The 57,671-nt window shown below is 64.3% G+C and carries 50 protein-coding genes, 1 tRNA gene and 2 riboswitches (2 of these 53 only partly in view); of the genes, 19 read left to right on the top strand and 32 right to left on the bottom strand.

Annotated elements, in window-relative coordinates:
- Window positions 1-2,426, top strand: partial view of a chitobiase/beta-hexosaminidase C-terminal domain-containing protein gene (locus QN084_RS16860; protein ID WP_264450058.1) — the 3' portion only. The gene continues 409 nt to the left of window position 1, outside the view; 2,426 of the gene's 2,835 nt are visible here — the last part of the coding sequence; the start codon falls outside the window, past its left edge; the stop codon is at window positions 2,424-2,426.
- Between the two features lie 949 nt (window positions 2,427-3,375).
- Window positions 3,376-4,571, top strand: a protein-coding gene (locus QN084_RS16855; RefSeq protein ID WP_259362871.1) for an IS3 family transposase whose coding sequence is annotated in 2 segments (ribosomal slippage) — window positions 3,376-3,643 and window positions 3,643-4,571 — 1,197 coding nt in all. Because the reading frame shifts where the segments join, the coding sequence is not laid out codon by codon here.
- A gap of 225 nt (window positions 4,572-4,796) precedes the next feature.
- Here the strand turns inward: QN084_RS16855 and QN084_RS16850 are convergent.
- From QN084_RS16850 to QN084_RS16835, 4 genes are all read right to left on the bottom strand, one after another.
- Window positions 4,797-5,819: a Gfo/Idh/MocA family oxidoreductase gene (locus tag QN084_RS16850; RefSeq protein ID WP_069696151.1), complete on the bottom strand. Its 1,023-nt coding sequence runs from the start codon at window positions 5,817-5,819 to the stop codon at window positions 4,797-4,799.
- Window positions 5,816-6,730: an ATP-binding cassette domain-containing protein gene (locus QN084_RS16845; protein ID WP_069696152.1), complete on the bottom strand. Its 915-nt coding sequence runs from the start codon at window positions 6,728-6,730 to the stop codon at window positions 5,816-5,818. The genes QN084_RS16850 and QN084_RS16845 overlap by 4 nt, the downstream gene beginning before the upstream one ends.
- A 12-nt stretch (window positions 6,731-6,742) precedes the next feature.
- Window positions 6,743-7,801, bottom strand: coding sequence for an ABC transporter permease (locus tag QN084_RS16840; RefSeq protein WP_021473618.1), 1,059 nt, complete (start codon window positions 7,799-7,801; stop codon window positions 6,743-6,745).
- A 94-nt stretch (window positions 7,802-7,895) separates the two neighbouring features.
- Window positions 7,896-8,891 (bottom strand): substrate-binding domain-containing protein, encoded by a 996-nt coding sequence (locus QN084_RS16835; RefSeq protein WP_021473619.1) that lies wholly within the window; start codon window positions 8,889-8,891, stop codon window positions 7,896-7,898.
- Between the two features lie 318 nt (window positions 8,892-9,209).
- Here QN084_RS16835 and QN084_RS16830 point away from each other — a divergent pair, with 318 nt between their 5' ends.
- Both QN084_RS16830 and iolB read left to right on the top strand, forming a co-directional pair.
- Window positions 9,210-9,950, top strand: coding sequence for a GntR family transcriptional regulator (locus QN084_RS16830; protein ID WP_069696153.1), 741 nt, complete (start codon window positions 9,210-9,212; stop codon window positions 9,948-9,950).
- 16 nt (window positions 9,951-9,966) lie between these two features.
- Entirely contained in the window at window positions 9,967-10,860 is an 894-nt protein-coding gene (gene iolB / locus QN084_RS16825; protein ID WP_069696154.1) for a 5-deoxy-glucuronate isomerase, read from the top strand.
- A gap of 77 nt (window positions 10,861-10,937) precedes the next feature.
- Here the strand turns inward: iolB and QN084_RS16820 are convergent, their stop codons facing one another.
- The 13 genes from QN084_RS16820 to QN084_RS16760 form a co-directional block, all read right to left on the bottom strand.
- Window positions 10,938-11,807, bottom strand: a complete 870-nt coding sequence (locus QN084_RS16820) for a sugar phosphate isomerase/epimerase family protein (protein ID WP_021473622.1) — start codon at window positions 11,805-11,807, stop codon at window positions 10,938-10,940.
- A gap of 10 nt (window positions 11,808-11,817) precedes the next feature.
- Window positions 11,818-12,831 (bottom strand): Gfo/Idh/MocA family protein, encoded by a 1,014-nt coding sequence (locus QN084_RS16815; RefSeq protein WP_021473623.1) that lies wholly within the window; start codon window positions 12,829-12,831, stop codon window positions 11,818-11,820.
- Window positions 12,832-12,877: 46 nt separating this feature from the next.
- Window positions 12,878-13,795, bottom strand: coding sequence for a sugar phosphate isomerase/epimerase family protein (locus tag QN084_RS16810; protein ID WP_021473624.1), 918 nt, complete (start codon window positions 13,793-13,795; stop codon window positions 12,878-12,880).
- Between the two features lie 67 nt (window positions 13,796-13,862).
- Window positions 13,863-15,377, bottom strand: a complete 1,515-nt coding sequence (locus QN084_RS16805) for a CoA-acylating methylmalonate-semialdehyde dehydrogenase (protein WP_069696155.1) — start codon at window positions 15,375-15,377, stop codon at window positions 13,863-13,865.
- Between the two features lie 44 nt (window positions 15,378-15,421).
- Window positions 15,422-17,350: a 3D-(3,5/4)-trihydroxycyclohexane-1,2-dione acylhydrolase (decyclizing) gene (gene iolD / locus QN084_RS16800; protein ID WP_069696156.1), complete on the bottom strand. Its 1,929-nt coding sequence runs from the start codon at window positions 17,348-17,350 to the stop codon at window positions 15,422-15,424.
- Window positions 17,351-17,389: 39 nt separating this feature from the next.
- Complete coding sequence (locus QN084_RS16795) at window positions 17,390-18,352, bottom strand: Cgl0159 family (beta/alpha)8-fold protein (RefSeq protein WP_069696157.1); 963 nt, start codon at window positions 18,350-18,352, stop codon at window positions 17,390-17,392.
- Window positions 18,349-19,356: a 5-dehydro-2-deoxygluconokinase gene (gene iolC / locus QN084_RS16790; RefSeq protein ID WP_069696158.1), complete on the bottom strand. Its 1,008-nt coding sequence runs from the start codon at window positions 19,354-19,356 to the stop codon at window positions 18,349-18,351. The genes QN084_RS16795 and iolC overlap by 4 nt, the downstream gene beginning before the upstream one ends.
- Window positions 19,357-19,517: 161 nt before the next feature.
- Window positions 19,518-19,922 (bottom strand): tautomerase family protein, encoded by a 405-nt coding sequence (locus QN084_RS16785; protein WP_021473629.1) that lies wholly within the window; start codon window positions 19,920-19,922, stop codon window positions 19,518-19,520.
- Window positions 19,923-20,085: 163 nt separating this feature from the next.
- Entirely contained in the window at window positions 20,086-20,988 is a 903-nt protein-coding gene (sucD, locus tag QN084_RS16780; protein ID WP_069696159.1) for a succinate--CoA ligase subunit alpha, read from the bottom strand.
- A gap of 12 nt (window positions 20,989-21,000) precedes the next feature.
- Window positions 21,001-22,170, bottom strand: coding sequence for an ADP-forming succinate--CoA ligase subunit beta (gene sucC, locus QN084_RS16775; protein ID WP_021473631.1), 1,170 nt, complete (start codon window positions 22,168-22,170; stop codon window positions 21,001-21,003).
- A 259-nt stretch (window positions 22,171-22,429) separates the two neighbouring features.
- Window positions 22,430-23,119 carry a hypothetical protein gene (locus QN084_RS16770; RefSeq protein ID WP_083261996.1) on the bottom strand — a complete coding sequence of 230 codons (690 nt, stop codon included), beginning with the start codon at window positions 23,117-23,119 and terminating at the stop codon, window positions 22,430-22,432.
- A 22-nt stretch (window positions 23,120-23,141) separates the two neighbouring features.
- A complete protein-coding gene (pcrA, locus tag QN084_RS16765; RefSeq protein WP_069696161.1) occupies window positions 23,142-25,673 on the bottom strand; it encodes a DNA helicase PcrA in 2,532 nt (843 codons plus the stop codon).
- 88 nt (window positions 25,674-25,761) lie between these two features.
- Window positions 25,762-26,607 (bottom strand): inositol monophosphatase family protein, encoded by an 846-nt coding sequence (locus QN084_RS16760; protein ID WP_069696162.1) that lies wholly within the window; start codon window positions 26,605-26,607, stop codon window positions 25,762-25,764.
- Between the two features lie 33 nt (window positions 26,608-26,640).
- On the opposite strand from QN084_RS16760, the gene QN084_RS16755 reads away from it, so the two are divergent.
- Window positions 26,641-27,348: a hypothetical protein gene (locus QN084_RS16755; RefSeq protein WP_021473635.1), complete on the top strand. Its 708-nt coding sequence runs from the start codon at window positions 26,641-26,643 to the stop codon at window positions 27,346-27,348.
- Here the strand turns inward: QN084_RS16755 and QN084_RS16750 are convergent.
- Together QN084_RS16750 and QN084_RS16745 are read right to left on the bottom strand one after the other, a co-directional pair.
- Window positions 27,317-28,105 (bottom strand): DUF998 domain-containing protein, encoded by a 789-nt coding sequence (locus QN084_RS16750; protein WP_069696163.1) that lies wholly within the window; start codon window positions 28,103-28,105, stop codon window positions 27,317-27,319. The genes QN084_RS16755 and QN084_RS16750 overlap by 32 nt on opposite strands.
- 257 nt (window positions 28,106-28,362) lie before the next feature.
- The gene (locus tag QN084_RS16745; RefSeq protein WP_069696164.1) at window positions 28,363-29,139 is read right to left on the bottom strand and encodes a DUF998 domain-containing protein; all 777 of its coding nucleotides are present in this window, start codon (window positions 29,137-29,139) and stop codon (window positions 28,363-28,365) included.
- A gap of 106 nt (window positions 29,140-29,245) precedes the next feature.
- Here QN084_RS16745 and QN084_RS16740 point away from each other — a divergent pair.
- The 3 genes from QN084_RS16740 to QN084_RS16730 all read left to right on the top strand — a co-directional run bounded on the left by QN084_RS16740 (window position 29,246) and on the right by QN084_RS16730 (window position 30,155).
- Window positions 29,246-29,318, top strand: a tRNA-Arg gene (locus QN084_RS16740).
- Window position 29,319: 1 nt separating this feature from the next.
- On the top strand, window positions 29,320-29,760 hold the full coding sequence (locus tag QN084_RS16735; RefSeq protein ID WP_021473638.1) for a DUF6314 family protein: 441 nt from the start codon (window positions 29,320-29,322) through the stop codon (window positions 29,758-29,760).
- Complete coding sequence (locus tag QN084_RS16730; RefSeq protein WP_021473639.1) at window positions 29,757-30,155, top strand: NUDIX hydrolase; 399 nt, start codon at window positions 29,757-29,759, stop codon at window positions 30,153-30,155. The genes QN084_RS16735 and QN084_RS16730 overlap by 4 nt, the downstream gene beginning before the upstream one ends.
- A 57-nt stretch (window positions 30,156-30,212) precedes the next feature.
- On the opposite strand, the gene QN084_RS16725 is transcribed toward QN084_RS16730, so the two are convergent.
- A complete protein-coding gene (locus tag QN084_RS16725) occupies window positions 30,213-32,114 on the bottom strand; it encodes an ABC transporter ATP-binding protein (RefSeq protein ID WP_069696165.1) in 1,902 nt (633 codons plus the stop codon).
- Between the two features lie 2 nt (window positions 32,115-32,116).
- A complete protein-coding gene (locus tag QN084_RS16720) occupies window positions 32,117-33,778 on the bottom strand; it encodes an ABC-F family ATP-binding cassette domain-containing protein (RefSeq protein ID WP_069696166.1) in 1,662 nt (553 codons plus the stop codon).
- 204 nt (window positions 33,779-33,982) lie between these two features.
- On the opposite strand from QN084_RS16720, the gene QN084_RS16715 reads away from it, so the two are divergent.
- From QN084_RS16715 to QN084_RS16685, 7 genes are all read left to right on the top strand, one after another.
- The gene (locus QN084_RS16715; protein ID WP_021473642.1) at window positions 33,983-34,705 is read left to right on the top strand and encodes a hypothetical protein; all 723 of its coding nucleotides are present in this window, start codon (window positions 33,983-33,985) and stop codon (window positions 34,703-34,705) included.
- Window positions 34,702-35,409 carry a hypothetical protein gene (locus QN084_RS16710; RefSeq protein WP_069696167.1) on the top strand — a complete coding sequence of 236 codons (708 nt, stop codon included), beginning with the start codon at window positions 34,702-34,704 and terminating at the stop codon, window positions 35,407-35,409. Before QN084_RS16715 ends, QN084_RS16710 begins: the two co-directional genes overlap by 4 nt.
- A gap of 220 nt (window positions 35,410-35,629) precedes the next feature.
- On the top strand, window positions 35,630-36,448 hold the full coding sequence (locus tag QN084_RS16705) for an amino acid ABC transporter substrate-binding protein (RefSeq protein ID WP_062095419.1): 819 nt from the start codon (window positions 35,630-35,632) through the stop codon (window positions 36,446-36,448).
- Complete coding sequence (locus QN084_RS16700; RefSeq protein ID WP_021473645.1) at window positions 36,449-37,108, top strand: amino acid ABC transporter permease; 660 nt, start codon at window positions 36,449-36,451, stop codon at window positions 37,106-37,108. It abuts the gene before it with no gap.
- Window positions 37,095-37,904 carry an amino acid ABC transporter ATP-binding protein gene (locus QN084_RS16695; protein WP_069696168.1) on the top strand — a complete coding sequence of 270 codons (810 nt, stop codon included), beginning with the start codon at window positions 37,095-37,097 and terminating at the stop codon, window positions 37,902-37,904. The genes QN084_RS16700 and QN084_RS16695 overlap by 14 nt, the downstream gene beginning before the upstream one ends.
- Window positions 37,905-37,959: 55 nt before the next feature.
- Entirely contained in the window at window positions 37,960-38,856 is an 897-nt protein-coding gene (locus QN084_RS16690; protein WP_170828582.1) for a hypothetical protein, read from the top strand.
- Complete coding sequence (locus QN084_RS16685; protein ID WP_069696170.1) at window positions 38,853-39,896, top strand: condensation domain-containing protein; 1,044 nt, start codon at window positions 38,853-38,855, stop codon at window positions 39,894-39,896. Before QN084_RS16690 ends, QN084_RS16685 begins: the two co-directional genes overlap by 4 nt.
- A 68-nt stretch (window positions 39,897-39,964) precedes the next feature.
- Here the strand turns inward: QN084_RS16685 and QN084_RS16680 are convergent, their stop codons facing one another.
- The 9 genes from QN084_RS16680 to QN084_RS16640 all read right to left on the bottom strand — a co-directional run bounded on the left by QN084_RS16680 (window position 39,965) and on the right by QN084_RS16640 (window position 51,183).
- Window positions 39,965-43,036: an alpha-mannosidase gene (locus tag QN084_RS16680; RefSeq protein WP_021473649.1), complete on the bottom strand. Its 3,072-nt coding sequence runs from the start codon at window positions 43,034-43,036 to the stop codon at window positions 39,965-39,967.
- A gap of 163 nt (window positions 43,037-43,199) precedes the next feature.
- Complete coding sequence (gene fdhD, locus QN084_RS16675; protein ID WP_021473650.1) at window positions 43,200-44,078, bottom strand: formate dehydrogenase accessory sulfurtransferase FdhD; 879 nt, start codon at window positions 44,076-44,078, stop codon at window positions 43,200-43,202.
- Window positions 44,079-44,159: 81 nt separating this feature from the next.
- Window positions 44,160-45,518, bottom strand: a complete 1,359-nt coding sequence (locus QN084_RS16670) for a molybdopterin molybdotransferase MoeA (protein WP_069696171.1) — start codon at window positions 45,516-45,518, stop codon at window positions 44,160-44,162.
- Window positions 45,515-46,402: an NTP transferase domain-containing protein gene (locus QN084_RS16665; RefSeq protein ID WP_021473652.1), complete on the bottom strand. Its 888-nt coding sequence runs from the start codon at window positions 46,400-46,402 to the stop codon at window positions 45,515-45,517. Before QN084_RS16665 ends, QN084_RS16670 begins: the two co-directional genes overlap by 4 nt.
- Before the next feature lie 118 nt (window positions 46,403-46,520).
- Entirely contained in the window at window positions 46,521-47,021 is a 501-nt protein-coding gene (locus QN084_RS16660; protein WP_021473653.1) for an HNH endonuclease, read from the bottom strand.
- Window positions 47,022-47,242: 221 nt separating this feature from the next.
- Window positions 47,243-48,031 carry an NlpC/P60 family protein gene (locus tag QN084_RS16655; protein ID WP_031216903.1) on the bottom strand — a complete coding sequence of 263 codons (789 nt, stop codon included), beginning with the start codon at window positions 48,029-48,031 and terminating at the stop codon, window positions 47,243-47,245.
- Between the two features lie 94 nt (window positions 48,032-48,125).
- Entirely contained in the window at window positions 48,126-48,869 is a 744-nt protein-coding gene (locus tag QN084_RS16650) for a C40 family peptidase (protein WP_069696182.1), read from the bottom strand.
- A gap of 4 nt (window positions 48,870-48,873) precedes the next feature.
- A riboswitch (cyclic di-AMP (ydaO/yuaA leader) is annotated at window positions 48,874-49,033 on the bottom strand.
- Between the two features lie 146 nt (window positions 49,034-49,179).
- Window positions 49,180-50,010: a M23 family metallopeptidase gene (locus QN084_RS16645; RefSeq protein WP_031216905.1), complete on the bottom strand. Its 831-nt coding sequence runs from the start codon at window positions 50,008-50,010 to the stop codon at window positions 49,180-49,182.
- 4 nt (window positions 50,011-50,014) lie between these two features.
- A riboswitch (cyclic di-AMP (ydaO/yuaA leader) is annotated at window positions 50,015-50,231 on the bottom strand.
- 256 nt (window positions 50,232-50,487) lie between these two features.
- Complete coding sequence (locus tag QN084_RS16640; RefSeq protein WP_021473657.1) at window positions 50,488-51,183, bottom strand: iron-dependent transcriptional repressor DtxR; 696 nt, start codon at window positions 51,181-51,183, stop codon at window positions 50,488-50,490.
- 337 nt (window positions 51,184-51,520) lie between these two features.
- Here QN084_RS16640 and serC point away from each other — a divergent pair, with 337 nt between their 5' ends.
- Window positions 51,521-52,651, top strand: coding sequence for a phosphoserine transaminase (serC, locus tag QN084_RS16635; protein WP_021473658.1), 1,131 nt, complete (start codon window positions 51,521-51,523; stop codon window positions 52,649-52,651).
- Window positions 52,652-52,723: 72 nt separating this feature from the next.
- Here serC and QN084_RS16630 read toward each other — a convergent pair whose 3' ends face one another.
- Window positions 52,724-53,374, bottom strand: a complete 651-nt coding sequence (locus QN084_RS16630) for a DUF3027 domain-containing protein (RefSeq protein ID WP_021473659.1) — start codon at window positions 53,372-53,374, stop codon at window positions 52,724-52,726.
- 9 nt (window positions 53,375-53,383) lie between these two features.
- Window positions 53,384-53,767 (bottom strand): cold-shock protein, encoded by a 384-nt coding sequence (locus tag QN084_RS16625; RefSeq protein ID WP_021473660.1) that lies wholly within the window; start codon window positions 53,765-53,767, stop codon window positions 53,384-53,386.
- Between the two features lie 193 nt (window positions 53,768-53,960).
- Here QN084_RS16625 and QN084_RS16620 point away from each other — a divergent pair, with 193 nt between their 5' ends.
- The 3 genes in view from QN084_RS16620 to QN084_RS16610 are tightly spaced (at most 51 nt apart) and all read left to right on the top strand, a layout consistent with a single transcriptional unit that may run on beyond the window.
- Window positions 53,961-54,176: a hypothetical protein gene (locus tag QN084_RS16620; RefSeq protein WP_021473661.1), complete on the top strand. Its 216-nt coding sequence runs from the start codon at window positions 53,961-53,963 to the stop codon at window positions 54,174-54,176.
- Between the two features lie 51 nt (window positions 54,177-54,227).
- Window positions 54,228-56,693, top strand: coding sequence for a helicase-associated domain-containing protein (locus QN084_RS16615; RefSeq protein WP_021473662.1), 2,466 nt, complete (start codon window positions 54,228-54,230; stop codon window positions 56,691-56,693).
- 48 nt (window positions 56,694-56,741) lie between these two features.
- A protein-coding gene (locus QN084_RS16610) for a DNA repair helicase XPB (RefSeq protein ID WP_069696172.1) crosses the window boundary here: on the top strand, window positions 56,742-57,671 show its 5' portion. 735 nt of this gene lie beyond the right edge of the window; only the first 930 of its 1,665 coding nucleotides appear in the window; its start codon is at window positions 56,742-56,744; its stop codon lies beyond the right edge, outside the window.

Below are 57,671 nucleotides of genomic sequence, written 5' to 3'. Positions count from 1 at the left end.
TGGGGAGCGCTGCCTACAATTCCCAAAGCATCCTCAAGCTGTGGGACGGCCGCTTGTCCTCCATCAGGCCCGTGGATAACGCCGCCACGTTTACCAAGTCCCAGTTCCAGACCGCCCTCAACCGCTTGGTCGCGAACTTCAAACCCACCACGTTCCGCACGCAGGACTGGACCGGGAATTTCAACAGCCCTTATGACCACAGCGACCACTGGGCCACAGCCAAGTTCGCGCAACTGGCCACCCGCAGCTACACCGGGCCGCACACCTCCATGGCCTATGACGCCTACGTCATCGACGAATACCCGCAGAACGTCACCGGATCTGAACTGACCGCCAAGGTGGATACGTTTGTCCGGTTCGCAGACTTCGATATGTATCTCTGCAACAGCCCTGGAGAAGGGTGCCCGGACTCCCCCTACAACGAGTGGTTGAAGCGGCAGTACATCACGGCCATCGAGTGGGTGGGCAACGCTGCCAAATCAACGGGCACCACAGTCAGCGCGTCATCACAGAAGGCCTCCGCCCAAAGCCCCGAAAAAGCCCGGGACGGCTACTTCTGGGGTGCGCCGATGGACGCGTCCCGTGAATGGGTGTCTGCCGGCGAGAAGGCAGGAAGCTGGATCCAATACAACTTCACACCCACCCGTACGATCAACGCCGTGACACTTGGCGACCGGCCGATCCTCAGCGACCAGGTGACCGGCGGAAACCTCGTGTTCTCGGACGGCAGCACGGTCCCCGTTCCGGCTCTGCCCAACAACGGCTCCGGGCTTACCATCAACTTCCCCGCCAAGACCGTGAGCTCGGTGCGCTTCAACATCACCTCAGTCAGCGGCAGCACCACGAATGCCGGACTGGCGGAGTTCGAGGCCTACCTCGGCACGGACAACGTGGCGCCGGTGGTCACCGCGGCACCCGTGGGCGGAACCTACGCCGCAGGCCAGGCCATCACGTTGACGGCCAACGAAACCGCGACGATCTACTACACCACCAACGGGTCCACGCCCACCACGGCCAGCACCAAGTACACGGCACCGATCATCCTGAACGGGCCGCTGACGCTGAAGTACTTCGCAGTGGACGGCGCCAACAACTCCTCCGCAGTGGTCACCCAGACCTACTCCACCGGGCCCGATGTCACCAAACCCATCGTGACGGCCAACCCGGCCAGCGGAGAATACGCAGCAGGGACGAACATCACCCTCACCGCCAACGAGGCCGCCGAGATCCGCTACACGAAGGATGGCACCGACCCCCTCACCGCAGGTCTGCTGTACACGGCACCCATCACCTTCACGGGCCCCGGTCCCATGACGCTGAAGTACTTTGCGAAGGACACCGCGGGCAACACCTCCGACGTGGCGACACAGACCTACACCATTCCCCCGGACACCACTGCCCCGGTGATCACGGCCAACCCGACGGGGCGGGCCCTCGCCAGCGGTGCCACCATCACCCTGAGCGCCAATGAAACGGCAACCATCTACTACACCACCGACGGCAGCACGCCGACGACCACCGAATCCGCAACCAACCTCAAGTACACCGCTCCCCTCGTGATGGGCAGCTCCACCCTGACCCTCAAGTACATCGGAGTGGACGCGGAGGGCAATACCTCGGCCGTGGGAACCCAGACCTACACTGTTCCCGCCGCCGGGCCGCCGTCGACCCATGACTTCAGCGGTGACGGCCGCTCCGACGTCCTGGCTGCGGACACCGCCGGCAACCTGTACCTCTACCCGGGCGACGGCGCCGGCGGACTCCTGCCGCGGCAAGTGGCCCTCGCGGCTCCGGCCTGGTCCTCGATCACCGACACCATCACTCCGGGCGACTTCAACAGGGACGGCAAGAACGATCTTCTGGCCCGTGCCGGAGACATCCTGTACTTCTACCCCGGCGACGGAGCCGGCAGCTTCGGCGCCCGGAAACAGGTCAGCACAGGCTGGACCACCATGTCCCAGATCTTCTCCCCCGGCGACTTCAGTGGCGACGGCATCCCCGATTTCATCGGCCGCAGGAGCAACGGAGAACTGCGTCTCTACGAAGGAAACGGCAGCGGCGGACAACGCTCGCCCTACACCGTCGGCTGGGGCTGGGACGTCATGAACGCCATCTTCAGCACCGGCGATTTCAACGGTGACGGCAAGGGGGACGTACTGGCGCGGCGCACCGACACAGGGGCATTATGGCTATATCCGGGAAATGGCTCCGGAGGCTGGCTGACCTGGAAGCAGATCGCAACCGGGTGGAGCACCCGCACTGCGCTGGCCGGCCCCAGGGATCTTGATGGCGACGGCAAGAACGACGTCCTCGGCCGCATCGGAGACACCTTGTGGCTGTACCCCGGATCGGGTGGCGGAACGCTGGGCAACGTGCCGCCGATCAGCTTGGGCACGGGTTGGCAGGGAATGAAAGTCATCGCCTGATCCAACCCCCACACACCTGGCGCGGGTCGGAGTTTTCCCCCAGACTCATCCGGCCCGCGTCAGCCACGCCCCCTCCCTCTCCCACATCCCACCCCTTTTTCACCATCCCTCTTCCACATCCCACCGGGTTTTGCCGGTTCCTCTGCCACATCCCACCCCCTCCCCACCACCCCTCTGCCACATCCCACCGGGTTTTGCCGGTTCCTCTGCCACATCCCACCCGGTTTTGCCGGTTCCTCTCTCACACATCCCGCCCCCTCCCCACATCCCTCTGCCACTGGGGTTTGGTGCCCGCGGTCTGGGGCCTGACCGGTGGGGAACACTGGGGGCATTCGGCGGAAAGGGTTGCGGGGTGGACGGGCCTGGGCGGGACGCCAATCGGGCAGGGAGCCAGCCGCACAGAAAGTTCGACGGCGGCACCCAGGCCGTGCCGCCGTCGAACCTTCCCGCGAGACGTGATAGAGCAACCGCGGAAAAGCGTCGGGAAATGATAGAGCGTTTCACCGGGACTTTCATGGGGACGCCCGTCTCCAACGATTCCTGTGCCGCGTCCACCACTCGGGGTGGCGCACCCTTTGCCGCCGAATGCACCCGTAGCACTGGCTGCATTCGGCGTGAAGGGTTGCGGGGTAGACGGACCTGGGCGGGACACCAGTGGGAGGGAAAGCCAGCCGCACAGAAAGCTCGACGGCGGCACTCAGGCCGAGTGCCGCCGTCGAACCTTCCCGCGGGATCTGGCAGAGCAACCGCAGAAAGGCGTCGGGAGGTGATAGAGCGTTACACCGGGACTTTCACGGGGACGCCCGTCTCCAACGATTCCTGTGCCGCGTCCGTCACTCAGGTGGCGCACCCTTTGCCTCCGAATGCCCCCTTAGCACTGGTGGGGTTAGCCTCTGTTGGTGGACACCTGAAGTAGCGGGATCCTGGGATTCTGCGGGAAGGTGTTCTTGTGAGCACGACACGACGTAAATTCACTCCGGAGTATCGGCGGGAGGCTGCACGGCTCGTTATCGATACCGGCAGGCCGGTAGCGCCGGTGGCTAGGGAACTCGGGCTTGGAGAGCAGATGTTGGGCCGGTGGGTGGCTCAGGAACGGGCACGTCTGGCGGCCCCGGAAGAGGTCGCGGCGGCCGAGACAGAGAAGTCGGAGTTGGAGCGGTTGCGCCGGGAAAACGCGCAGTTGCGGATGGATAACGAGTTCCTGGGAAAAGCCGCAGCCTTCTTCGCCTCCAAGCAGCAGAATCGGAATGCTTCGAACTGATGGAGGCCGAGAAGGCTAACTACTCGATCCAGCGGATGGCCAGACTGCTGGGCGTGTCACGATCGGGGTTTTACGCTTGGCGGCGGAGGACCTCCGTGAGGTCACTGCGGACGGTGGTCCGGGCTGAACTGGATGCAAAAGTCCGGCGGGTTCATCAGGATTCGACCGGAGTCTATGGGGCGCCGCGGGTCCGGGCAGCGCTGGCCAGGAACGGGACCGGCGTTGACCGGAAGACCGTCGCGGCCTCGATGCGTCGGCAGGGTCTGGAAGGGATCTCGCCGCGCCGGTTCCGGCCCGTGGCCCCGATCGGTGAGGGGCGGGTCCATTCGATCCCGGATCTGGTGGCCAGGAAATGGGACACCGGTGTGCTGGACGCGGTCTGGATCTCGGATATCACTTATCTTCGTACCGGTGAGGGCTGGGTGTACTTGTGCGCAGTCAGGGACGGTTGCTCGAGGCGGGTGATCGGCTGGGCAATGGACTCTACCCAGTCCAGCGCTCTGGTCGAACGGGCCCTGCGCATGGCCTTCATTCTGCGCGGCGGCGGCCCGGCCGGGGTCGTCTTCCACGCCGACCGGGGCACCCAGTACACCTCCACCCAGCTCAATGACGTCTGTACCGGGCTTGGTATCCGCCAGTCCGTTGGGAAGACGGGCGTGTGTTGGGACAACGCGATGCAGGAATCGTTCTGGTCCACCCTGAAAGCGGAGTTCTACGACCGGCGCCGGTGGGCAACCAGACAGGACGCCATCCGGGCCACCGGCCGCTGGATCGAGGAGTTCTATAACCGCACCCGCCTCCATTCAGCACTGGGCTATAACACCCCCGTGGAGCACGAACTGCTGCTCACCACGGACCAACCTCAGCCGGCACAAGCCGCCTGACCAACTGTCCACAGCTTGCGGGCAACCCCACTGGGTGCATTCGGCGGGAAGGGTTGCGGGGTAAACGGAGCTGGGAGGGAAAGCCATCCGCACCAAAAGCTCGACGGCGGCACTCAGGCCGAGTGCCGCCGTCGAACCTTCCCGCGGGATCTGGCAGAGCAACCGCGGAAAAACGTCGGAAAGTGATAGAGCAACCGCGGAAAAGCGTCGGGAAGTGATAGAGAGTTACACCGGGACTCTCACGGGGACGCCCGTCTCCAACGATTCCTGTGCCGCATCCGCCACGCGGGAAGCGGCCACCGCGTCCTCGGGAGTGCAGGGGTTCTTGCGCTCCCCCAGAATCACTTCCACGAACGCGGCCATTTCGGAGCGGTAGGCCTGGTCGAACCGTTCGGCAAAGGTCTTGTGCGGAGTCCCCGCCGGGAAGGTGATTCCGCGCTCTCCGGAACGCAGCGCCATCTGGTCGTCCATGCCCACCACCACGGATCCTTCCGAGCCCTGCAGCTCCAGCCGGACATCATGCCCGGCCCCGTTGTAGCGGCTGGCCGACACCGTGCCTACAGTGCCGTCGTCGAACGTCACCACTGCCAAAGCGGTATCGACGTCGCCCACCTCACCGATTGCAGGGTCGCCGTTGTTGGAGCCCTTCGCGTAAACCTCCACGATTTCCCGTCCCGTCAACCAGCGGAGGATGTCGAAGTCGTGGACCGAGCAGTCCCGGAAGAGTCCGCCTGAGGTTGCGAGGAAGGACACGGGCGGCGGCGCCATGTCGCAGGTGACCGCACGCAGGGAATGGATCCAGCCGAGTTCGCCGGCGTCATAGGCCCGCTTGGCCTCGAGGTAGCCGGAATCGAAGCGGCGCTGGTGTCCGATTTGGACCGTGCCGCCCTTTTCCCGGATGTAGTCCAGGACCGGGAGGGACTCTGCCACGTTGACGGCCACCGGCTTCTCGCAGAAGACCGGAATACCAGCATCAACGCCCGCCATGATCAGATCCGGATGGGTTGCTGTCCCGGTGGCCACGACCAACCCGTCAATGCCGGCGGCGATCAAGGCTTCCACGGACGGCAAGTACTCCGCGCCGAAGTCCCGGGCCACCGATCGTGCGTGTTCCTCGGCAACGTCCGTCAGTTTGAGCCTGACGTTGACTCCTTCAGGATTGAGTTGCTCGTTCAACGCACTGATGTTCCGGGCATGCATCACACCGATGCGGCCCACACCCACCAGGCCGAGCGTTATTTCCTTCATGCCTTCTCTGGTGCTGCGTCGGCTACGTCTGCTACTTCGGCCTTGACCTCATTGAGCGCTTCGGTGTGTCCGCCGAGTTGTTCGAGTTCGTGGGCGAGTTCGGCCAGTTCGGCGCCGCCGGCCATTTGGGCCGTGAGTTCCTCGACCGAGATGTCCTTCTTCTCGTAGTAACCAATCGATTTGCCGCGCTTGAGCAGCAGGAACCGGTCGCCCACGGGGTACGCGTGGTGCGGGTTGTGGGTGATGAAGATGACGCCGAGGCCGCGGTCGCGGGCCTGCAGGATGTAGCGAAGTACGACGCCGGACTGCTTGACTCCCAGCGCGGCTGTCGGCTCGTCGAGGATCAGGACCTTTGCCCCGAAGTACACGGCGCGGGCGATCGCGACACATTGTCGTTCACCGCCCGAGAGCTGGCCAATGGGCTGCTCCACATCGCGCAGGTCGATGCCCATGTCCGCGAGTTCCTTCTTGGTGATGTCCTTCATCTTCTGGACATCCATGCGCTTGAACGGGCCTACGCCGGTTGTGAGTTCGGAACCGAGGAAGAAGTTCCGCCAAATCGGCATGAGCGACACGACGGCGAGGTCCTGGTACACGGCCGCGATCCCGGCGTCGAGGGCTTCACGGGGTGAGCCGAGCTTGCGCTCCTCGCCCATGATCTTGAAGCTGCCCTCGTCGTGCTGGTGCAGGCCGGCGATGATCTTGATCAGCGTGGACTTGCCGGCGCCGTTGTCGCCCAGGACGCAGGTGACCCTGCCGTTGTCCACGGCCATGGTGACATCCCGCAGCGCGATGATGTTGCCGTAGTGCTTTCCGACCGCTTCGAGGGAGAGCAGATGCACGGGCGTGTGGGTCAAAGGATCTTTCTCGTCTCTTAGCAGGGTTTGCTGGTCGATTCGTTGTGCGTTCATTGGTCCGGCCCCTTACTTCAGCTCTGCCCGGCGTTTGACGATGAGGTTGACGATGGTAGCCAGAAGCAGCATCAAGCCCAGGAAGAACTTGAACCAGTCCGGATTCCATTGTGCGTACACGATGCCCTTGTTGGCCATGCCGAAGATGAAGGCACCGATGGCCCCGCCGATCGCCGATCCGTAACCGCCGGTGAGGAGGCAGCCGCCGATGACCGCGGCGATGATGTAGAGGAACTCGTTGCCGACGCCTTCGCCGGATTGGACGGCGTCGAAGGCGAAGAGGTTGTGCATGCCGAGGATCCAGCCGCAGAAGCCGACGGCCATGAAGAGGCCGATCTTCGTCTTGGTCACCGGCACGCCAACTGCGCGGGCAGCGTTCGCGTCACCGCCGACGGCGAAGATCCAGTTGCCGATCCGGGTCCGGAGCAGGATCCAGGAGGCCACGGCAACCAGGACGATCCAGAAGAAGACGGTGATCTTCACTTCCACCCCACCGATGCTGATGGACGAGGCGAAGACTGCGCGGGCAGATTCGAAGCCGTCAAGCTTGGAGATCGACGGCGAGGAAACGGAACCGCCCACAAGCCGGGTGAGTGCCAGGTTCAGGCCGGTCAGCATGAGGAAGGTCGCCAGGGTGACGATGAAGCTGGGCAGTTTGGTCTTGATGAGGATCCAGCCGTTGATGAATCCGATGGCAAGGGAAACCACCAGTGCCAGCAGGACACCGACCCAGGCGTTCATGGAGAAGTACCAGCTGAACAACGAGGCTGTCAGGGCCGAGGAAATGACGGCGACGCCGGTGGAAAGGTCGAACTCGCCGCCGATCATCAGCAGGGACACACCGACGGCCATGATGCCGATGGTTGAGGACCCGTAAAGCACTGTGGCCAGGGCGTTGGGCTGGGTGAAGGTTTGCGATACGGAGGCGAAGAAGATGAAGAGGACTACTGCGCCAACGAGGGCGCCGACCTCCGGGCGGGCGAGGAATTTCTGGAACGGGTTGCGGCGTCCTACCCGTTCGTCACCGGACGCCGGGGCTGGTGCCGGTGGCAGGGTTGCTGTGCTTGCCATGGGGATGACTCCTTGTTGTTTCAGGCTTCGCGGTTGTTCAAGCTTCGCGGTTGGTCAGGCTGCGCGGTGTGGGCCGCGCAGCCTGATGCCTGGATTAGCGGACGCCCTGCTGGGCGAACTTGAGGACGTCAGAGGCGTTGGCCTTGTCCACGATGGTGGGACCGGTCAGGACGGGCTGGCCGCCACCGATCTTGAAGCCGCCGCGCTTGGCCTGCCACAGGGCGTCAACGGACATGTAGCCCTGGAGCCAGGGCTGCTGGTCCACAGTAAAGATGACATTGCCATCAACGATCTTCTGGGCAAGTTCAGCGTTGAGGTCAAAGCTGGCCACCTTGGAGGAGCTTCCCGCATCCGTGACGGACTTCAGGAGGGTCAGCGTGATCGGAGCACCGAGGCCGATGATGACGTCTGCGTCCTTGGAAGCCTGGAGCTTGGCGGTGGCGGTGGACTGAACCGCTGTCATGTCCTTGCCGTCCACGTAGAGGATCTCAGTGGCGGGGACCTTGGCCTTCACGCCTGCGCAGCGTGCTTCCAGGCCGACGTGGCCCTGCTGCTGGATGACGCAGACCGGGTGCTTGTACCCTTCAGCGGCGAGGCGGGTGCCCACGGCTTCGCCGGCCAACTGTTCGTTGGAACCGAAGTGGGTGAATGCTCCGAGCTTGGCGGATACGGACTCACCGGCGTTGAGGCTGACTACGGGGATGCCGGCGTCGGTTGCCTTCTTCAGGACGTCCTTCAGGGCGTCAGGGGTGGCGACCGTTACTGCGATGCCGTCAACCTTCTGGTCAATGGCCTGCTGCACCAACTGGGCTTGCCGCCCGGCTTCGGGATCGCTCGTGTAAAGCAGTTCGACGTTGTCCTTGGCTGAGGCTTCCTCGGCACCCTTACGGACGATGTCCCAGAAGGTGTCACCTGCTGCGGCGTGCGTGATGAGGGCTACCTTGATGCGGTCGGTGGAGGCCACCTGGCCGGCGGCAGCTCCACCACCGGAATCGGACGGCCTGCCGCCCTGGCTCGAACAGGCGCTCAGTGCTATGAGGGGAACCACTGCTGCGGCGAGGGCCGCTTTGCGCCACGAGAATTTTGCCACCGTTATCTCCTTTGATGTCAGCTTGGGGTGTCCGGAGACTCGTATCCGAACCATCCACTACTCAGATCATGGTGACTGACCTCACACTTTGTCAATACTTTGTCCTGACATTAGGATGTTTTTACGTTTCAACCCCTCGTACCAGTCAAGGAACACGTCCCTCAAGGCCACTTCCTTGACGGCGGAAACCCGGCTGCTATGATCAGGAAAAGGCAGTATGTCCTATCAAGAGAACATGAACGGACAAATAGATCCTTCCGGCAGAGGAGCCGAAACCCTGCTCCCGCCGGTCATGCACAGCCGTCCAGGAGGAAACCAGTGGCGAACCAACTCAGCCTCAGCATCGATCGTTCGTCCCCGGTGCCGCTCTACCACCAAGTTGTCCAAGGCATTGAAGCTGCCATCCACAGCGGCGTCCTGGAACCGGGCAGCCGCTTGGACAACGAGATCGACCTCGCGGCGCAGCTCAACCTGTCACGACCCACGATGCGTAAGGCCATGGACGAACTGGTCCGCGCCGGACTCCTTGTCCGCAAGCGCGGCGTGGGAACGCAGGTTGTTGCCAGTCAGGTCCGCCGTCCCCTGGAGCTCTCCAGCCTCTACGACGACCTCAGCAACAACGGCAAAAAGCCCACTACGGATGTACTGAGCTTCTCCCACGACGAAGCGGATGCGGCCACCCTCGCCGCGCTGCAGCTGCCTGCCGGTTCCAAGGTCTACCACTTCACCCGCCTCCGCAAAGTAGGCGGCAAACCGCTGGCCCTCATGGAGAACTGGGTCCGTGATGACATCGTCACCATGGACGAAGCCCAGCTCGCCAGCGAAGGCCTCTACGCCATCCTGCGGCGCGGCGGCGTCAACTTCCGCCTCGCCTCGCAGCGGATCGGCGCCATGATCGCCAACGACTACCAGGCGCCCCTGCTGGAAACCGACGTGGGATCGGCCCTGGTCACCATGGAACGCACCGCGGTGGACGACACCGGACGCATGGTGGAAACCGGCCACCACGTCTACCGCGGCGATTCCTACAGCTTTGAAATGACCCTCGTACAGCGCTAACGCAAGGACATTAATTATGGCCAACTGGGTATACCCTCTTGGATCCGCCGCCGACGGCAAGTGGGACATCTCCCTCGGCACCTCCGATTCCAGCCTCGCCGTTGACGGCTGGGCCCACACGGGACTGAAGGTGGCGACGCTCGCCGCAGGTTCCGCCGTCGAGCTGTCCGCCGCGGGCGAGGAACGCATCGTGGTGCCGCTGAGCGGCTCCTTCACGGTGACGGTCGACGGCGAGCAGTACCGTCTTCAGGGACGGCAGTCTGTCTTCCACGGGCCAAGCGACGTTCTCTACACCGGCATCGAGAAAGCGGTCACCATCAGCTCGAACGACGGCGGCCGCGTCGCCGTCGCGACCGCACCCGCCAAAGCGTCGTACCCCACCAGGCTGATCACCGCCGCAGAAACCCCGGTTGAACTCCGCGGCGCCGGCAACTGCTCCCGCCAGGTCCACAACTTCGGCACACCCGCAGCACTGGAAGCCGACCGCTTCATCGTCTGCGAAGTCATCACCCCCGCCGGCAACTGGTCCTCCTACCCTCCCCATAAGCACGACGAGGAAAAGGACGGCGAAACCAGCCTCGAGGAGATCTACTACTTCGAAACCCGCGTAGCCCCCGGCTCCCCCGCCCCGGAAGATGCGGACGCCATCGGCTACGCCCGCGTCTACGCCTCCGATGAGCGTCCCATCGACGTCTCCGCCGAAGTCCGCACCGGCGACGTTGTCCTGGTGCCCTACGGCTGGCACGGCCCCGCCATGGCAGCACCCGGCTACGACCTCTACTACCTGAACGTCATGGCTGGCCCCGGCCGCGTCCGGGACTGGCTCATCAGCGACGACCCCCACCACGGCTGGATCCGCCAGACCTGGGAAGGCCAGGACGTGGACCCGCGGCTCCCGTTCACGGCCTGACCCCAGACAATAAGCCTGATTCCAAGCACTAAGGAAGCCCCTGTGATTCACAGGGGCTTCCTTGGTGTTCAGCGCTACTAGGCCTGGGCGATGTAATCCGTCATGGTCTTGAGCTGGTAGCGGGAGACTTCCTCGGCGTTCTCGTCCTCGGCAAACACGGAAGAAACCATCACGGTGTTCTCCTTGTCCAGGAAGCCGATCTCCTTGAGGCCACCAAAGAACTCGTTCCAGTTGACGTCCCCGTCACCGATCTTCAGGTGCTGGTGGACGCGTACGGCGTTCCCGGGCGGGTTGGTGATGTACCTCAGGCCGTGGGAGGCGTGGTGGTTCATGGTGTCGGAGATGTGCACCAGACGCAGCTTGTCACCGGCGGCACGCATGATCTCCAACGGTTTGTTGCCCATGTGGAACGTGTGCGAGGCGACGTAGACCATCCCGATGTTCGGCGAATTGACGCCGCGGATGACACGCAGAGCGGCCAGGCCGTCCTCCACGAAGTCGTCCGGGTGCGGGTCAATCAGCACGTCAAGGCCTTCGCGCTCGATGATCGGCAGGAGCTCCTCCATGGAACGGTAGAAGGCACGCTCGGATTCCTCGGCCTTCTCCGGGCGCCCGCTGAACTCGGTGTTCATGGTCTGGACGCCAAGGTCCACGGCAATCCGGATGGCCCGCTTCCAGTAGCGGACAGCGGCCTCACGGGCATCTTCGTCCGGCCCGGACCAGCGAAGCACGGGCAGGACGGAAGCGATTTCCACGCCGGCATCCTTGCACGCTGCTTTCAGCTTGCCTACCAGTTCATCGTCGGCCTTGGGGTGGTTGTAGAAGGGGATGAGGTCCGCGTGCGGCGTCATCTGCAGGTACTTGTACCCGAGGTCGGCAGCAACGCGGGGGAACTCCAGCAGGCTGTGGCTGTGGTGGAAGGGTGTGGGATCAAGTGCGATCTTCATGTTCAGTCCCCTACTTGTACAGATCCGGCTTGGCGTTCAAGTGGACCTTGACCTTCTCGCCGGACTTCTGCGCCTCAACGCCGGCCTCGCAGCAGGCGGCGGTGGCGTAGCCGTCCCATGCCGTTGGTCCGCCGATTTCGCCGCGAAGTGCCGCATCCACCCAAGCCTGCACCTCGACGTCGTACGCGGCTCCAAAACGGTCCTCGAAACCGGGCGTGACGTTGCCGCCCCACTTGCCCGCGGTCTGGACGTACGGGCCGCTGTCACCGCCGATGCTCACGATGCCGTCCTCGAAGGAAGCCTGAGTAGCCACCTGGTAGCCGAACTTGGCGTTGACATAGATTTCGACGTCGGCCAGTACACCGGATTCGGTTTCGATCAGGACCTGCTGGGGATCGTGCTGGCCGTTGGGAGCGTTGCGCGTTGGCTTGCCCAGGCGGACCTGCACGGACGTGATCTCCTCGCCGGTGAAGTAGCGGATGGCGTCGAACTCGTGGACCACGGAGTCGTTGATCAGCATCTCATTGGTGAAGCCCTCCGGCGTGCTCGGGTTCCGGTGCTGGTGGTGCAGCATCAACAGCTCCCCCAATTCGCTGTTGCGGATGATGGAACCCAAAGCCGAGTACTCGGCGTCGAAACGGCGCATGAAACCAACCTGGATGCGCTTGTGGCCCAGGACGAGCTCCGCCTGGACAACCTTCCAGGAGCTCTCGGCGTCCGGGGTCAGGGGCTTCTCGCACAGAATCGGGAAGTCTTTCTCCAGCGCCTTGTACAGGATTTCCTCGTGCAGGAACCCCGGCGTGGCGATCAGGACGGCGTTGACGTCGCCGTTGTTGAGGGCCTCGTCGGCACTGGCCAGGGCCACTGCACCGTCGATGCCTTCAATGGCGGCTTGCGCACGGGCCAGGTCAACGTCGACGACGGCGGCAACTTCAGCACCGTGGATGCGCGTGCTGAGGCGCTTGATGTGGTCAGCACCCATGCGGCCTGCGCCGATGACGGCTACGCGGAGAGTCTTTGTCACAGTTTCTGTCCTTTGGTGAGTGTGGTTTGGCTGCTACTGGACGGTGCTACTGGACACGGGTCCGGGAGCCGCAGGAGAGCAGGTAGTTGCGGGTGCGCTTGGCGATCGGCATCGGTACGTCGAAGGCTACCGGGTACATGTCCTGTTCCACGATGCCGAAGATGGGGCGGTTCAGGCCCTCCACGGCTTCGATGACGGCACGCAGGTCCGGAAGGCCGTTCGGCGGCTCGGTCATGACGCCGGCCAGGTTTGCCGCTGCCCAGGTCATGTTCTTCTCATTGACTTCGGCCAGGACCTCGGGGTTGATCTGCTTCAGGTGCAGGTAGCCGATGCGCTCCGGGTAGTTCTTGATGAGCTCAAGGCTGGAGGCTCCGCAGTATTCGGCGTGGCCGGTGTCCAGGCACAGGTTCAAGTACTGGGGATCCGTTGCGGCAAGGAGGGTCTCGATGTCCTTCTGCGCCCCCACGTGGGAGTCGGCGTGGGAGTGGAACTGCTGGTGCAGCCCGAAGTCTTCCAGCAGGACCTTCCCCATGCGGTTGTGGCCGGCGAACAGGTCTGCCCACTGTTCGTCCGTCAGTTCGCCGTTCTCCACGGCTTCGCCCGTGACGTCGTCGCGCCACATGGCCGGGATAACCACAATGTGTTCGCCGCCCATGGCTGCAGTGAGTTCGGCTACCTTGCGGGCGGGCTCCCAGGCTTCCTCGTACTGCTTGGCGCCGCGGTGGAAAGCAGTGAAGACTGTACCGGCGCTGACCTTCAGGTCACGCTGCTTGAGTTCCTCCGCGAGGCGGGCGGGGTCGGTCGGCAGGTAGCCATAGGGACCCAGTTCGATCCACTTGTAGCCGGACTCTGCGACCTCGTCCAGGAACCGCTCCCACGGTGTTTGCTGGGGATCGTCCGCGAACCAAACACCCCAGGAATCGGGAGCGGTGCCGATGATGAGTTTGTTCTCGACGTCAGTCATGACAACGGTGTCTTTCTTGATAGCCTCCGTGGCCCCGGCTTTGGTGCCGGGGCAGCGGAGGTGGGGGCTAGTTGGAGGGGAAGTTGTAGGAGGCGCCGGAGGCATGGTGGGTTTCGGGCCAGCGGGAGGTGACGACCTTGCCGCGGGTGTAGAAGGAGACGCCTTCGGGGCCGTAGATGTGCTTGTCACCGAACAGGGAGGCCTTCCAGCCACCGAAGGAGTGGTAGGCCACCGGAACCGGCAGGGGCACGTTGATGCCGATCATGCCCACGGTGACCGAGCGCTGGAACTTCCGTGCCGCCGCTCCCGAGGAGGTGAAGATCGCGGTGCCGTTGCCGTACGGGTTGGAGTTGATCAGCTTGATGCCGTCCTCGAGGGTGTCCACACGGACCACCACCAGGACGGGCCCGAAGATTTCCTCCTGGTAGGCGCTCATTTCGGTCTTGACGTGGTCGATCACCGTCGGGCCCACCCAGAAGCCGTCTTCGTGGCCGGGAACGACCAGGTCACGTCCGTCCACCACCATCGCGGCACCGGCGCTTTCTGCTTCGGTGACGATCTTGACGATGCGTTCCTTCGAAGCAGGGGTGATGACCGGGCCCATTTCCGCGCCGGGTTCGGTGCCGTTGTTGACCTTCACGGCCAGGGCCCGTTCTTCGACCTTCTTCACCAGCAGATCAGCGGCGTCACCGACGGCGACGGCCACGGAAATCGCCATGCACCGCTCCCCCGCCGAGCCGAAAGCAGCGGCGGCGAGGTGGTCCGCGGCGTTGTCCAGGTCAGCGTCCGGGAGCACGATCGCGTGGTTCTTCGCCCCACCAAGTGCCTGGACCCGCTTGCCGTGCTTCGTGGCGGTTTCGTGGACGTACTGGGCGATCGGGGTGGAGCCCACGAAGGAGATGCCGTCAACGTCCGGGTGCGTCAACAGCCCATCAACGGTTTCCTTGCCGCCGTGCAGAACCTGGAACACACCATCAGGCAGGCCCGCTACCTGCCACAGCTTGGCCAGCAGCAGCGACGGGGACGGGTCCCGCTCCGAGGGCTTGAGGATGAACGCGTTACCGGTGGCGATGGCCATCGGTGCCATCCACAACGGCACCATCACCGGGAAGTTGAACGGGGTAATACCGGCCACCACACCCAACGGTTCGCGGAAGGAGAATACATCAATGCCGGTGGAGACCTGGTCCGAGTAGTCACCCTTGAGCAGCGAGGGGATGCCGCAGGCGAACTCGATGACTTCCAGGCCACGGCCGATCTCGCCCTTGGCGTCGGAGAGGACCTTGCCGTGCTCGGCCGTGATCAGTTCAGCGAGTTCGTCCACGTGGGCTGCGACCAGTTCACGGAACTTGAACAGCACCGCGGTGCGCTTGGCCAGGGAAATATCACCCCAGGAATCAGCGGCTTTCCGGGCTGCGGCGACCGTGGTGTTCAGGTCATTCTCGTTCGCCAGGCGCAGCTCGGCAGTGACCTGGCCCGTGGCCGGGTTGTACACCGGCTGGGTGCGGTCACCTTCACCGGCTGACTCAGCACCGTTGATGAAGTGGTTGATAGTGGTCAAAGTGGTGGTCGTCGTCGACATGCGGACTTCCTCGTCTTCTAGCTTTAGGGGCGGATGTCTGGGTTCTAGCCGAGCAGTTTGCGCTGGCGGTTCTTGTGGTCGGTGTAGGTCTTGTAGGCCTGCTGCGTGGATTCCAGTTCGGAGACCTGCGAGACGGGCACGTCCCACCAGGACTCTGAGGACGGGGCGTCCAGGAGCGGATCGGATTCGACGTGGATCACGATCGGGCCGGTCTCCTCGGGGGCTGCCTTGGCGTCGCGGATGGCTTGTTCGAGTTCGGCGATGACCTTCTCGCCCGGTTCGATCCGGATGACCTTCGCGCCGAGGGATTCGGCGTTCGTGGCGAGGTCGATTGGCAAGTTCTCGCCGGCGTCGAAGGAGTGCTGTTCCTTGTCCAGCACCCGGTACTGGGTACCGAAACGCTGCGAACCCAGCGTCTCCGAGAGGGAGCCGATGGAGGCGTAGCCGTGGTTCTGGATCAGCACCACGATCAGTTTGATGCGTTCGGCGACGGCGGTGACCAGTTCGGTGTGCATCATCAGGTATGAGCCGTCCCCCACCATGACCACCACATCCCGCTCCGGGCCGCCTGCTGCTGCCTCGGCAAGCGCTGCACGCTTGACGCCCAAACCACCGGGGATCTCGTAGCCCATGCAGGAGTACGCGTATTCCACGTGGTACCCGAACGGGTCCCGGACCCGCCACATCTTGTGCAGGTCGCCGGGCAGTGACCCGGCCGCGCAGATCACCACGTCCTGGGCGTCCATGGCCTTGTTCGTGGCACCAATGATTTCGTTCTGAGCCGGCAACGGCGTGAAGCGTGTCTCGAACGCTTCATCCACGGTCGCGTCCCAGCGCTTCTTTTCGGCGGCGACCTTCTGCTCCAGGTCAGCGCCCACGCGGTAGCCGCCCAGGGCCTGGTTCAGCTTCACGAGCGCCTTGCGGGCATCGGCCACGATGGGCAGGTGCGTGCCGTGCTTGTACGCGTCGATCGCGGCGACGTTGATATTCACGAACTTCACGTCCGGGTTCTGGAACGCCGTGCGGGACGCGGTAGTGAAGTCCTCGTAGCGGGTGCCGATACCGATGATGAGGTCCGCTTCGGCAGCGATGGCGTTCGCCGCCGTCGTTCCCGTGGAACCGACCGCGCCAAGGGAGTACTTGTGGTCCCACGGGAGCACGCCGACACCGGCCTGCGTGTTGCCCACCGGAATACCGGTCAGCTCAGCGAACTTCGCCAGTTCCTCATTGGCGTACGCGTAGAGAACACCGCCGCCGGCAATGATCAGCGGACGCTTCGCAGCACGGATCGCTTCCACGGCACGGCGGATGTCGTCATCCTCGGCTTCGGGACGGCGGATACGCCACTCCCGCTCGGCCAGGAATTCTTCGGGAACATCAAACGCCTCGGCCTGGACATCCTGCGGCAACGAAATAGTCACCGCACCGGTCTCGGCCGGGTCCGTCAGCACCCGCAGGCCGTGGTGGAACGCGGAGAACAACTGCTCCGGACGGTTCACCCGGTCAAAGAACTTCGACAACGGCCGGAACGCATCATTGACCGTGATGTCGTACGCGTATGGCAGCTCGAGCTGCTGCAGCACAGGGTCAGCGGCACGGGTCGCGAACGTATCAGACGGAAGCAGCAACACCGGCAGCCGGTTGGTCGTAGCCAGGGCTGCACCGGTGAGCAGGTTGGAGGACCCCGGACCGATCGAGGTGCTGATCGCGAACGTCTGGCGGCGGCGCGTGTGCCGGGCATAACCCACAGCCTGGTGGACCTGGGCCTGCTCGTTCCTGCCCTGGTAGTACGGCATGATGGACGGGTCAGCGGCCTGATACTGCTTCAATGCCTGGCCCACACCGGCAACGTTGCCGTGCCCGAAAATGCCGAATGTGCCCGGAATCAGGCGCTCACGGAAGTCCACGCCACCCACCGAATCAACGGTGTACTGCTTGGACAGGAACTCGACCACGGCCTGCGCCACGGTCATCCGACGGGTTGCTGTTCCGGTTATGGTCCGCATGGCGAGTTACTCCGATACTTTCACGGGGATACGGTCTGACGAGGTGAGCCCTGCGGCGTCCAGTGCCGCGGGCGCAGTGTTGTTCAGCAGCGAGGCGGCCGTCGCGACGGCACCTGCCACGTCGCCGTCGTGCGGGTACAGAAGCGTCCGCCCAACGGTGAGGCCCTGCACGCCGGGCAACGCCAGCGCGGCCTGCCACGACGCGAAGACTTCATCAGGGCTGCCGTCGGGGTCACCGCCAAGGAGTACCGTGGGCAGCGTGGTGGAGGCCATGACGCGTTCCATCTCGGCCACCACGGGCAGCTTCAGCCAGGTGTAGGCGCTGGTGGAACCGAGGCCCTCGGCGATGCCGACAGACTTGATCACGGCATCGGCGCGGAGATCGTTGCGGACCTTGCCGTTGGCGTCGCGCATGGACAGGAACGGCTCCACCATGGCGATCAGCTTCCGCTCGGCGAGCGAATCGATCGCCTTCGCCGTAGCTTCCAAGGTAGCCACCGTGTCGGGATCGCCCAGGCAGATGCGGGTCAGCATCTTGCCGCCATCGGCACCGAGCGCCTCAAGGGCAGCGGCGGTGTGGCCCGTGAAACGGTCATCGAACTCATTCACCAAGCCGGCAAGGCCGCCGCGGTTCATGGAACCGAAGACGAGCTTGCCTTCAAGGGCGCCGAGCAGCAGCAGATCATCCATGATGTCCGGCGAGGCCAGGATGCCGTCAACGGCCGGGTTAGCCAGAGCGATCTGCAGACGGTCCAGAAGATCGCGGCGGTCGGCCATGGCCATCGGGTCGCTGCCGACGGCGAGGGCGCCGCGGGCCGGGTGGTCGGCGGCAACAATGAAGTTCTGCACGCCGTGCTTCAGGCCGGGATGACGACGGCGGGTGCCAGCTGCGCGGGCCACGGCCTGCGGGTCCTCCAGCCGGATCCGGCTCAGGTGTTCGTAACGGCGGGGGTCATCGTTGAGGCTCAACGCACGGCTCCTTCTGCGAGTGCGGCGGATGCGCCGGGGATGGGCCGGCCGCGTTCGGCCAGCAGCGAGGTGACCTCGTCCGGCGTCGGCATCGCATCCGCGCAAGAGAGGCGGGATGCGACGATCGCACCGGAAGCGTTTGCGTAGTCCAGAACCTCGGAGAGAGGCCAGCCTGACAGCAAGCCGTGGCAGAAGGCTCCCCCGAAGGAGTCACCGGCGCCCAAGCCGTTGACCGTCTCCACCGGCACGGGTGCGGAAACCACGCGCTCGGTGCGGGTCTTGGCCATGACGCCTTCCGCGCCAAGCTTCACGACGGCGATCTCCACGCCGGCGGCCAGGAGGCGGTCCGCCTGCTCATCAGGAGTTCCCTCCCCTACGGCCACGGCGCATTCCTTGTCATTGCCGATCGCGACCGTCACGTGCGGGAGGATCTTGGCAACCTCGGCGCGGGCTTCCTCTTCGGATGCCCAGAACATTGGCCGGTAGTCGAGGTCCAGGATGGTGAACTGGCCCTCTTTCAGGCCGGTCCGGGGGCGTGCCTCGTGCGCCGCGATGTGGGCGCTGCGTGAGGGCTCCTGGCACAGGCCGGTGACGGTGGACCAGAAGATCCCGGCCTCCCGGATTGCGTCCAGGTCCAGCTCTTTGGCCTTGATCTGCAGGTCCGGGGCCGTGGGGAACCGGCCGTAGAAGTACAGCGGGAATTCGTCGGTGGCCGGCTTGATGGCACAGAAGGTGGCGGGAGTCTGCCCGGCCGCCGGCGTGACGAACGAATCGTCCACGCCGAATTTGCGCAGTTCGCGGTGCAGGAAGCTGCCGAAGGGATCATCGCCGGTGCGGGTGATAACGCCGGTGCGGCGGCCGTGGCGGGCGGCAGCAACGGCCACGTTGGAGGGCGAACCTCCCAGGTACTTGCCGAAGGAGGTTACATCCTCCAGCCCGACTCCGATGTCGTTCGGGTAGATATCAACGCTGATGCGCCCGATTGTGAGCAGTTCGTGGGTCACGGTACTCGTTGACCTTTCTCTTGGAACTCTGAACCTTTGAGCGCTGGGCCCCAATGCCTTGCTACCCCTCAGTGAGCGGGGCCACATGACTACTTTGCACCAGATTTAATGTCCTGTCAAAGGTTTGTACTGACATATTTACAACGTGACACAGGGCCCGGTTATTTGGCCGGGACAGCCAACTCGCCGGTGACATACTGGCTGCGGCCAAAGCCGAACGACCAGTCCCCTGCAGTGTTCTCCACGTAGCCCACGAAGACGTCTTCACCGGCTATCCCCACCTCGCCCAAGCCCTTCGCAATCGCCGCAAAGAGGGCGCTCTTTGCATCTTGGCTGCGGCCGCCCTGGGTGAAGATCTGGATCATGACCACCCCGGAACTACGCTCAAAACCGAGGCCCGCGTCCTGGGCGACGATCTGACCCTGCGGGTGCTCGGTGAGGATGTGGAAGTAGTCGCGCTCGGGGATTCCATATTCGGCCAGGATGGCGTCATGGACGGTGCGGCTGATGGTTGCCAACTCTTCGCGGGTGCGGCCTTCGTTGACGTCAATGCGTACCAAGGGCATGGAAGTGTCCTTTCCAGAAGTTTGTCCTGACATACTAACAAACATGTGGAACTTTGGGTACACCCCTGCCGGTCGTTCGCGGCGGTTCGCTTAAAGCACGACGGCGGCCCGCCACCTTTCGCTGGAAAGGTGACGGGCCGCCGTCGTGGGTCAGCCGTAAAGACTAGAGCGCTGCGTAAACCTCGCGCAGGAGCTTGGCGGTCTCGGACGGCGTCTTGCCGACCTTCACGCCTGCTGCTTCAAGGGCTTCCTTCTTTGCCTGTGCGGTTCCGGCGGAACCGGAGACGATGGCGCCTGCGTGGCCCATGGTCTTGCCTTCGGGAGCCGTGAAGCCTGCCACGTAGCCCACAACAGGCTTGGTGACGTTGGCCTTGATGAAGTCGGCTGCACGCTCTTCAGCGTCGCCACCGATTTCACCGATCATGACGATCGCCTTGGTCTCCGGGTCGGCTTCGAACGCAGCCAGGGCGTCGATGTGGGTGGTGCCGATGATCGGGTCACCGCCGATGCCGATCGCGGTGGAGAAACCGAGGTCGCGGAGTTCGTACATCATCTGGTAGGTCAAGGTACCGGACTTGGAAACCAGGCCGATGGGGCCCTTGCCGGTGATGTTGGCCGGGGTGATACCGACCAATGCCTCACCAGGGGTGATGATGCCGGGGCAGTTCGGTCCGATGATGCGGGTGATCTGCTTGCCGTCGGCGTCAACCTTGGACTGGGCGAGGGCCCAGAACTCGGCAGAATCCTGAACCGGAACGCCTTCGGTGATGACCACGACCAGGCCGATGCCGGCTTCGATGGCTTCAACAACGGCGTCCTTGGTGAATGCCGGCGGAACGAAGACGATGGACACGTCTGCGCCGGTTTCAGCCATGGCTTCCTTGACGGTGCCGAAGACGTTGATTTCCTTGTCGCCGTGCAGGACCGTGGTGCCGGCCTTGCGGGCGTTGACGCCGCCAACAATGTTGGTGCCGGCCTTGAGCATCAGTGCGGTGTGCTTGGTGCCTTCGCCGCCCGTGATGCCCTGAACGATGACCTTGGAGTCTTTGTTGAGGTAGATAGACATTCTCGCGTCCCTTTACTTAGCTGCGTTGGCGAGCTCGGCGGCCTTGTCGGCGCCCTCGTCCATGGTGGCGGCCAGGGTAACCAGCGGGTGGTTGGCCTCGGTCAGGATGCGGCGGCCCTCTTCGACGTTGTTGCCGTCGAGGCGAACAACCAGCGGCTTGTTCGCGGAAGAACCGAGCTCTGCCAGTGCGCCCACAATGCCCTTGGCGACTGCGTCACAAGCGGTGATGCCACCGAAGACGTTGACGAAGACGCTCTTGACCTGGGAGTCGCCCAAGATGACGTCAAGGCCGTTGGCCATGACCTCAGCGGAAGCTCCACCACCGATGTCAAGGAAGTTGGCGGGCTTCACGTTGCCGTGGTTCTCGCCGGCGTAAGCAACGACGTCGAGGGTCGACATCACAAGACCGGCACCATTGCCGATGATGCCGACTTCGCCGTCCAGCTTCACGTAGTTGAGGTCCTGCGCCTTTGCCTTGGCCTCAAGCGGGTCAGCTGCTTCCTTGTCCTCCAGCTCAGCGTGGTGGACGTGGCGGAAATCTGCGTTCTCGTCCAGGGAGACCTTGCCGTCCAGGGCAACGATCTCGCCTGCACCCGTGCGGACCAAGGGGTTCACCTCGACCAGGGTGGCGTCTTCCTTCTTGAAGACGTCCCACAGCTTCAGGATCACATCGGAAACCTTGCCGCGGAGTTCTTCGGCAAAGCCTGCGGCTGCAACGATTTCGTCGGCCTTGGCCTGATCGATGCCGACTGCCGGATCAATGGCAACCTTGGCCAGGGCTTCGGGACGCTCGACGGCGAGCTGCTCGATTTCCATGCCGCCCTCAACCGAGCACATGGCCAGGTAGTTGCGGTTTGCACGGTCCAGGAGGACCGAGAAGTAGAATTCTTCGGCGATGTCGGCACCCTGGGCGATCATCACCTTGTTGACGGTGTGGCCCTTGATGTCCATGCCCAGGATGTTGGTTGCGTGCTCAAGCGCCTCATCGGCGGACTTGGCAACCTTCACGCCGCCAGCCTTGCCGCGGCCACCGACCTTAACCTGTGCCTTGACGACAGTAACGCCACCGATCTTCTCAGCAGCTGCCTTCGCTTCTTCAGGAGTGTGCGCCACGATGCCGGCGAGCACGGGTACACCGTGCGCTTCGAACATATCGCGCGCCTGATATTCAAACAGGTCCACGGTTTAGTGTCCTTCTACGTCGAAGTAGTTTCTGTCCAGCCGGAACCGCGATGACGCGAAGCCAGCTGCGGAAAGTACGCAGCGAAAATCCGAATCAACGTCCGGTCACATTGCGTAAGGTCCTCTCGGAACTTTAGCCCTTTGAGGAGTCCCGCCCCTCCCACACTACCGGTTAAGTGAGTAAGCTTACACTTCTATGGAACGTAGAAAATCCCCGTGATAACGGGGATTTTTGGCCCTCCGGAAGCCCCGGCGGTGTTCAGGAAAGTTTCTTGAGGCTCCCGCGGACCGTCTTGCCGCCGTCGGAAACCAGCTGGTAGCCCTCACGGCTGACGAAGAACGCCACCCCGCCGGAAACGTTTCCGCAGGCAACCCCGCTGTTGTAGGCCGAACAACGCAGGCCGTTGCGCTCAATGTTCTGCCCTTCGCTCAACTCCCGAAGCTGCGAGACGGGTCCGTCCTTGCTGCCTTTGGGCCCGAACTCCGCCTCCATCTGTGTTACGCCGGAGCGACACGAGCCGTACACGGCGCTGTCCGGAGTCAACAAGACCGTGCCGCCGAGGTACCCCAGGCCGGTGCCGCCACAGTCATCGGCGACGTCATCCACCTCGGGCTTGGGGTACGCCGCCAGCTCGCAATGGACCACCGGAACCACGGCAAACTTGTTGTTGGCCGAGTCCGAGTAGCTGTTCGGCTCGTAGGGCACGTTGAGGTGGCCGCCCCTGGCCGACGTCATGGCACAGACGATGTTGCGGTCCGGCGTCACAAAGGCCGTGACGTCATTGCCTGCAGCCAGGGAGGTCTGCTCCGTGACCGGGACCTGCTTCAACTGCTCCAAGGGAGGCAAAGGCTCCGGCGGAACGTAGTTGGGATCCTTGGTGGAGAAGGAACACGCCGTGGTGCTCAGCAGGAGCAAGGCGGCAAGGATCCCCAATACAGTCCGTCGCATGCGACCAATTATGCCGTGGGTGTCACGCATCAAGCTTGGTCAGCGGCGCGTAACGCAGAAGCAGCCGCTTCTCGCCGACGTCGAACTTCACCTTCGCCACGGTCTTGTCCCCGGCGCCTTCGACGCCCAGCACCACGCCGTTGCCGAAGCTGGTGTGGTTGACCTTGTCCCCTACGGCCACGGAAATGACTTCCTTTTGCGGCTGCACTCGGGTGCGTGCGACGGCGGCCGGAACGTCGGCGTCGAAACCCGCCGTTGGGCTGGCGGAAGCGCCGCGCGAGCCTCCCGCACCCCAGAAAGACCCGCCGTATTGCTTGGACCCGATGGGCGCGTTGCCCCACCCTCCGACCTGGCGGCTGGTTCCTTCACGCTTCCAGTCCACCAACTCCGAAGGAATTTCCTGCAGGAACTGGCTGGCCGGGTTGTACTGGCTCTGGCCCCACATGCTGCGGACCTCGGAGCGGGTGACATACAGCCGCTGACGGGCACGCGTGAGGCCTACGTAAGCCAAGCGGCGTTCCTCGGCGAGTTCCTTCGGGTCCGTGGCCGAGCGCTGGTGCGGGAAGATTCCGTGCTCCATGCCGGTCAGGAACACCACGGGGAACTCCAGGCCCTTTGCAGTGTGCAGCGTCATGAGCGTGACAACGCCCAAGCGTTTCGCCTCGGCAACAGCGGCATCGATGTCGGCGCCGGGGGCGTCCGGGATCTGGTCGGCGTCGGCAACAAGTGAAACCTGTTCCAGGAAATCACCCAGCGTCCCTTCCGGGTTGTCCCGTTCGTATTCCCGGACAACCGCAACAAGTTCGGCGAGGTTCTCTACGCGGGACTCGTCCTGGGGATCGTTGCTGGCACGGAGTCCCGCAAGATAGCCGGTTTGTTCAAGGACGGCTTCCAACGCAGCCGACGCTCCCGAACCCGTAGCAACCTCGGCGAGGTCATCCAGGAGTTTCACGAAGCCCAACACTGCGTTCACCGAACGCGTGGCCATTCCCGGTGCCTGGTCCGCCCGGCGGGCAGCGTCCATAAAGGAAGTCCGGTCACGCTCTGCGAGGGCGGCAATGGCACCCTCCGCGCGGTCTCCGATCCCGCGCTTGGGTTCGTTCAACACGCGGCGCAAGTTGACGTCGTCGTCCGGGTTCACCAGAACACGCAAGTAAGCCAGGGCGTCCTTGATTTCCTTGCGTTCGTAGAACCGGGTGCCGCCCACAACCTTGTACGGTAAGCCCACGCGAACCAACACATCTTCGATGGACCGGGACTGCGCGTTGGTGCGGTAGAAGATGGCCACATCGCCCGGACGCAGCCCTTCCTCGTCCTGCAGCCGGTCGATCTCCTTGGCGATGAACTGGGCTTCGTCGTGTTCGTTTTCACCGACGTAGCCAATGATTTTCTCGCCGTCGCCCTCGGCCGTCCACAGCCGCTTTTCCTGCCGGTGGGGGTTCCGGGAGATCACCGCGTTGGCTGCGCTGAGGATGTTCTGGGTGGAGCGGTAGTTCTGCTCCAGCTTGATGGTCCGCGCATTCGGGTAATCGTGTTCGAACTCCACGATGTTGCGGATGTCCGCGCCACGGAAGGCATAGATGGATTGGTCGGAATCGCCCACCACCGTCAGTTCACTGGGGGCCACATCCGTGTCAGTGCCCAGACCCACGATCTCCCGCACCAAGGCGTACTGGGCGTGGTTGGTGTCCTGGTATTCATCCACCAGGACGTGCCGGAAGCGCCGCCTGTACGACTCCGCGAGCGCCGGGAATGCCCGGAACATGTAAACGGTCTGGGCAATAAGGTCATCGAAGTCCATGGCGTTTGCCTGCCGCAAACGTTGCGTGTAGCCCTTGAAGACCTCGGCGACCGCAGTTTCGAAAGGATCGTTGTAGTTGGCCGAGGACGCGAAGGAATCATCGTCCACCAGCTCGTTCTTCAACGCCGAAATCTTGTGCTGGATTGCCTTGGGCGGGAACTTCTTGGGATCCAGGTCCAGGTTCTTGGCCACGAGCGTGATGAGCCGCAGGGAGTCCGCGGAATCGTAGATAGAGAAGTTGGAGTTCAGCCCGACGTTGGCCGCCTCACGCCGCAAAATGCGGACACAGGAGGAGTGGAAGGTGGAAATCCACATGGCCTTGGCCCGGCCGCCCACCAAGGCTTCGATACGTTCGCGCATCTCCGCGGCGGCCTTGTTGGTGAAGGTGATAGCCAGGATCTCGCCATGATGCGCCCGCTTGGTGGCGATCAAGTAGGCAATGCGGTTGCTGAGGACGCGGGTCTTGCCGGAGCCGGCACCTGCCACGATCAGCAGGGGGCTGCCGGCATGCCTCACGGCTTCTTCCTGCTGCGGGTTCAACCCCTGGAGAAGCGCATCGGCGGTCGGCATCCCGCCGTCGTGATGACCCCAGCCGCCCGAGCCGGGGGCCTCCCCCGGGCCGCTGTTGTCCGTTCCCACCCGGGCGCCTCCCGCACCACCACCGGGGCGGGAAAGCTCCGGCGCAGCCTTGACTGCGGCCCGGGGGCCTGCGTTGAAGGGTCCGTCTGCGTAGGGGTCAAACAACATATCCATGGTGCCTACCAGTCTAGGCGGTGGGTCTGACACTCCTTGGCCCGGGCCCGGTCCGTGGACGGGATCGGGCCACTGAAAGCCAGGCGAACTAAGCGAACTGCGGCACTGAAGTAAGGGCCGCGCTCAACTCCCTGACCGCCGTCGAGCCTCCCGCCACGAACCAATTCAGCCCGTTGACCTGCACCACCGCGGTGTCCCCGCCGGCAGCCCGGACAATCGCCTTGCCCGGAAGCCAGTCCCATTCGGGGCAGCTGTGTTGGAACCAGCACCCGAGTTCACCGTCGGCGACGCGGCCAAGGTCACAGGATCCTGAACCGAACATCCGCAGCGATGCTGCGGTGATGGCGGCTGCATGCCACGGCATGGCGGTCCGGGGGTCGGCGAGCCAGGTCGGATGGATGTACGTCGCCGCGCACAGTTGGCTCACTGAGGTATCACCCGAACCGGAGATCGCTTCGCCGTTAAGGGTTGCTGCGCGCTCCTCGCCGCCGAGCCAGAGCTTGTCCGTTTCGGGCTGGTAGATGGCGCCGAGGATCACGGAAGGATCCGCCGCGGCATTGCCGCCGTGGTCCGAATCGTTCCTTTTGAGGGCTATGGCGGAGCACCAGTAAGTGGAGCCGTGCAGGAAGTTGTACGTGCCATCCACGGGATCGATCACCCACGTCCGGCCACTGGTCCCGGCTACCGATGCGCCCTCCTCGCCAAGGATTCCGTCATCCGGCCGGCAGCGGCGCAACTGTTCCAGCACGTAGGCTTCAGCGGCCCGGTCGGCTGCCGTGACGACGTCGGACACCGAAGTCTTGCGTTCGCCCTGCAGGCCGCCCATCCGCATCAGGAGCGCGAGCTGGCCTGCCTCGCGGACCAAAGCGCTGGCCAGTTGGTAATCGTCGAGGGATGGATCGAGTTCAGTTGCTGTGTGCCTGCCGATGGTCATGGTTCCAGCTTATGTGGCGGGATAATGAATCACATGGCCAAGACCCCAGCGCAGCGCATCAAGAAACACGGAGCAAAGGCAGTGGTTCCGGAACACTCGTTGCCGCCCGTCATTAATCCCACCACCGCCCGGACGCCCCAGAAGGCGCAGAGCAACTCGAAACTGATTGTCATCGCCGGCGTGGTGGCCAGCCTTTTCCTGTTCTGGTACCTGCACCTGCTCACCCTGAACCAGATGACCCAGTTGTCCGGTGGCCTGGCCATGCCCGACTCGCTCATCGGAGGCTTCTCGCAGGACTACATCGCCCAACTGCACGCGGCCATGGACGAGGACGCCCGCGGACAGTTGAACTACGTGCATAAGACCGCCGGGACCCTGTTTCCGCTGATTTTCGGTTTCAGCTGGCTCTTGCTCATCGGCACCAACGTTGCCCGCAAAGCATGGCGGTGGGCCATGTGGGCGGCTCCCCTGCTTTTTGCCGTGGCGCACTTGTGGTCGAACGTCGCCATCGATTCGGTACTGGCCGCGGAAGCGCCCGACGCCGGTTCGGTGGCCGTGGCGTCGGCGGTCACAGTTGCGTCGTGGGTGCTGTTCCTTCTCAGCTTGCTGTGTGGTGTGGCTGCGGTGTTCCTTGGGCGGAAGGATTCTGCTGCCGCTGCCGAAAGGCCGGACGCCACTAAAGGGCCGAAGGTTACCGGAGGGGCGGGCGCTACTGGAGGGCCGGACGCCCCAAAGTCCTGACTGCCCTGCGTTCCTTGGTGACACGGCGGGCCACCACCAGGCCCACCAATGACAAGCCCAGGATGATGGGGTACGCCATGGTGCGTTCGATTGCGCCGGCCTCTTCCACCCGCAACTGGACTGCCAGGACGTAGATCGTGGTTCCAAGGGACACCACTCCGAATAACAGGACCATCCAAGACATCTGCGTGTGCCCCCGCCACACCAGGCCCAGGACCACCAGGGCCAGCGGTCCGGCAATGAAGTACATGCCGGCGCCGGTCAGATGCAGCGCAAGGTCCGTGTCCTCAGGAACCAGGCCCACCATGGCCTGTCCGATCCCGGCAACGAGGACCAATGCACGCACCGCCCACGCCGCGATCCAAGGAAAAGCCTCGGCGGACCTGCCTGCCATGGCTGGCGTGATGGCTCGCTGCCCGTGCTCCGCTGCCACGGACAATACGGCCGAACTCAGCAACACTGCTCCCAGCACCATGGCCACTCCTTGAAGCACGAACGAGGCGTTCATTAGCCAATTCAGGGGCGAACAGACCTCGTAGCCGTTGAACGGGCCGCAGTGTGCTGCCCCTAGGTCGCTGATGACGTGTTCGCGCCGGTCGTAGCCAGGGTTGCCACGCCACGCAGCCATCGCAATCGCTTCCACCACGAAGTAATGGATGAGCGTGATCGCCGCCCAACCTCCAACAAGCTCGCGTCGCCCTGCGAGGTCCGGCAAAAGCCCCCGTTCACCGCCCCGCGGACCAGCCGCCGTCGTCATAGCGCCAAGGATAGACCCGGGCCGTGCACGACGCAGCCCTTGTGAGCATGGTTCTCGCCCGTTTCTGGACCTGTGCCGCTGCCGTTCCCGCCCGGCGCGCCCGTTCCGGACCTGTGGCGCTGCTGTTCCCGCCCGACGCCCCTATTCGTACGGGCGCGCACGGCGGAAAAGGGTGCGCCCCACCCGGAGAGACCCGTTCCGGACCTGTGCCGCTACCGTTCCCGCCCGGCCCGCCCCAACCGGACCTGCGAGCACCCCTACCGGGCCTGCAGGGCACGGAAACGCCGCTCCCGATGCACGCGTTGCGCGATCACCAGGCCCGCCGCAGCCAACCCGACGGTCACCGGGTACGCCATGAACCGCTCCAGCAAACCCGGCTGGGGCACATCCATGGCAGTCACTCCGCCAACAACCAGGGCCCCGACGCACACAACACCGCAAGCGGCAAGGAACCAGCTCACCGGCGTTTGCTTCATCCAGAGGAAGCCAAACAGCAGCAACGCGAACCCGCCGCCGATGAAGAACATGAGCGCGCCGGCCAAATGCCAGGGCGAGCCGTAGTCCTCGGGAACCAGGCCCACGATGATCGTCCCCACGCCGGCAACACCCGTAAGGATCCGGATAGCCACGGCAAGGATCCACGGCTTGGCCAACACCCGCACGGAATTGGTGTGGAAGCGCCGGGCAGGAACCCCCGGTCGGGCGGCAACGCACAGCAGGCCCGCCGTTAGGAACAACGCACCCAACACCAAGGCCAGCCCCTGCACAACAAAGGACACGTTCATGAGGAGATGCAGGGGTGAACAAACGTCGCGGTCCTCGTAGACCCCGCAGGACACGGCACCGAGGTCGCTGATGAATCCGGTGGCACGGCTGTAGGGCTCCGGGCCCGCCCACGCCTCGATCACAGCGGCCTCTGCCACGAAGTACTGGACAACACTCAGTTGCGCCCAGCCACCGATCCCTGCCCGGATGCTCCGAACGTTCGGAAGGAAAGTTCCGGCCACTTCCGGCGCAGTCGCTTGTCCTTTCATGTCCGCCAGCCTAGCGGTGTTCGGGCACTGCCCCGGCAGCTTGTATGCTTGTAGTCGTGTCCGGGCGTTGGACCCCTCCGCGGAGGAATCCAGGACCAGGAAACATGCCCTCGTAGCTCAGTGGATAGAGCACGGCTCTCCTAAAGCCGGTGTCGTTGGTTCGATTCCAATCGAGGGCACTTGAAGGACCATCAGCCGCCGGAGGACTTGCTGGCCTACCTGGCCGGCGAATGGTCCGTGGAACGAACCCTTCTGGACCGCGCCACCGGCACCCGCGGAACCTTTACCGGCGTCGTGCGTTACACCAGGAACCCCGACGGCGGACTGGACTACCGCGAAGACGGAACCATGCACTGGCCCACGCACACCGGCCCCGCTTTCCGTGAGTATGTCCTGAAACCCGGCGCCGACCGGCGCACCCTGGACGTGTTCTTCCCTGATGGCCGTCCTTTCCATGTGATGAGCTTCTCCGGCCTGGCCACGGACAAGCACTGGTGCGACCCCGACGACTATCACGTCCGCTATTCCTGGCAAGGACCGGATTCCTTCAGCTTCACGTGGGACGTCCACGGCCCGGCCAAGGACCTGCTGCTGGAATCGCACTTGGAGAGAGCGCAATGAACGTGATCGTGGTCAGTGCCGTCTGTGTCTACAACCGGGCCGGCCAACTCCTGACCGTTCGCAAGCGCGGCACCGGGAAATTCATGCACCCCGGCGGGAAGCCCGAGGCCGGCGAGAACGCCGCGGAGGCGGCGTCGCGGGAGCTGCTGGAGGAAGTCGGCATCGATGTGGCGCCCGCGGACCTCGAGCCATTGGGCGTTTGGCATGCCGTGGCCGCCAATGAGGAAGCCACCACCATCGAGGCCACGGTCTTCACGGCGCCTGGCATCTGGGAGGCGCACCCGTCGGCGGAGATCGCTGAGATCCGTTGGCTCGATGTGACGGAGCCTTGGCCGGAGGACCTCGCACCGCTGCTCACGGACCACGTCCTCCCTGCCCTCGAATCCCCGAAGTAACTGGCAATAGGGGTTGTTCTGAGGGCTCAGAGCAACCCCTAATGCCAGTCAGTTGGGCTAGAACTCGCGGGCCACGGCCGTAGCTTCGGCGAACTGCGTCCGGTAGAGCTCCGCATAGCGTCCGTCCGCCGCAAGCAACTCCGTGTGCGTGCCCCGCTCCACAATCCGGCCGTCCTCAACCACCAGGATCGCATCCGCGGCGCGGATGGTGGACAAGCGATGGGCAATCACGACGGCGGTGCGCCCCTCGAGCGCTTCTCCCAAGGCCGCTTGCACGGCGGCTTCATTGGTGGAGTCGAGTGCGGCTGTTGCCTCGTCGAGGATGACGACGCGCGGCTGCTTGATCAGGAGCCGGGCGATGGTGAGGCGTTGCCTTTCGCCACCGGAGAGCCGGTACCCGCGCTCCCCCACCACAGTGTCCAGGCCATCGGGAAGGGAACGGATCATGGCTTCCAGGCGCGCCCTGCGAAGCACGCCCCACATGTCCTCTTCCGTGGCGTCCGGCCGTGCCAGGCGGAGGTTGGAAGCGATGGTTTCGTGGAACAAGTGGCCGTCCTGCGTGACCATTCCCAAGGTGTCCCGCAGCGAGTCGAAGCGGACATCGCGCACGTCCACGCCGTCCCGGGCTTCTGTGCCGCCCAGCCGCACTGCACCGGAGTCGACGTCGTAGAGGCGGGATAGCAGCTGGGCGATGGTGGATTTGCCGGCGCCCGACGATCCCACCAGAGCCACCGTCTCCCCGGGTTCGACGCGGAAGCTGACGCCGTGAAGGACTTCTTCGCCGCCGCGGGTATCGAGCGTGGCCACGTCCTCAAGGGAGGCCAGGGAGACCTTTTCCGCGGAGGGGTAGGCGAAGCGGACGTCGTCGAACTCAATGGCCACCGGCCCCGGCGGAACGGTGACGGCGTCGGGCTTTTCCGTGATGAGCGGCTTCAAGTCGAGGATTTCGAACACGCGCTCAAAGCTGACCAACGCACTCATGATCTCCACTCGGGCATTGGACAGCGAGGTGAGCGGTGCGTAGAGGCGGGTCAGCAACAGGGCGAGGACCACCACGTCGCCCGCCGCCAACTGGCCGCCGATGGCCAACCAGCCGCCAAGCCCGTAAACCAGGGCCAAAGCGAGGGCGGACACCAGGGTCAGCGCCGTGACGAAGGTGAACTGCAGCATGGCCGTGCGGATGCCGATGTCCCGCACACGGCCTGCCCGGGCAGCGAACTCCCGTGATTCCTCATCCGGGCGTCCGAAAAGCTTTACCAACGTAGCGCCGGGGGCTGAGAACCGCTCGGTCATCTGGGTGCCCATGGCCGCGTTGTGGGCAGCAGCCTCGCGCCGGAGATCGGCCAGCCTGGAGCCCATGCGCCGGGCGGGAATGAGGAAGATCGGCAACAGGATCATGGCAAGCACGGTGACCAGCCACGAGGTGTTGAGCATGACCGCGAGCGTCAGGACAAGCGCCACCACGTTGCTGACGACGCCGGACAGCGTGCCGGCGAACGCGGACTGTGCGCCGATCACGTCATTGTTGAGGCGGCTCACCAGCGCGCCGGTGCGGGTCCGGGTGAAGAACGCGATGGGCATTCGCTGGACATGGTCGAACACACGGGTGCGAAGGTCCACGATGACGCCCTCGCCAATGGTGGAGGACAACCAGCGGGTCACGAGCCCAACGCCCGCTTCACCCACTGCAACCAGGGCGATCAGGACAGCTAGCCAGATCACCGTGCCGGCGCCGGCGTTGCCGATGATGGCGTCCACTACTTGCCCGGCGAGGACAGGGGTGGCGACGGCCAGCACGGCGCCCGCGATCGAGGCAAGGACGAACCCGATGAGCTTGCCCTTGTGCGGCGCGGCGAAGGCCATGACCCGTTTCAGGGTTTCCTTCGAGAACGGCTGCGAGCCGCTTTGGGCGCGGGTCAGTTTATGCAGCGAGCTCCAGGCAACGCCATCCATGCTCATGGTTACTTCTCCTGGCCTGGTGTGTGGTGCAGCTCCTGGACGCGGCCGTTTTCCAGGTGCCATCGGGAGTCGAGCCGGACGTTCTCCAGCAATCGTCGGTCGTGCGTGACCAGCAGCAAAGCGCCATCGTAACTCTCCAACGCTTCCTCAAGCTGTTCGATCGCGGGCAGGTCGAGGTGGTTGGTGGGCTCGTCGAGCACCAACAGGTTCACGCCGCGGGCCTGCAGCAGGGCCAGTCCCGCGCGCGTCCGCTCCCCCGGAGACAGGGAGTCGACAGTGCGGGACGTGTGGTCCGCTTTGAGGCCGAACTTGGCCAGGAGCGTTCGGACGTCGGCGCTGTTCCAGTCCACGAGCACCGCTTCAACAGCGTCGCCCAGCTTCTTGCCGCCGTCGAGCAGCCCGCGGGCCTGGTCAATCTCGCCCACCGCGACGGAGGCACCCATGGAAGCATCGCCGTCGTCGGGAACGCGCGTCCCCAGCAGCAACCGCAGCAGCGTGGACTTGCCGGCCCCGTTGGGGCCTGTGATGCCGATCCGTTCGCCGCCGTTGAGTTGCAGGTTCACCGGCCCCAGCGTGAAGTCGCCCTGACGTACGACGGCGTCCCGCAAGGTGGCCACGACGGCGCTGGAACGCGGCGCCTGGCCAATGCTGAACTGCAATTGCCACTCCTTGCGCGGCTCTTCCACTTCCGTGAGCCGGGCAATCCGCGACTCCATCTGGCGGACTTTCTGCGCCTGCTTCTCCGAGGATTCCGTACTGGCTGCCCTGCGGATCTTGTCGTTGTCCGGGTTCTTCTTCATCGCGTTCCGGACGCCTTGGGAGCTCCACTCACGCTGCGTGCGTGCCCGCGCCACGAGGTCTGCCTTGGTGGAGGCGTACTCCTCATACCGTTCCCGGGCATGGCGCTTGGCAATGGCCCGTTCTTCCAGGAAAGCCTCGTATCCGCCGTCGTAAACGGACACGGAGTTCTGCGCGAGGTCCAGCTCCACGATTGTGGTGACACAGCGGGCCAGGAACTCGCGGTCATGGGACACCAGCACGACGCCGCCACGCAGGCCCTGGACGAACGCCTCCAGCCGGGCGAGTCCGTCAAGGTCGAGGTCATTCGTGGGTTCGTCCAACAGGACGACGTCGAAGCGGCTCAGCAAGAGGGCGGCGAGCGCAACGCGTGCAGCCTGCCCTCCGGAGAGTCCCGTCATGACGGCCTCGGAGCCCACTTCCAGGCCGAGGTCCGCAAGGACGGCAGGGATTCTTTCTTCAAGGTCGGCAGCGCCGGATGCCATCCAACGGTCGAAGGCAACCGAGTAGGCATCATCGGCACCGGTCGCCCCGGAACCCAGAGCCTCGGCCGTGGTTTCCATGTCCGCTGTTGCCCGCGCACAACCGGTCCGGCGGGCGATGTAGGCGGCGATCGTTTCGCCTTCGGTGCGCTCGTGTTCCTGCGGCAACCAGCCCACAAAAGCGTCAGCCGGGGCAAGGCTGACCTTGCCGCCCTGGGGCTGGTCCACTCCGGACAGGAGGCGCAGCAGCGTGGACTTTCCGGCACCGTTGGCGCCCACCACGCCCACGACGTCGCCGGGAGCAACGGTGAGTGACAGCTTGGAAAAGAGCGTGCGGTGGCCGTGGCCGCCGGACAGGTCCTTGGCAACCAACGTTGCAGTCATTCGCTAAATCCTCTCGCGGCCTGCCGTCGGTGGGCAGGCATGGAAAAACCCGCCGGTCCGGACTTGGGGGGTGTACGGACCAGCGGGTTCAAGAAACAAGCATAATTCAATGTGGTGTCCGCGTAAAATCGATTCGTACTCCCACTTCCGGCAATCTTCAGAGCATGGCTGGAACCACCCTTACAGACCCGTAGAAAGTCTTTCATGCCCTTACAGTCCAAGGCGTTCCAGCGCTGGCTGCACAACGTTGCGCCCGACGCCAGCACGGCTGATGTCTGCAGGGTGTCCGGCATCAAACGCACCACTCTTGCCCAGCAGCTGGTCCGGGGAAAGGTGGCCGAGTCAACGCTGGTGAGCATCAGCCGGGCTTACGGCCTCAATCCGGTCCAGGAGCTGGCGACCTTCGACCTCTACGCGGTCCTGCACGGAGATCCGGTGCCTCCCACGCCCGCGGAGCTGGTCAGCCAGATCGCCACGATCGACCTTCTGCGTGCCGTGGTGCAGCGCAGCGAACCCGGGCAGGCTGCGCCGCCCGGACTCTCCGGGACACCGCACCCGACCGCGGTGCGCAACTGGGTGGACGCGATCGACGACGGCGAATTACGGCACCGGGTCAGCGAAGCCACCGGGATTGCGCCACAAAACTTCTCCGCCCACCTGACAGCCAACCGCCTTCCGCCGGAACTGGCCATAGCCACCTCCCGGGCAGCAGGGGTGGGACCGGCCGGCGGACTGGTGGCCGGCGGGCTGATCACCGAAGCGGAAGCCGGTTGGCCGGCCGAAGGGCGCCAGGACGCACTGGACCGGATGACCCTGGGAGAGCTGGTGACCCTGGCCGGTGAACGCCTCCAGGCCCTCGGGAAGACCCTGCGGCGCCAGGAACAAGACCATGAACGAACTGAAAGAATTTGGGAGAACCTCGGATGACGGCTGTCCTGCCCTGGGCAACCCTGGTGATTTGCCTGGCAATCACAGTGGCGCGCATTCCCAGCGCGCTGCGCGGCGAGAACCGCGTGCTGTTCTACCTTTTCGCCCTGATCACCATGGATATCTTCCTTAGCATCGAGGCCCCCTACCTGGCCATCGACGCTGTGCTGGGGGGCATGAACGTCACCAACCTGATCCTGCGCTTCCTCCTCTACGGCACGTTCCTGTTGCTGGGCACCAAGGTCGCTGCCGGGTTCGACTCCAAGTCTGCCGGGCGGGCCATCCACGGGCCGTGGGGACTTGCGGTGTTGGGTGTCATCGCAGCCCTGACCACTTTCTTCTTTGTCATCACCGACACCCGGGGATCTTCCGTGGGCATGAACGGCCTGACATGGGGTCCATCCATGGAAGCCTACGCAGCATTGGGGCGCTTCTACCCGGGGTACGTTGCCGCCTGCCTGCTCCCTGCCATCTGGCGAACAATCACGGGCCGCTTTCCTGCCCTGCTCCGGGGAGCGTCAGCGTTGCTGATGCTGGGCCTGACCCTGCTTCTGGTGTCCCAGTTGTTCCCCCTGATCCCTGCTGTGCACCTCTGGCTGCGTTCGGTGATCAATTACTCCGCGGTCCTTGCTACGGCAGTGGGGCTTGCAGGCATCTGGTTCTCCAAGGCCTATGCGAAGCGGAAAGCGCGTCGCACAACGTAAGACTTTCACAAAACCATTAGATCGTGGCACAATCATGAATGTGTGAATGCGGCTTGCGGCCTGGCAGCGGAATCAGAGAACGGGTTTCCGGTGGATGTGGCGCCCACAGGATCACAATTGGGGGGATGAGTGGTGGCGGGCTGTTGGGGACCGCCCCCACTCAGCCTTTTTAAGCGCCCTCTTGGCCGTCGCCGTCAGACCTCGCGGCTAAGATGACTCCATGACCAGTCTTCGCACCCGTCGCTCTGTCCTTGCAGCCACTGTGGCCTCTGTTGCCCTTGCACTCTCGGCCTGTGGGGGCGGCGGATCATCCCAGTCCCAGTCCGGCGGGGACACCTCCCTGTCGGATGTAACGTCCAAGGGCGAACTGGTCATTGCCACGGAAGGCACCTACCGCCCCTTCAGCTTCCATGCAGACGGCGCCGGGGAACTCACCGGCTATGACGTCGAAATAGCCGAGGCTGTTGCCGGGAAGCTCGGCGTCAAGGCGACGTTCCAGGAGACGCAGTTCGACGGCATCTTCGCCGGCCTTGATGCCAAGCGTTTTGACACCATCGCCAACCAGATCTCCATCAACGACGAACGCAAGGCCAAGTACGAGTTCTCCACGCCGTACACCGTTTCCACTGGCGTGGTGGTTACCAAGCAGGACACGTCGGACATCAACAGCTTCGCCGACCTCAAGGGCAAAACCACTGCCCAGTCGCTGACCAGCAACTTCTACAAGATGGCAGTGGAAGCCGGCGCCAACGTGCAGTCAGTGGAAGGCTGGGCCCAGGCAGCAACCCTGGTCCAGCAGGGACGCGTTGACGCCACCGTCAATGACAAGCTCACGTACCTCGACTACGCCAAGACCACGCCCGACTCCGGCTTGAAGGTGGCTGCGGAGGCCCCGGAGAAGACCGAGAGCGCGTTCGTCTTCCGTAAGGGCTCAACCGAGCTGACGAAGGCGGTGGACAAGGCCCTCGCCGACCTCCAGGCGGACGGCACCCTGGCGAAGATCTCGGACAAGTACTTCGGCGCGGACGTCACCAAATAGATGGACTGGGACCTCGTCTGGAGTTCCTTCGGGCCGATTGTCTCTGGGGCAGTGACCGGAACCATTCCGCTCACGTTGCTGTCCTTCGCCTTCGGCCTGGTCCTGGCGCTGGTAGTCGCCTTGATGCGGCTAAGCCCCAACATGCTGTTGTCCGGGATCGGCCGGTTCTATGTCTCGGTGATTCGCGGCACGCCGCTTCTGGTCCAGTTGTTCGTCATTTTCTACGGTCTGCCCAGCATTGGCGTGAAACTTGATCCCTGGCCCAGCGCCGTCATCGCCTTTTCCCTGAACGTCGGCGGCTACGCGGCTGAGATTATCCGGGCAGCCATCCTTTCCGTCCCCAAGGGACAGTGGGAGGCCGGGCACACCATCGGCATGTCCGGCGGGCAGACGCTGCTCCGCATCATCCTCCCCCAAGCGGCCAGGGTGTCAGTTCCCCCGTTGTCCAACACCTTCATCTCACTGGTGAAGGACACCTCGCTCGCTTCCCTCATCCTGGTCACCGAACTGTTCCGCAACGCCCAGCAGATCGCCGCCTTCAGCCAGGAGTTCATGGTCCTGTACCTGCAGGCCGCGCTGGTTTACTGGGTCATTTGCCTGGTCCTCTCCACAGCGCAATCAGCCGTGGAGAGGAGATTGGACCGCTATGTCGCCCACTGACGTCCCTTCGCAGGCCGGCCCGGCAGCTGCGCCGGTCCTCCAGGCCCGGAATCTTGCCAAAGCGTTCGGCAGCAATGTCGTGCTCCGCGACATCGACGTCGACATCCGCAGGGGCCAGGTAGTGGCCCTCATCGGTCCCTCGGGTTCCGGCAAGACCACCGTGTTGCGCTCGCTCAACGGATTGGAAGTGCCCGACGCCGGTACGGTCACTTTTGGCGGCACCGAATCCGAGGGTGGCCTCTCCATCGATTTCGGCAAAAAGGTGGGCAAGAAGGAAATCGCCGCCTTGCGGGACCGCAGCGCGATGGTCTTCCAGCACTACAACCTCTTCCCGCACATGACCGTGCTGAAGAACGTCGTTGAAGGCCCCGTCCAAGTCCAAAAGCGCCCCCGCGCCGAAGCCATTGCCGAGGCCGAACGGCTCCTTGAACGCGTGGGCCTGGCCGACAAGCGTGATGCCTACCCGTTTGAGCTCTCCGGCGGCCAGCAGCAGCGTGTGGGTATTGTGCGGGCGTTGGCGCTGAAGCCTCAGTTGTTGCTCTTCGACGAGCCGACGTCCGCTTTGGACCCCGAGCTGGTGGGAGATGTCCTGGGTGTCATCAAGGAGCTCGCCGAAGAAGGCTGGACCATGGTGATCGTCACCCACGAACTGGCTTTCGCCCGGCATGTGGCGGACGAAGTCATTTTCATGGACGGTGGAGTGGTGGTTGAACGCGGACCGGCGGCCGAAGTATTGAGTTCACCAACCCAGGAACGGACCAAGCTTTTCGTCAAGAGGCTGCAGCACGACGTCTAGACTCTATTGAGCGGATGAATATTGGGGGGAACAAGCTTTGACTGATAGCCAAGCTGTGAGTAGTGGCACCGTACAGGCACGCGCAAAAGGGCGGCGGAACGTCATCATCGTTGTGGTCGTGGCCTTGGTCGCCGCGGCCCTGGGAATCGGGGCGTGGTGGTACTTTTCACGCCCCGCGGGCGTCCAGCGCGCCGATGTAGTCCGTTTCGACAAGGAACGGTCGATCGTGGACAACTCCATGAACCTTTATGATCCCTTGGTTCAGGAATTCACTGCGCGGTACACCAACGTCTCCAAGGGAGATGCCCTGGAAGAGCAGGACGCCGTCCTCAAACGCGAGGCTGACCTGCTCCAACGGGAATCAGCGGCCAACATGGCCAAGCTGGACCGGATGGCTGAATCCCCCGCCCTGCAGGACCCTGCCGTTTCCGACGCTTTTGGAAAGTTCAAGGAGAAGTATGGTGCGGTGGTTGCCTACAACGACCAACGCATCATCAACACCGCCAGCATTACGCGGTCGGTGGGCGGGCCGTGCGGGCCGCTCCACACCGAACTTAACCTGCAAAGCGAAAACTACTCTGCGGAATACGTCAAAGTTGCCGATGCGTGCTTGAAAGCCATCGCGGAGGCAAAAGACGGCACTGATGCAGAGACCAACAAGCTACTGACAGCCGTTGAAGGCGTCATCAAGGGCCAGCGGGACAAGCAACAGGAAGTCCTGGACGCCGACGAGGACCTGGTGCGCATCGCCAAGCGAACACTGGCGGCTGCGGCCATGTTGGGAATCAACGAGCCCCTGAACAAGGCACGGACCGAATACGAGGCCGCAGTGAAGGAGAAATCCACCAAGGTGGTTGCTGATGCGAACGCGGCCAACCAGGAATTGGAGAAAGTCTTGAAGAGCCGGCTGGAGCAGTTTGAGGCAGCATCCGGAGACGGGGACCAGTCATGAGCAACCAGTACCCTCCTGCAGAGCCGGCTCCCGAACAAACCACCAAGCCGGGCCCCCGGAAACGGAATCGCGCCGTCCTCATCATCGGCCTCGTCATCGCCTTGCTCGTGGCCGCCGCCGGGACTGCCGTGGCCTTGACGCAATCCGCCGCCCAGCAGCGCGAGGACACCCTGCTGGAAGTTAAGGACCAACGCCTTAATGACCTGGCCGCGGCCCGCGACAAACTGCAGCCCGCCGTTAACGCATACCTGGCGGCGTACAAGAAGGCACGGAACGCACCGGCTTCCAAAGACCAGGCCGTGCAGGACAGCAAAAAGGAGCTGGATGACTTCCGGCAGGCCGCAGAGGCGGCACGCACGTCGTTGCAGTCCGTGAAGGCCGGGCTCGACTCCAGTGAAGCCGTCAACACAGCGGTGCAGCAGCTTGAAGAGTCCCATCTGGGCTACTTCGATTACATGGAGGGCCTCGTGGAGTCCTATCCCCGTTTCGAGGGCCTTTTCCGCGCGGATGATGCCGCAGGATGCAACGGCTTGTTTGTCGGCAACAAGGCCACCAACCTCCGGGAGCGCCAGCAATTGCTGGCTAAAGCGGCAGCCCCATGCCGGGAAGCGGCAAATGAACTGAGGCAGTCAGGGAACGTCGCCTACGAGGAGTTCGCCCGCACCTTCGACAAGAGGGTGGCGGGCCTGGAGAAGCATGCAGAGGCGACGGCGAAGTCCGAGGAGAGCTACGAAGAGTTCGTCCGGATCAAGGATGACTTCGTGAAGAAACTGGCCGACGCCGAAGCCCGCAACGCCCCCGCCGACGAAGTGCTGAAGATCGCCGACGACGCCCGGGAGCTCAACAGCAAGATTCGCGCCAACCGGTCGGAGTTCGACTTCGCGGCGGAGCGCTACCTTGACGGGGTCAAGGGCATGCCGGACCTCGTGGATGAGGTCTTCACCAAGAACGTCACAGAGGACGTCAAGTACTACGAAGCCGTGATTCCCCTGCGCGTGCAGCTGGTGAAGGACGTCATCGACGCCGAACTGGTGGAGTAGGCGCCGCTCCGGGTTGCTGACGCGCCAGGCTGGTTGCTGACGCGCCAGGCTGGTTGCCGAAGCGCAGGCTACTTGCCGAAGCGCAGGGTCACCAGCTGGAACGGTCGAAGGACGAGCCCGGCCACGGCAGTACCCGGATCTGCACCGCCCGCGCCTGCACTCCTGGAGGCCACGCCCGTCGCCTCCACCGTACGCTCCAGCAGGTCGGTAGCCACCACCGTCCGGGCCGGGAAGTTCGCCGTCACTGTCCCCGTGGACCTCTGGCCCAGGGATTCGTAGAGGCGCACAACCACGTCTCCGCTGCCGTCTTCAGCGAGCTTCAAGGCCTCCACCACAATCCCGGGATTGGACACCGAAACCAACGGCTCAACCGGGTTCCCGCCCCGCAGCAAGCGTGGCTTGAGGTTGGTCCTGTAACCCTCTTCGACCGCGTCGGCGATGTCCGCACCGGGCCGGATGGACAGCTCCAGCACGTGCTCGCCACGGTCCGCCTCAGGGTCCGGGAACCGGGCCGAGCGCAGCAGCGAGGTACGGACCGTCGTCGTGGTCCCGCCGTCTTCCCGGATTGCGCGCGTGACGTCGTGGCCGTAGCTGGACCCGTTGCTGACGGCAACGCCATAGCCCGGTTCGCCGACGTGGATCCAGCGGTGCGCGCAGATCTCGAACTTTGCGGCGTCCCAGGAGGTGTTGGTGTGGGTGGGCCGGAAGACGTGTCCGAACTGGGTCTCCGACGCGGACTGGTCCGCGCGCACGTCCAGCGGGAAGGCGATCTTGAGCATCTTCTCGCGCTCCTGCCAATCAACAATCGTGCTGATGCCCAAGGACTCCGCCCCCGCGGCGAGCGTGAGGCGCTGCGTAATGGTGGAGGCGCCAACGGTCCGCTTGACCACCACGACGGCGGATGCAGCCGTGCGCTCGAGGCCGATGGTTTCCGCTTCGGTCAGTGGCGTGACGTTGCGCCGGTAGAACTCCTCAATGTCCCAGGCGTCCCACTCGTTGGGCGTGTCCCTGAAGAGTTCCAGCAGGTTTCCTGCGTGCCCTGGGGCGATGGCGTCCCGGCCGCTGGCGTGGTCCACCAGGGAAGTCAGCAGCCCGCGATCGTCAAGCACGGCACGGATGATGCCGTTGTCCAGGACGTATCCGCCCGCCTCTTCGCTAGCCTGCACAACGCCGTCCAATGAGCCCGTCCGCGAGCTGCCGGGCTCCGATGCGCCCAATGCCGGCACTCCGAGCCTCCTGTGGGGTGCCGCGTTGAGCAGGAACTCCGTGTCGCCCGGGCCGAGGAGGGCCTGGGCAGCTTGAACGATGATTGCCTCGAGGTCGCGGGCGATCGCCAGATAGTTGCGTTCGGCGTCCTGGTGGACCCAGGCAATGGAGCTGCCGGGGAGGATGTCATGGAACTGCTGAAGGAGGACAAGCTGCCAAAGCCTCTTGAGTTCACCGGCAGGATACTCGTAGGCCTCGCCCAGGCGGACGGCCGCGGTGGTGCACCACAGTTCCGCTTCGCGCAGGAGGTGCTCGCTGTGCCTGTTGCCCTGCTTGGTCTTGGCCTGGCTGGTGTAGGTTCCCCGGTGCATCTCAAGGTACATCTCGCCCACCCACACCGGCAGTTGCGGGTACTCGGCCTCGGCCTTGACGAAGAAGTCCTTGGCGGTGCCCAGCCGGACCTTGGGAGAACCTTCCAGATCCGCAGTGCGGCGCGCCGCCGCGACCATTTCGCGGGTGGGTCCGCCTCCGCCGTCGCCGTAACCGAACGGCACCAGGGACATGGTTGCCCGGCCGTGCTCCCGGAAATTGCGTTCGGCGTGGGCAAGTTCCCTCGCATGAAGTTCGGCGTTGTAGGTGTCCACCGGGGGGAAGTGCGTGAACAGCCGCGTCCCGTCGATTCCTTCCCACGCAAAAGTGTGGTGCGGCATCCGGTTGACTTTGTTCCAAGAAATCTTTTGGGTCAGGAACCAGCGGGAACCGGCAGACTTGACGATTTGCGGCAGCGCACCGGAGTAGCCGAAGGAATCCGGCAGCCAGGCCTCCTGGCATTCGATGTTGAACTCCCGCAGGAAAAAGCTCTTGCCCTCCACGAACTGGCGCGCCATGGCTTCCCCGCCGGGCATATTGGTATCCGATTCCACCCACATGCCGCCGACGGGAACGAACTGGCCCGCCTGCACTTTCTCGCGGATGCGGACGAAGAGCTCGGGATAGAACTCCTTCATCCACGCCATCTGCTGGGCCGATGAGCAGGAAAAGACGAAGTCCGGGTTGTCATCCATCAGCGCCACGACGTTGGAGAAGGTCCGCGCGCATTTGCGGATGGTTTCGCGGACGGGCCATAGCCACGCGGAATCGATGTGGGCATGCCCGGTGGCAAGCAGCTCGTGGGCGGACGCGTAGGCAGGCCGGGCCAACACCTCCGCCAAGGCTTCCCGCCCCGCAGCAGCTGTTCCGGCCACATCCTCCGGATCCATGACATCGAGCATCCGTTCCAACGCCCTCAGAATCTCATGGCGCCGGGGCATCTCCATGGGGAGTTCGTGCATCAGCCCGCTCAGTGTCCAGACGTCCTGGTTGAGCTCCCAGACGGTCTCGTTCAGCTCCGCGATGGCTATGCGGCCCAACCGGTACCGCGGTTCATCGCCGGACGTCGCCTTATCCCCCAAAGGCGTCGGCGCGAAGGACCACCCTTGCGCGACGTCGGGATTCGCTGCGGCCTCTACGTAGAAATCCACGGACAGTCCGCTGCCGATCAGCTTCAACGGGACATGGTAGTTGCGTGGCGAGATTGCCTTGATGATGCTTCCGTCCGCGCGCCATGCGGTGCCCTCGCACTGGAAGCCGGGCACATCGCTGTTGAAGCCCAAATCCACGATGATTTCCACGGCAGTGTTCTCTGCCGAGCCCCAGGCCTCCGGAACTTCGCCCTGCAGCCGCAGCCATTTTGTGCTCCAGGCCTTGCCCCATGCCGCACCGTGCTCCTGGGGCGTAAAGACCTGCCGCAGGGCTTCCGCGGCGGGCACGGGCTCGCCGGGGGCTTCCCAGCTGCTCAGTTCAAGCGGGATCGAACGGCCGTAGATGGCCGGGAGCAGACGCTCACGCACAAACCTGTCCAGACGTTGTTCGGTGATCCTGCGGTCGTCGTGCAATTAGTACCTCTTTAGAAAATCAGCCGGGCGGCAGGAGTGGTTGGCTGGCATCCGGGCCTCCGTGGCGAGGGCCGGCGCGGGCAACCATGATTCCATTCGATGGATAAAATCTACGTCGTTCCCAGCTGATAGCCAAGTGTCGGACAGCTGGAACCGGCTCCAGCTAGGCAACGGAAGGGGCAAGGTCCTCTTCCCTGATGCGCCAACGCCCGGCGTAGGCATTAAGGCTGTGGCCCCGGCTGAAACCCACCAAGGTGATGCCGGACTCGTCGGCGAGATCGGCAGCGAGGCTTGACGGTGCGCTGACTGCGGAGAGCACGGGAATCCCGGCCATTGCAGCCTTCTGGACCAGTTCGAACGACGCCCTCCCGGAAACTTGCAGCACCGTGCCGGTCAAGGGCAGCCGTCCAGAGCGCAACGCCCATCCCACAACTTTGTCCACCGCGTTATGCCGCCCCACATCTTCGCGCAGGCAGAGCAGTTCGCTGGTGCCGTCGTCGTGGATCTTGAAGAGGCCGGCAGCATGCACACCTCCCGTCTTGGAGAAGACGGCCTGTGCCTCGCGGAGCTTGTCCGGGAGGTCAGCGAGCACGCGGACGGGAACCGTGAGCGGGTCCTCCTTGGGGCTGTGCCGGGAAGACTTGCGGACGGCCTCTATCGAATCCGTTCCACATATTCCGCACGAGCTTGAGGTGTACACGTTGCGGCCCGTTGCGGGGCGTTCGACGTCGGGACGCAGTTGGGCGTCCACCACGTTGAAGGTCTGTACTCCGTCCTCGTCCTCCCCCGCGCAGAACCGCTCGGAGACCAGCTGGCCGGGTTCGGAGATGATGCCTTCGGAGACAAGGAAGCCGGCAACGAGGTCGAAGTCGTCCCCCGGCGTCCGCATGGTCACCGCGAAGGACATCTCCCCCAGCCGGATCTCCAGTGGTTCCTCCACTGCGAGGACGTCTTCCTTGAAGCGGACCGGGTGTTCCAGCGCTTGTGGTGAGCCGTCCAGGACGAACTTATGGATCTTGCGGCGTTGGGTAACGCGTCCCATGATCAGGCTCCCTTCTCCTGGTTCATGTGTCCATCATGGCAAGCCTGTTGCCTGCTGGCCACTTGGTTCCACCCGCGGGCGTCAAGCGTCGAGCGCGCTCCAGTCGACCGGCCCCTGGGGACCCTTCCGCTGGCCTCGCGCAGGCGCCTTGCGCGGCTTTTCCTCCGGCGGCTTTGGCACGGGCAGCGGCTTGCCCCATGGGAGCGCGAACGCCTGCACCAGCTCGCCGAGTTGGACTCCATGCGGCGGCACCACCATGACGCCATCTGCGTTGGCGAGCCCCCTCATCATTCCCGGCCCTGCATGTTGGGCGGGTGAGGCCAGACCGTAGACCAGTTTGAACGGCATCAACCGGGTGCGCCCGGGGTCGGCGTCGATCATGGCTCCGGAGGGCACCTCGCCGGTTTCCGGCATGCTGCCATGCCCCAAGGCGGCCAGCAGCGGTCCACCCACTGTGAACAATGCCATCATGGCGGCCAACGGGTTGCCGGGAAGGCCCAGGACGAACCGTCCATCCGGAAGCTCCGCCAAAACAGCGGGGTGCCCCGGGCGCATGGCGATGCCGTCGATCAGCAGCGTTCCGCCGAGCTCTGCGACCGCTTTCCGGAAGTGGTCGGTACCGGAGCGGCCGGTACCGCCCGTGGTGATCACGACGTCGGCCGGCGGCCCCGCGTCCACGTCCGCCAACCCCGCGGCTTCTTGGGGGACGTCCGGTTCAACGTCCTGCAGGGCGGCAAGCCAATCTTCGTAGCTGTCGCCGACCCTGACCTGATCCCCCGCTATGCCGCCAAGAAGCTCAACCACCCCGCCAAGCTGCGGACCGAAGGTGTCCCTGACCTGGCCCGGGCCGGGCATGCCCTGGTCAACCACTTCGGAACCCGTCAAGAGGAAACGGACCAGCGGCTTGCCGAGCACCTCCACCTCGTCCAGTCCGGCCAAGGCCGCCAGGGCCACATGGGCGGGATTCAGGACCGCCCCGGCCTTGATCAGGACCTCGCCCCCGGCTGCTTCCTCCGCGGCTTTGCGGATGTGCTGCCCGTTGCGGGGCTCCCCCGGTTTGGCGGCTCCGCCGAGCCCAAGTATCGGCAGGCCGTCGTCGTCCGTGGTGATGACGCCGCTCTCGCTGCGCAGCACTGCCTTGGCCCCGGGCGGAATGAGCCCGCCGGTAACGATCGGGCTGGCCTGGTGCGGGGCAAGGCGCTGCCCCGGTTCGCTCAGTATCCAGGGTCCGCTGCCGTTGACAGCCCACCCATCCATGGCGGACGAGGCATAGTGGGGCATGTCTTGGAGAGCCAATACATCCGAGGAAAGCGTCCGACCGAGCGCAGCCCTCAGGGGAACGGGGCTCGCGGGGATGGGAGCAGCAACCTCAAAGGCGCGCTGCCGGGCCTCCTGCCAGGTATGTGCCGCGTGGTGGCCCTGTTCCGGGGCCGCGGTCATTCCGATTCTGCCCCGGGCTCCGGGTATTGCTTGGCCACTTGGCGTGCCAGGCCGAGGGCTGCACTCATGGCCGCGTCGTCGTTGGCTTGCCCGATTCCCCGGGCCATTCCGGCCGCATAGCCGGCAATGAACGTGGTCAGGGGTGCAGCGGGACGCACCACGGAATGCGCCGCAACGCCGGCAACGGCGAGGACCTCGTTGACATCCACCTCGACGCCTTCAAGCTCGAATGCCTGCAGCAGCATGCGGCACCATTCCTCGAGAGTCTCTTCCTGGCTCTTCACGTCCGCCTCCTGCTGTTTGTCTATGCCCAGTACCGCGGCGTCCGCCCACGTGTCCACATCATCCGTGGAACCGCTGGGAACAGGCACCGCCATCACCTTCAGCCTAGCAAGCAGGCGGAACACTGAAGAGTTCGTTAACCCTCCCCCTTCCGAGGCCAGGGCCACTTCCCTTTCCATGGCCCGTGTGCTGTAGATCCCCAGCAACGGCTGCTTGCGCCCGTCCGGGGACACGGCGATGGCACCCTCGGTCTTCGGCGTGGCAATAAGCGCAGCCAACAACGCTTGCACACCGCGGGAGGCATGCGGCATGTCGCACGCGAGGACCAGGGTCCAAGGGGCGGGCCCCCGATCCGCCAGGGCAGCCAGTCCTACGGCAATCGCCGCAGCAGGACCGGCGAATACAGGTTCCTCCCGTGCAGTCAGCACGCCGGGCGGCAACGTGCCGGGATCGGGGCCCACCACTACGGTTGCCACAGCACCCCTGGCTGCGTCCAGGGCATGCGAAAGCAGGGTGGCGCCGTCGTAGGTCAGCGAAGGTTTGGGCACACCGCCAAGGCGGGTGGCCCTGCCACCCGCCAAGATCACTGCGTTGAACTCCATCCGCCCAGATTACCGGTGCCGCCCCGGATTACCGGTGCCGCACAGGATTACCGGTGCCGCACAGGATTACCGGTGCCGCACCGGATTACCGGTGCCGCACAGGGCGGACGCACATCAATCAGGCAGCGGATTCCGGCAAGAGGAACGGATCCCAGTCCGGCGCAGGCTTCTCGAGTTCTTTGATCTGCCACATGGTTCCGGAGGGGACGCCGGGTGTGAAACGGAGTTTCCAACCCATCTCTGCCGGCGTGTGGTCGCTCTTGGCGTTATTGCATTTCAAGCACGCCGCAACCAGGTTTTCCCAGGAATCCGCGCCGCCCCTGGATTTGGGGTGGACGTGGTCTATGGTGTGGGCTGTCTTACCGCAGTAGGCGCAGCGGTGGCCGTCGCGGCGGAGAACTCCGCGCCGGCTGACGGCCGTGATCCTGTTGTACCGCGGCCGGATGTAGCGATTGAGGAGGATCACGGACGGGCGTCCCAGAATCTCCTGCGGCCCGACGACAGGTTCGCCGCCTTCGGCCACTACGCTTGCTTTTCCGGTGAGCACAAGGACCAGCGCCCGGCGGAAGGTAACTACCGCCAGCGGTTCATATCCAGCATTCAGAACGAGTGTGCGCATGCACGTACCTCTTAACGGCCGCACCCGCCAGGGGCACGAGGGCCGGCTGCCCTCTGCATGTACGGGCTGTGGATCGACACCATAAGAGTAAGCACTTATATGCCATATCAACGAATTATCAGTGGAATTAGCTTGTGATGTCGCCCACAGGCCCCGGCCCTGCCCCTTAAGACGGAAATACCCCGCAGGTGAAACCTGCGGGGTATTTCCTCAAAGTTCGATCAGCCGTTGACCCGGATGAAGACCGGACCGGAGCCGACGTTGACGCTGAACAGAGCAGTGGTGGATCCGTTCCATCCGCCATGCACTGCCATGCCGTTGCCGACGTAGACGGCGATGTGTGCCTGTCCGGCCAGACCACCGTTGGCGTAGTAAGCGAGGTCGCCCGGCTGGGCTTCCGCTGCGCTGACCGTACGTCCAAGGGAAAGGTAACCCGCAGGCCAGTCATGGAAGTTGATACCCACGGCTGCGAGGGAGTTGGTGACCAACATGGTGCAGTCCTGGGTCACGCCGAGCTGGGCGTAGGCTGCAGCGGCAATGGCCGCACCGAGGCCACTGGAAGCAGCCGGAGCCTTTGCTGCCGGTGCAGCGTTGCTGACTGCCACGGTTGCGCCGCCAGCAGCGTTGGAAGCTGAGGCAGTGGCTTCCTGTGCGGAGCTCTTCGCTTCAGCCTTGGCCGGGGCTTTCTCCACGACGGGCGCGGGCGCCTCGACCGTGGTGACAACCGGGCTCTCGTAGGAGATGGCAACGGTGGAGTCAGCGGCGATGGTGGACTGCACGACGGACTGGATGTCCAGGGAGGTGGTTGAGGTGGACTCGCGATCCACATTGGTATCCGCCGCATTGGCAGCAACGCCACTGGTCAGGACCAAGCCCGAAGCCGCGGCGATGACGGCTGCCTGGCGGCCGACGCCACCGGCGTTCACCGAAACTGCCTTTGCAATCACGGCAAGTGAGCTGGTCTTGGGAGCCTCGGCCCGGTGCCGCGCAACCTTGTTTGCACTGGTCATGATGATCTCTTTTCGTTTCCGCGTGCTGCTGGGAAGCACGCGGGTCATGGGCAGGCCAGCACCCGGGGGGCGCGCTGGCTTACCTGGACGGTTTTTAGCGCAGGGTGAAGAAGGAGGAGGTTCCGGTAGAAGCTACCGAGTGAAGCAGCGTGCCCTGGCTGGGGTTCAGGGCGCTGACCATCATGCCGTTGCCGACGTAAATGCCAACGTGGGCACCGCCGTTCTGCATGACGAGGTCGCCGGGAGCGGGAGTGCTGGTGGGCTTCATGGCGGTCCATGCATTGACGCGGGGGATGCTGATGCCGGCCTGCGCGTAAACCCACTGGGTGAAGCCGGAGCAGTCCCAACCGTTGGGGGTGGTGCCGCCCCAGACGTACGGGTGGCCGATGCCGGTGTACGCGATTGCTGCGAGGCCCGAAGCCGCGGCGCTGGCTGCGGAATCCTTGGAGCCGGCGGACTTGGCGGTGACTGCGCCCTCGCCCTGGCCGGCATTCTGGTTGCCGTTCGCCTGGGAGCGCTGCGTGGTCTGGGAAGCGCGCTGGATCTTGGGGGCTTCCTTGGTAACCACAACGGGGCTCTCAAAGGAAACAGTGGCGGTTGGTTCCGCCGTGACGACGGCGGTGGTCACCAGCTGCTGTGCGCTGGACTCAGCCTTGGAAACGTCAGTATCCGCTGCCTGGGCAGGAAGGCCGACGCTGAGGACCAAGCCCGATGCTGCTGCAAGGACTGCGGCCTGGCGGCCGACGGTTCCGGCATTCGCTGAAACAGCCTTGGAAAGAGTGTTCAACGGGGTAACCGCCTGGGCGCGGTGGCGCGCAGAAGTAGTGCGTGATGACACGAAGGTAGCCTCTCCCAATGCCTGCGAGGTGAGCTGTCGGATTCGGATGGGAGTCATCCGGCCACACGCCGTTGGAAGCGTTTGTGACTTAACCCCAAGGCCCTCTTTCGAAGACCAAAATTGGTTCCCCCGCCCCTGCCAGACGAATTATGCGAACGGACCTTGAGTGGTGGCAGAGCTAGGCAATCCACCCAAGTGCATCGGCCCCCTAAAAAGCCGATGCGCTTTGTACGGTACAACAGTTGAACGCAAATGTCACATTCAGATCACGGGGCGTGTCAAGAATGCGAGAGACGACCATCAACTCGGGTTATAGCCAGCCCATGGGGTCGACGACTTCGCCGTTGACCTGGACTTCGAAGTGGAGGTGGCAGCCGGTGGAAGCGCCCGTGGTGCCGCTCAAGGCAACGGTGTCTCCGCGATTCACGGTGTCGCCGACCTTGACGTTGAATGACGACAAGTGGTTGTAGGTGGTTTCCAGGCCGTTGCCATGGTCCACCACCACGCGGTTGCCTCCACCGTATTCGTGCCAACCCGCAAAGGTGACCTTGCCCGCCGCAGCAGCGTGGACTGCCGTGCCGCACTGGGCCACGAAGTCCTGGCCGCGGTGGAAATCGCCGCTGCCGCCTGTCAGCGGACTGATGCGGTAGCCGAACGGTGATGCAGTGCTGAGGGTGTCCAAGGGGCTGGCCATGGTGCCCTTGGAGGAGCTGGCCTGGATGCTTCCCACGGACTGGGCGCTCAGCAACTGCTTGAGCTTGCCGTCGGGATCCGCCTTGGTTGCCACCGCGGCGCGGCTGAAGTCGATCTTGGCGGACGCTTCCGCGGAGACCTCTGGCTGGCTCCCGCCGCCCACGGCCAGTGCGGCCTCAGTCTGCCCGGACTCGGACGTGGCCATGACGGGACTCGTTGCAGGCAGGCCGACAGTGAGCGCAAGACCGGTAGCAGCGAGTGCTACGCCGGCCTTCTGCCCTACACCACTGGCTGCTGCGAAATCGGCCACCTGGCGCATCGGGCTCTTACGGCGGCGCACCTGACGCTGGGTGTCACGGGGCCGGATCTCCGATACTACGCGGGCTGGCCGCAGCTCAGTAGCGGGGCCGGTAGCGCGTCGACGGCCCCTGACGTTCTGCGAAGTCAAACTCTGTTCCTCTCTCAAAAGCCTGCGAAGTTAGCTGTCGGATTCGGATCAGAGAGTGCAAAGACCCGGCCCGCACGCAGCGCTCACGGCACACAGGTATCCCAGGAGGGAATTGCGTAAGTAAGGCACTGCTGCTGCGGACTTCACCCCAAGGCTGCTTCTCTAGGCAGCCGATTGTGGTTCCCCCGCCTCTGCCAGTAGATGTTTAACACCCCTGATCTGCTGGCAGAGCTCGGCTCCAGATCAGGTAACGCTTTGATATCGGCGCTAGTAGATAACTATAGGGGATTAAGGCCCGCGGTAATAAATTCGTTATCTACAGGGCGGTCGTTTTTTGCCTGCTCCCCTTATCACCTATCCGCGGAAACCGCAGGTCACACCGCCGCGCGGCGGCGTGACGTGAGATCAACCACGCCCATGGCAAGGCAAAGGCGCCCACATGGAGTGAACGCCTGCACCCTGCCGGCCTTTCGCTTGCTAGCCGACTGCCACGAATACGTGGGCAGCTACTTCCGGCGGCAGCTCGAGGGCCCCTTCAATCCCCGGCACCCGGACGGAGATGTAGTCCCCCACGCGCTCCAGGGAAACGGCTGCACCCGGGCGGATGCCGCCCTCGTCCAGCTGGGTCAGGAGTTCGGGCTCAACCTGAATGGGCTCGGCGAGCCGGCTCACCACAACGCGGGAGTCGGCAGCGTAACCATCCATTGCCTGCAGGAGGTTGACGTCCGGGCGGAAGGGAGCTTGGACAGCGAGGCCGCCCAGGGCCTCCAGGCCGGGAATCGGGTTCCCGTACGGGGATTGCGTGGGATGCTCCAGCAGTTCATACAGCCTGCGTTCCACGCGTTCGCTCATCACGTGCTCCCAGCGGCACGCTTCGTCATGGACGTACGCCCAGTCGAGGCCAATGACGTCGGCAAGGAGGCGTTCAGCCAAGCGGTGCTTGCGCATCACTTCGGTGGCGCGCTTGCGGCCAACTTCCGTGAGCTCCAGGTGCCGGTCATTGGACACCACCACCAGGCCGTCGCGCTCCATGCGTCCGATCGTTTGGGAGACTGTAGGACCGGAGTGGCGCAACCGCTCAGCGATGCGGGCGCGGAGAGCCACGATGTTTTCTTCTTCAAGTTCCAAAATGGTCCGAAGATACATCTCAGTGGTATCGATCAGATCCGTCATCCAGCTCAGCTCTCCTCGAACGCAGTTCTTGCGTAATGTCCACCGTACCGCGTCCGTAGAGGCTGCACGTCCCCCTGCGCCACCCTGTGAACGCGTACCCCAGCCTAGCTTATTTGGAATTACTCTTGATAATTTTCGAAGGGTCACAAAGGTTCCGGGTACCTTGCCTCCACCCCCTTGACGACGGGAACGCGCGCGACCACGTTCCACGTGGCGGACTATGACACCACCGGGTACGCGCACCCGCGCCTGTTCAGGCAGAATTGGGGGTGTCGAAGGGGCAGTTGATGCCACCTGCCACCTCCCCGTCTTTGACCGATACACATTGGAGCCACGCGTGAGCGACACCAGCATCACCATTCCCGCCGACCTGCTGCCCAAGGACGGAAGGTTCGGCGCCGGACCGTCCAAGGTCCGCCCGGAGCAGATCGAAGCCCTGTCCGCTGCATCGAAGACCATCCTTGGCACCTCCCACCGCCAGGCACCGGTCAAGAACCTCGTAGGCTCCGTTCGTGAGGGCCTCAGCCAGTTCTTCCGTGCTCCTGAAGGGTACGAGGTAGTCCTCGGCGTCGGTGGCTCAACGGCGTTCTGGGATGTCGCGGCTTTCGGCCTCGTGGAAAAGAAGGCCCAGCACCTGTCCTTCGGCGAGTTTGGCTCCAAGTTTGCAGCCGCCACCAACAAGGCTCCGTTCCTGGACGAGTCCTCCATCATCAAGTCCGAGCCCGGGACCCGCCCCGCTCCAGCTGCGGAAGCCGGCGTGGATGTATATGCGTGGCCGCAGAACGAGACGTCCACCGGTGTGGCTGCGCCGGTCAAGCGCGTTGCCGGCGCCGATGAGGGTTCCCTGGTGCTGGTGGACGCTACTTCCGCAGCTGGTGGCCTTGACGTGGATGTGGCTGAGTCCGACGTCTACTACTTCGCACCGCAGAAGAACTTCGCATCCGACGGCGGCCTGTGGCTCGGCCTCTTCTCCCCCGCGGCGCTTGAACGCGCTGCCCGCATCAAGGCAAGCGGCCGCTGGATTCCTGATTTCCTTGACGTGCAGACCGCCATCGATAACTCGAAGCTGAACCAGACATACAACACGCCTTCGCTTTCCACCCTGGTGACCCTGGATGCGCAGGTCCAGTGGCTCAACAGCAACGGCGGCCTAGACTTCGCCAGCAAGCGCACGGCAGATTCTGCCAGCCGCGTCTACTCGTGGGCAGAGTCCTCCGAATTCGCGACCCCTTTTGTTGCCAACCCCGAAGAGCGGTCCAACGTCATTGCCACCATCGACTTCGACGATTCGATCGATGCCGCGGCCATCGCCAAGGTGCTGCGCGCCAACGGCGTGGTTGACACCGAGCCCTACCGCAAGCTGGGCCGCAACCAGCTGCGGATCGCGACGTTCGTTGCGATCGAACCGGACGACGTCTCCGCCCTGCTCGCCAGCATTGACTACGTGGTGGGCGAGCTGAAGAAGTAGCCCCCACAAATAATCGGCGCCTGCCGGGAGAAGCTCCCGGCAGGCGCCGATTATTTTTAAAGTCTTGGTGGATCAGGCTTCCGGGGAGTCTGCAGGCTCCTGCACGGCGTCCTCGGCGTCCGCGTCGGCATCGTCCGCGTCTTCGGCCGGTTCATTCCTGGAAGCCTCGGCTTCAGCTTCTTCCGCCTGCACGGCTTCTTCCGGGACTTCTCCGGCGGTCTCCTCGACCAATGGCGTCTCGTCTTCCGGCCGGACCCGCTTGGCCCACGGGACCCACTCGGGCGCGAGGATGGAGTCCTCCGAGGGCAGCAATCCCAGCTCGCTCACGGTCACAATCTTGGAACGCGAGTTCCGGGTGACCACGGCGTACCACTGCCACCCGCCATAGCCGGGCAGCTTGGATTCGAACAGGTGGGTGACAACGCGGTCGCCCTCGGATTTGGCCCCGATGTGGGCGCCTACCTCGCCGGGCTTCGCGATACCCTCCACTGCTGTCCGGGCCACGTCGACGGCGGCAGCCAGGAACGCGTCCGGCTTACCGGTGCGCCACACCGGAACTCCGGCGCGGGGCTTCGGCGCAGCACCCTTCCGCGCGGGGACTTCCTTGGCTGCCGGGCCGGCCCCGCTCGCAGGGGTCTCCCCGTTGGCAGGAGCCTCGGCAGCGGAGGCAGCATGAGATGCGTTCCCGGCGGCCTGCGTATCCTGTGCGGATTCGGAAGTCATGGCTGTTCCTTAGGCTTCCAGCTCGTCGGCAACCTTGCGCAGTGCCGTACCGATTGCCTTCGCCTTATTGCCTTCCGGGTACTTTCCGGAGGACAACGTGCCGGAGAGGTTGTCCAGCACAGTGACCAGGTCCTGGACGAGCGGAGCGAGGTCCCGCGCGTTCATACGCTTGGCCTTGGCGATGGAGGGGGTCTTGTCCAGGATACGCAGGCCCAACGCCTGCGCCCCGCGGCGACCGTCGGCAACGCCGAACTCCACCCGGGTTCCCGCCTTAAGCTCGGTTACGCCCGCGGGCAGGGCCGTCTTGGGCAGGAATACTTCCTGGCCGTCTTCGGCCGCGAGGAATCCGAAGCCTTTGTCCTTGTCATACCACTTGACCTTGCCGGTGGGCACGTAATCAACCTTCTTCGTTCTTGCGTGGGAAACACGTCAGGCCGGCGCCGCATCCACAGGGTCCTGCGGGATCAGGGGCGACAGCCCGGTCCGTGTGGGTCTGCTCCTTCAAGGTTATCCTGCCCGGCCCCCTATTCCCGCTTTGGCGCTTCGCGCTTAGCGGAAGCGCACGGCAACCGGATACCTTTGGAGCATGACTTCCCCGGGTTACCGCCGCCCCCTGACTGTTGCTGCCGCCGTCGTCGCCTTTGTTTCGCTGGCTGCCGTGGCAGCGGTCATGGCCATTGCCTTCAACGGCGGGGCCGCACCCGTATGGGTTACCTCGACTGCACTCTACGGACTGCCGATAGCCTTCATCATGGCCGTTTTCCTGGTGGTGGACGCAGCCCGCCAGCGCCGGCGCCAATAGCCGCTGCGGCGGGACAGGCATCTGCGTGCCGCTGGCGGTAACGTTGAACTGATGTCCCTGATTCGAGCGCTCAGCAAGGAACTCGAGGCGCGCAGCGATGCCTCGCTGCGGGCTTTGTTTGCCGCGCGGCCGGACCTCATCTCCCCCATGGCGCCGGACTTTGCGGCACTCGCGGCCAGGGCCAGCGCCCGGGTCAGTGTCCAGCGGGCCTTGGAGCGACTCACCAAGCCGGAAATGCAGGTCCTCGAAACCCTCCATCTGTGTACCAACACAGACACCGGACACAGTGCCTCCGCTGCCGGCCTGAAGAAGGTCATTGCCGGGTCAACCTTGTCCGCGCTTGAACCGATCCTCGCGAAGCTGCAGGAACTGGCACTGGTCCATCGGGCGGAACCGCCGGCATCTGCCCACATGCCGGCAGGGTCCCGGCAGCGTTTCTATTTGCCCGTGGGCAGCCTCAAGGATGTCATCGGCATCTACCCGGCGGGCTTGGGCCGCAGCTACACGGAACTCGTCAGGCTGCAGCCGGCCTTTGCCCAGCGCGTGGTCCAGCTTGTGTCCGAACTGCACCACAGCGGCATTGACATCCATCCGGCCAGCACCCCGATGGATGCTGCGCTGTCCCTGCAGAAATGGACTTCCACGCCCGAAGGCGTCCGGGCCATCCTCGCCACTGCTCCGGAGAGGACCACTGCCCTGCTGGACAAGTTCGGCAGCTGGGCCATGGGCGCCGTACCCCAGGCGCAAAGGCGTGCTTCTGTGACGCACGAAAGTGCCGACGTCGGACCGATCGACTGGCTGCTGGCCCGCGGACTGCTGGTCCCCCTCGATGCCGGGCACGTTGAGCTGCCGCACAGCGTTGGCATCGCCCTGCGTGGCGGCGTCATTGTGAACGACTTCAGTCTGGCCCCTCCTGTGCCGGAACTGGGGCACACCAGTGGCGCCCTGCGGCGCAACGCGGCCATGGGTGCCATCGCGGAGACGCTCAGGCTGTGCAATGAACTGCTGTTCGTCGTGCGGGAGCAACCGTTGGCCACCCTTCGCAGCGGCGGCGTGGGCGTGCGCGAGCTGCGCCGGCTTGCCGAGTCGATCCGGTGCGGGGTGCACCAAACGGCTGTCCTGCTTGAGTTGTGCGCCCTGTCCGGGCTGTTGCGCCTGGATGTGGACAGCTCCACCTGGGTGCAGTCCCCGGCGCTCGAATGGCCGGGCCTGCCCCGCCAGGAGCAGTGGTTGTGGTTGGTGAATGCGTGGCTGGCCAGCGAACGCGCCCCGTCCATGGTGGGCCAGCCCATCGCAGGAAACACCGGGGGCTCCCACCACGGCGCGGCCGGCAGCACCATCAACGCATTGTCCGCCGAAGCCCAGCGTCCCGATGCCCCTGTTGTCCGGCGCAGGCTTCTGGAGATCCTCGACGAACTCACCGCCGAGGCGGCAGCGCCGGATGGAAAGGCGCCGGTGCTCGATGCCCGCGCGGTCCTCCAACGCGCGGAATGGGCGCAGCCCCGGATGGCCCGGCGGTTCAGTTCCCTGGTGCGCGGCATCCTGGAAGAAGCTACTCTCCTGGGCCTCATGGGTTCGGGGGCGTTCACGCAGCTCGGTTCGGCCATCGCGGCGGGCCGCCCCGAACATGCCATGGCCATCCTTGGCGAACACTTGCCCGCTGCGGTGAACCACATCCTGTTGCAGGCTGACCTGACAGCCGTGGCTCCCGGATATTTGGCGCCTGAGCTCAGTGAGAGGCTGCTCCGGATGTCCGACGCCGAAGGGCAAGGGCCGGCGTCGATCTACCGTTTCTCCCCCTCCTCCATCCGGAGGGCGCTCGACGCCGGAGAGGATGCGGAATCGCTGCTGGCGTTCCTTCGGGAGCACTCGGCCACCGAGGTGCCCCAGCCGCTTTCCTACCTCATCCAGGACACCGCGTCCCGGCACGGCCGGTTGCGGATCAGTTCGAGCGCGAGCTTCATCCAGAGCGACGACGAATCGGCCATCTCCGAACTGTTGCTGGAAGCCCGGACGTCGGCCCTGAGCCTGGTACGCCTCGCCCCGACTGTCCTGACCTCCTCGGCCAGCCCGCGGGAAACCGCCAGGGTCCTGCGCGAGCTGGGACTATCACCTGCCGTGCAGGACGCCGAACCCGCCGTCGTACGCCTGAAGCGGACCACCGCCGTATCCGGCAGCGCCCGACCGGTTTATACAGCGCCGCGGACGGCTCCGCCGGACGACGACGTCGAGGCTCAACTGGCGATTCTGCGGCAGCACCGCAGCGTCCCGGGTGACGGGACGGGCGAGGCATCAACCCAGCTGGGCCTGGAGACCCTGCAGAAAGCAATCCGGATGAAGCAGGCAGTCACCATGAACGTGGTGGACAGCCTGGGGAATTCAAATACGGAAACCGTTGTTCCAGTCTCCGTATCGGGTGGCCGGGTGCGGGTTTTCGATCCCGCGAAGGACACCGAACGGGTACTGTCCATCCACAGGATCATCGATGTGGAGCCAGCCGGTGACCGGCACCCCTAGCTGCAGCAAACGGCGGGCCCGCGGAGGCGCGCAAGATAGGAATAAAGAGTGACCGACGGTCCGCTGATCGTTCAAAGCGATAAAACCATCCTGTTGGAAGTCGACCACGAGTTGGCTACCGAAGCACGGCACGCCATCGCTGCCTTCGCAGAACTCGAACGCGCACCGGAGCACATGCACAGTTACCGGCTCACCCCCCTGGGCCTCTGGAATGCACGGGCCGCAGGACTGGACGCCGAACAGGTGCTGGACACCCTGTTGAAGTACTCCCGCTTTCCCGTACCCCACGCGCTGCTGATCGACATTGAAGAAACCATGTCCCGCTATGGCCGCCTGCGCCTGGAAAAAGACCCGCAGCACGGTCTGGTGATGCGCACGGACGACTACCCGGTGCTGGAGGAGGTCATCCGCGCCAAGAAGATTGCGCCGTTGTTGGGCCCGAGGATCGACGGCGAGACCGTGGTGGTGCATTCCTCCCAGCGCGGGCAGCTGAAGCAGTTGCTCCTCAAGCTGGGCTGGCCGGCCGAGGACCTGGCCGGCTATGTGGATGGCCAGCCGCACCTGATCATGCTGGACGAGACAGACTGGCAGCTGCGCCCGTACCAGAAGGTGGCCACGGAGAACTTCTGGGCCGGCGGCAGCGGCGTCGTCGTGCTTCCCTGCGGCGCCGGCAAGACGCTGGTGGGGGCAGCGGCCATGGCCACCTCCTCGACCACCACGCTGATCCTGGTGACCAACACCGTCTCGGCCCGCCAGTGGAAGGACGAACTCCTCAAACGGACCTCCCTGACCGAGGACGAGATCGGCGAGTATTCAGGTGCCGTCAAGGAGGTCCGGCCCGTCACCATTGCCACCTACCAGGTGCTCACCACCAAACGCGGCGGGCTGTACCCCCATCTTGAACTTGTCGACGGCCATGACTGGGGACTGATCATCTATGACGAAGTCCACCTGCTGCCCGCCCCGATCTTCCGCATG

The organism is Paenarthrobacter sp. R1, assembly GCF_030264015.1.
Classification (GTDB): Bacteria; Actinomycetota; Actinomycetes; order Actinomycetales; family Micrococcaceae; genus Arthrobacter; species Arthrobacter ureafaciens.
The sequence above is the reverse complement of the archived record's forward strand: the minus strand, read 5'-3'. Positions and strand labels throughout refer to the sequence as shown.

Excerpts from the sequence above, each read along its gene's own strand:
- QN084_RS16640 (WP_021473657.1), bottom strand. The coding sequence starts at position 51,183 with ATGACGGATCTGATCGATACCACTGAGATGTATCTTCGGACCATTTTG.
- QN084_RS16810 (WP_021473624.1), bottom strand. The coding sequence starts at position 13,795 with ATGACTGACGTCGAGAACAAACTCATCATCGGCACCGCTCCCGATTCC.
- sucD (WP_069696159.1), bottom strand. The coding sequence starts at position 20,988 with ATGTCTATCTACCTCAACAAAGACTCCAAGGTCATCGTTCAGGGCATC.
- QN084_RS16715 (WP_021473642.1), top strand. The coding sequence starts at position 33,983 with ATGCCCTTACAGTCCAAGGCGTTCCAGCGCTGGCTGCACAACGTTGCG.
- iolD (WP_069696156.1), bottom strand. The coding sequence starts at position 17,350 with ATGACCGTGGCGCAGGCCGTGGTCGAGTTCCTGTCCAAGCAGTACACC.
- QN084_RS16685 (WP_069696170.1), top strand. The coding sequence starts at position 38,853 with ATGAGCAACCAGTACCCTCCTGCAGAGCCGGCTCCCGAACAAACCACC.
- QN084_RS16805 (WP_069696155.1), bottom strand. The coding sequence starts at position 15,377 with ATGTCGACGACGACCACCACTTTGACCACTATCAACCACTTCATCAAC.
- QN084_RS16665 (WP_021473652.1), bottom strand. The coding sequence starts at position 46,402 with ATGGAGTTCAACGCAGTGATCTTGGCGGGTGGCAGGGCCACCCGCCTT.
- QN084_RS16755 (WP_021473635.1), top strand. The coding sequence starts at position 26,641 with ATGGCCAAGACCCCAGCGCAGCGCATCAAGAAACACGGAGCAAAGGCA.
- QN084_RS16850 (WP_069696151.1), bottom strand. The coding sequence starts at position 5,819 with ATGAAGGAAATAACGCTCGGCCTGGTGGGTGTGGGCCGCATCGGTGTG.
- QN084_RS16660 (WP_021473653.1), bottom strand. The coding sequence starts at position 47,021 with ATGCGCACACTCGTTCTGAATGCTGGATATGAACCGCTGGCGGTAGTT.
- QN084_RS16750 (WP_069696163.1), bottom strand. The coding sequence starts at position 28,105 with ATGACGACGGCGGCTGGTCCGCGGGGCGGTGAACGGGGGCTTTTGCCG.
- QN084_RS16770 (WP_083261996.1), bottom strand. The coding sequence starts at position 23,119 with ATGCGACGGACTGTATTGGGGATCCTTGCCGCCTTGCTCCTGCTGAGC.
- iolB (WP_069696154.1), top strand. The coding sequence starts at position 9,967 with ATGGCCAACTGGGTATACCCTCTTGGATCCGCCGCCGACGGCAAGTGG.
- QN084_RS16820 (WP_021473622.1), bottom strand. The coding sequence starts at position 11,807 with ATGAAGATCGCACTTGATCCCACACCCTTCCACCACAGCCACAGCCTG.
- fdhD (WP_021473650.1), bottom strand. The coding sequence starts at position 44,078 with ATGGGACGCGTTACCCAACGCCGCAAGATCCATAAGTTCGTCCTGGAC.
- QN084_RS16730 (WP_021473639.1), top strand. The coding sequence starts at position 29,757 with ATGAACGTGATCGTGGTCAGTGCCGTCTGTGTCTACAACCGGGCCGGC.
- QN084_RS16720 (WP_069696166.1), bottom strand. The coding sequence starts at position 33,778 with ATGACTGCAACGTTGGTTGCCAAGGACCTGTCCGGCGGCCACGGCCAC.
- QN084_RS16710 (WP_069696167.1), top strand. The coding sequence starts at position 34,702 with ATGACGGCTGTCCTGCCCTGGGCAACCCTGGTGATTTGCCTGGCAATC.
- QN084_RS16725 (WP_069696165.1), bottom strand. The coding sequence starts at position 32,114 with ATGAGCATGGATGGCGTTGCCTGGAGCTCGCTGCATAAACTGACCCGC.
- QN084_RS16655 (WP_031216903.1), bottom strand. The coding sequence starts at position 48,031 with ATGACCAGTGCAAACAAGGTTGCGCGGCACCGGGCCGAGGCTCCCAAG.
- QN084_RS16615 (WP_021473662.1), top strand. The coding sequence starts at position 54,228 with ATGTCCCTGATTCGAGCGCTCAGCAAGGAACTCGAGGCGCGCAGCGAT.
- QN084_RS16700 (WP_021473645.1), top strand. The coding sequence starts at position 36,449 with ATGGACTGGGACCTCGTCTGGAGTTCCTTCGGGCCGATTGTCTCTGGG.
- QN084_RS16630 (WP_021473659.1), bottom strand. The coding sequence starts at position 53,374 with ATGACTTCCGAATCCGCACAGGATACGCAGGCCGCCGGGAACGCATCT.
- QN084_RS16695 (WP_069696168.1), top strand. The coding sequence starts at position 37,095 with ATGTCGCCCACTGACGTCCCTTCGCAGGCCGGCCCGGCAGCTGCGCCG.
- QN084_RS16620 (WP_021473661.1), top strand. The coding sequence starts at position 53,961 with ATGACTTCCCCGGGTTACCGCCGCCCCCTGACTGTTGCTGCCGCCGTC.
- QN084_RS16840 (WP_021473618.1), bottom strand. The coding sequence starts at position 7,801 with ATGGCAAGCACAGCAACCCTGCCACCGGCACCAGCCCCGGCGTCCGGT.
- QN084_RS16785 (WP_021473629.1), bottom strand. The coding sequence starts at position 19,922 with ATGCCCTTGGTACGCATTGACGTCAACGAAGGCCGCACCCGCGAAGAG.
- QN084_RS16670 (WP_069696171.1), bottom strand. The coding sequence starts at position 45,518 with ATGACCGCGGCCCCGGAACAGGGCCACCACGCGGCACATACCTGGCAG.
- QN084_RS16760 (WP_069696162.1), bottom strand. The coding sequence starts at position 26,607 with ATGACCATCGGCAGGCACACAGCAACTGAACTCGATCCATCCCTCGAC.
- QN084_RS16745 (WP_069696164.1), bottom strand. The coding sequence starts at position 29,139 with ATGAAAGGACAAGCGACTGCGCCGGAAGTGGCCGGAACTTTCCTTCCG.
- QN084_RS16845 (WP_069696152.1), bottom strand. The coding sequence starts at position 6,730 with ATGAACGCACAACGAATCGACCAGCAAACCCTGCTAAGAGACGAGAAA.
- QN084_RS16705 (WP_062095419.1), top strand. The coding sequence starts at position 35,630 with ATGACCAGTCTTCGCACCCGTCGCTCTGTCCTTGCAGCCACTGTGGCC.
- pcrA (WP_069696161.1), bottom strand. The coding sequence starts at position 25,673 with ATGGATATGTTGTTTGACCCCTACGCAGACGGACCCTTCAACGCAGGC.